General features: G+C 74.5%; 54 protein-coding genes, 1 tRNA gene and 1 pseudogene (2 of these 56 cut by a window edge). 16 read left to right on the top strand and 40 right to left on the bottom strand.

The features are described 5' to 3' along the window. Positions 1-525 carry the 3' portion of a UbiA family prenyltransferase gene (locus tag QFZ62_RS02650; RefSeq protein ID WP_307501366.1) on the top strand. Its footprint begins 321 nt before the window's first position, so only the last 525 of its 846 coding nucleotides appear in the window; its start codon lies beyond the left edge, outside the window; its stop codon occupies positions 523-525. On the opposite strand, the gene QFZ62_RS02655 is transcribed toward QFZ62_RS02650, so the two are convergent. The 9 genes from QFZ62_RS02655 to QFZ62_RS02695 form a co-directional block, all read right to left on the bottom strand. Then, positions 518-1,681: an NAD(P)/FAD-dependent oxidoreductase gene (locus tag QFZ62_RS02655; protein WP_307507667.1), complete on the bottom strand. Its 1,164-nt coding sequence runs from the start codon at positions 1,679-1,681 to the stop codon at positions 518-520. The two genes, QFZ62_RS02650 and QFZ62_RS02655, sit on opposite strands and share 8 nt — an antisense overlap. A gap of 43 nt (positions 1,682-1,724) precedes the next feature. Beyond that, positions 1,725-2,429, bottom strand: coding sequence for a class I SAM-dependent methyltransferase (locus tag QFZ62_RS02660; RefSeq protein WP_307501368.1), 705 nt, complete (start codon positions 2,427-2,429; stop codon positions 1,725-1,727). After that, a complete protein-coding gene (locus QFZ62_RS02665; protein WP_307507670.1) occupies positions 2,429-3,649 on the bottom strand; it encodes a type III polyketide synthase in 1,221 nt (406 codons plus the stop codon). The genes QFZ62_RS02660 and QFZ62_RS02665 overlap by 1 nt, the downstream gene beginning before the upstream one ends. Further along, positions 3,646-4,095, bottom strand: a complete 450-nt coding sequence (locus QFZ62_RS02670) for a DUF3618 domain-containing protein (protein WP_307501370.1) — start codon at positions 4,093-4,095, stop codon at positions 3,646-3,648. The genes QFZ62_RS02665 and QFZ62_RS02670 overlap by 4 nt, the downstream gene beginning before the upstream one ends. Before the next feature lie 144 nt (positions 4,096-4,239). Next, on the bottom strand, positions 4,240-5,166 hold the full coding sequence (locus tag QFZ62_RS02675; protein WP_307501373.1) for an ABC transporter substrate-binding protein: 927 nt from the start codon (positions 5,164-5,166) through the stop codon (positions 4,240-4,242). Positions 5,167-5,180: 14 nt separating this feature from the next. Further along, positions 5,181-5,906, bottom strand: coding sequence for an ABC transporter permease (locus QFZ62_RS02680; RefSeq protein WP_307501375.1), 726 nt, complete (start codon positions 5,904-5,906; stop codon positions 5,181-5,183). Continuing rightward, the gene (locus QFZ62_RS02685) at positions 5,903-6,601 is read right to left on the bottom strand and encodes an ABC transporter permease (protein WP_307501376.1); all 699 of its coding nucleotides are present in this window, start codon (positions 6,599-6,601) and stop codon (positions 5,903-5,905) included. The genes QFZ62_RS02680 and QFZ62_RS02685 overlap by 4 nt, the downstream gene beginning before the upstream one ends. Next, a complete protein-coding gene (locus QFZ62_RS02690) occupies positions 6,598-7,503 on the bottom strand; it encodes an ABC transporter ATP-binding protein (RefSeq protein WP_307501378.1) in 906 nt (301 codons plus the stop codon). Before QFZ62_RS02690 ends, QFZ62_RS02685 begins: the two co-directional genes overlap by 4 nt. 23 nt (positions 7,504-7,526) lie before the next feature. After that, complete coding sequence (locus QFZ62_RS02695; protein WP_307501380.1) at positions 7,527-7,688, bottom strand: hypothetical protein; 162 nt, start codon at positions 7,686-7,688, stop codon at positions 7,527-7,529. Between QFZ62_RS02695 and QFZ62_RS02700 the strand changes: the two genes are divergently transcribed. After that, positions 7,687-8,418 carry an SOS response-associated peptidase gene (locus QFZ62_RS02700; protein WP_307501382.1) on the top strand — a complete coding sequence of 244 codons (732 nt, stop codon included), beginning with the start codon at positions 7,687-7,689 and terminating at the stop codon, positions 8,416-8,418. The genes QFZ62_RS02695 and QFZ62_RS02700 overlap by 2 nt on opposite strands. A gap of 37 nt (positions 8,419-8,455) precedes the next feature. After that, on the top strand, positions 8,456-9,553 hold the full coding sequence (locus QFZ62_RS02705) for an App1 family protein (protein ID WP_307501384.1): 1,098 nt from the start codon (positions 8,456-8,458) through the stop codon (positions 9,551-9,553). 67 nt (positions 9,554-9,620) lie between these two features. On the opposite strand, the gene QFZ62_RS02710 is transcribed toward QFZ62_RS02705, so the two are convergent. Then, entirely contained in the window at positions 9,621-10,490 is an 870-nt protein-coding gene (locus tag QFZ62_RS02710; RefSeq protein WP_307501385.1) for an aldo/keto reductase, read from the bottom strand. A gap of 250 nt (positions 10,491-10,740) precedes the next feature. On the opposite strand from QFZ62_RS02710, the gene QFZ62_RS02715 reads away from it, so the two are divergent. Both QFZ62_RS02715 and pnuC read left to right on the top strand, forming a co-directional pair. After that, entirely contained in the window at positions 10,741-11,067 is a 327-nt protein-coding gene (locus QFZ62_RS02715; RefSeq protein ID WP_307501386.1) for a DUF6504 family protein, read from the top strand. Between the two features lie 126 nt (positions 11,068-11,193). Further along, positions 11,194-11,892 (top strand): nicotinamide riboside transporter PnuC, encoded by a 699-nt coding sequence (pnuC, locus tag QFZ62_RS02720; RefSeq protein ID WP_307501387.1) that lies wholly within the window; start codon positions 11,194-11,196, stop codon positions 11,890-11,892. A 27-nt stretch (positions 11,893-11,919) separates the two neighbouring features. Here the strand turns inward: pnuC and QFZ62_RS02725 are convergent, their stop codons facing one another. The 3 genes from QFZ62_RS02725 to QFZ62_RS02735 form a co-directional block, all read right to left on the bottom strand. Beyond that, positions 11,920-13,191, bottom strand: coding sequence for an LCP family protein (locus QFZ62_RS02725; RefSeq protein ID WP_307501389.1), 1,272 nt, complete (start codon positions 13,189-13,191; stop codon positions 11,920-11,922). Between the two features lie 106 nt (positions 13,192-13,297). Continuing rightward, the gene (locus QFZ62_RS02730) at positions 13,298-14,047 is read right to left on the bottom strand and encodes a dienelactone hydrolase family protein (RefSeq protein ID WP_307501391.1); all 750 of its coding nucleotides are present in this window, start codon (positions 14,045-14,047) and stop codon (positions 13,298-13,300) included. A 96-nt stretch (positions 14,048-14,143) separates the two neighbouring features. After that, complete coding sequence (locus tag QFZ62_RS02735; RefSeq protein WP_307501393.1) at positions 14,144-15,511, bottom strand: glucose-6-phosphate dehydrogenase; 1,368 nt, start codon at positions 15,509-15,511, stop codon at positions 14,144-14,146. Between the two features lie 112 nt (positions 15,512-15,623). Between QFZ62_RS02735 and QFZ62_RS02740 the strand changes: the two genes are divergently transcribed. Genes QFZ62_RS02740 through QFZ62_RS02750 form a run of 3 tightly spaced genes read left to right on the top strand, consistent with a single transcriptional unit; the run spans position 15,624 to position 21,077 of the window. Continuing rightward, positions 15,624-19,046: a DNA polymerase III subunit alpha gene (locus QFZ62_RS02740; RefSeq protein ID WP_307501396.1), complete on the top strand. Its 3,423-nt coding sequence runs from the start codon at positions 15,624-15,626 to the stop codon at positions 19,044-19,046. A gap of 55 nt (positions 19,047-19,101) precedes the next feature. Then, positions 19,102-20,148 (top strand): aromatic acid exporter family protein, encoded by a 1,047-nt coding sequence (locus QFZ62_RS02745; protein ID WP_307501398.1) that lies wholly within the window; start codon positions 19,102-19,104, stop codon positions 20,146-20,148. Then, positions 20,145-21,077 (top strand): alpha/beta fold hydrolase, encoded by a 933-nt coding sequence (locus QFZ62_RS02750; protein ID WP_307501400.1) that lies wholly within the window; start codon positions 20,145-20,147, stop codon positions 21,075-21,077. The genes QFZ62_RS02745 and QFZ62_RS02750 overlap by 4 nt, the downstream gene beginning before the upstream one ends. A 102-nt stretch (positions 21,078-21,179) precedes the next feature. Here QFZ62_RS02750 and QFZ62_RS02755 read toward each other — a convergent pair whose 3' ends face one another. Beyond that, positions 21,180-21,746 carry a YceI family protein gene (locus QFZ62_RS02755; RefSeq protein ID WP_191148983.1) on the bottom strand — a complete coding sequence of 189 codons (567 nt, stop codon included), beginning with the start codon at positions 21,744-21,746 and terminating at the stop codon, positions 21,180-21,182. A gap of 185 nt (positions 21,747-21,931) precedes the next feature. Here QFZ62_RS02755 and QFZ62_RS02760 point away from each other — a divergent pair. Then, positions 21,932-22,907 (top strand): annotated as a pseudogene (locus QFZ62_RS02760) (NAD(P)H-quinone oxidoreductase). Here the strand turns inward: QFZ62_RS02760 and QFZ62_RS02765 are convergent. The 3 genes from QFZ62_RS02765 to QFZ62_RS02775 form a co-directional block, all read right to left on the bottom strand. Continuing rightward, a complete protein-coding gene (locus QFZ62_RS02765; protein ID WP_307501403.1) occupies positions 22,904-24,358 on the bottom strand; it encodes an MFS transporter in 1,455 nt (484 codons plus the stop codon). The pseudogene QFZ62_RS02760 and the gene QFZ62_RS02765 sit on opposite strands and share 4 nt — an antisense overlap. A 52-nt stretch (positions 24,359-24,410) precedes the next feature. Continuing rightward, entirely contained in the window at positions 24,411-25,145 is a 735-nt protein-coding gene (locus tag QFZ62_RS02770) for a triacylglycerol lipase (protein ID WP_307501404.1), read from the bottom strand. Positions 25,146-25,208: 63 nt separating this feature from the next. Next, a complete protein-coding gene (locus QFZ62_RS02775) occupies positions 25,209-26,147 on the bottom strand; it encodes an alpha/beta fold hydrolase (protein ID WP_307501407.1) in 939 nt (312 codons plus the stop codon). Positions 26,148-26,276: 129 nt separating this feature from the next. On the opposite strand from QFZ62_RS02775, the gene QFZ62_RS02780 reads away from it, so the two are divergent. Continuing rightward, positions 26,277-27,395, top strand: coding sequence for a histidinol-phosphate transaminase (locus QFZ62_RS02780; protein WP_307501409.1), 1,119 nt, complete (start codon positions 26,277-26,279; stop codon positions 27,393-27,395). Positions 27,396-27,458: 63 nt separating this feature from the next. Here QFZ62_RS02780 and QFZ62_RS02785 read toward each other — a convergent pair whose 3' ends face one another. Further along, positions 27,459-28,388 (bottom strand): SDR family NAD(P)-dependent oxidoreductase, encoded by a 930-nt coding sequence (locus tag QFZ62_RS02785; protein WP_307501411.1) that lies wholly within the window; start codon positions 28,386-28,388, stop codon positions 27,459-27,461. Next, positions 28,385-30,925, bottom strand: a complete 2,541-nt coding sequence (locus QFZ62_RS02790; RefSeq protein ID WP_307501413.1) for an RNA helicase — start codon at positions 30,923-30,925, stop codon at positions 28,385-28,387. Before QFZ62_RS02790 ends, QFZ62_RS02785 begins: the two co-directional genes overlap by 4 nt. Positions 30,926-31,012: 87 nt before the next feature. Here QFZ62_RS02790 and QFZ62_RS02795 point away from each other — a divergent pair, with 87 nt between their 5' ends. Both QFZ62_RS02795 and QFZ62_RS02800 read left to right on the top strand, forming a co-directional pair. After that, positions 31,013-31,225 (top strand): hypothetical protein, encoded by a 213-nt coding sequence (locus QFZ62_RS02795; RefSeq protein WP_307501415.1) that lies wholly within the window; start codon positions 31,013-31,015, stop codon positions 31,223-31,225. A 58-nt stretch (positions 31,226-31,283) separates the two neighbouring features. Further along, a complete protein-coding gene (locus tag QFZ62_RS02800; RefSeq protein ID WP_307501417.1) occupies positions 31,284-32,822 on the top strand; it encodes an SDR family oxidoreductase in 1,539 nt (512 codons plus the stop codon). Between the two features lie 74 nt (positions 32,823-32,896). Here QFZ62_RS02800 and QFZ62_RS02805 read toward each other — a convergent pair whose 3' ends face one another. The 6 genes from QFZ62_RS02805 to QFZ62_RS02830 form a co-directional block, all read right to left on the bottom strand. Next, on the bottom strand, positions 32,897-33,169 hold the full coding sequence (locus QFZ62_RS02805; protein WP_307501419.1) for an HPr family phosphocarrier protein: 273 nt from the start codon (positions 33,167-33,169) through the stop codon (positions 32,897-32,899). A 44-nt stretch (positions 33,170-33,213) separates the two neighbouring features. Next, a complete protein-coding gene (locus tag QFZ62_RS02810; protein ID WP_307501420.1) occupies positions 33,214-35,274 on the bottom strand; it encodes a fructose-specific PTS transporter subunit EIIC in 2,061 nt (686 codons plus the stop codon). Between the two features lie 22 nt (positions 35,275-35,296). After that, positions 35,297-36,268: a 1-phosphofructokinase family hexose kinase gene (locus QFZ62_RS02815; RefSeq protein ID WP_307501422.1), complete on the bottom strand. Its 972-nt coding sequence runs from the start codon at positions 36,266-36,268 to the stop codon at positions 35,297-35,299. Further along, positions 36,265-37,053, bottom strand: a complete 789-nt coding sequence (locus QFZ62_RS02820) for a DeoR/GlpR family DNA-binding transcription regulator (RefSeq protein WP_307501424.1) — start codon at positions 37,051-37,053, stop codon at positions 36,265-36,267. The genes QFZ62_RS02815 and QFZ62_RS02820 overlap by 4 nt, the downstream gene beginning before the upstream one ends. Before the next feature lie 136 nt (positions 37,054-37,189). Continuing rightward, positions 37,190-38,215, bottom strand: a complete 1,026-nt coding sequence (locus QFZ62_RS02825) for an SGNH/GDSL hydrolase family protein (RefSeq protein WP_307501426.1) — start codon at positions 38,213-38,215, stop codon at positions 37,190-37,192. 40 nt (positions 38,216-38,255) lie between these two features. Further along, positions 38,256-38,612 carry a hypothetical protein gene (locus tag QFZ62_RS02830; RefSeq protein ID WP_307501428.1) on the bottom strand — a complete coding sequence of 119 codons (357 nt, stop codon included), beginning with the start codon at positions 38,610-38,612 and terminating at the stop codon, positions 38,256-38,258. A 138-nt stretch (positions 38,613-38,750) separates the two neighbouring features. Between QFZ62_RS02830 and QFZ62_RS02835 the strand changes: the two genes are divergently transcribed. Both QFZ62_RS02835 and QFZ62_RS02840 read left to right on the top strand, forming a co-directional pair. After that, positions 38,751-39,935, top strand: coding sequence for a Vms1/Ankzf1 family peptidyl-tRNA hydrolase (locus QFZ62_RS02835; protein ID WP_307501430.1), 1,185 nt, complete (start codon positions 38,751-38,753; stop codon positions 39,933-39,935). Positions 39,936-39,996: 61 nt separating this feature from the next. Continuing rightward, positions 39,997-40,335: a hypothetical protein gene (locus tag QFZ62_RS02840; RefSeq protein WP_307501432.1), complete on the top strand. Its 339-nt coding sequence runs from the start codon at positions 39,997-39,999 to the stop codon at positions 40,333-40,335. 151 nt (positions 40,336-40,486) lie between these two features. On the opposite strand, the gene QFZ62_RS02845 is transcribed toward QFZ62_RS02840, so the two are convergent. From QFZ62_RS02845 to rplU, 10 genes are all read right to left on the bottom strand, one after another. After that, positions 40,487-40,559 (bottom strand) — tRNA-Ala (locus QFZ62_RS02845). Between the two features lie 296 nt (positions 40,560-40,855). After that, entirely contained in the window at positions 40,856-41,233 is a 378-nt protein-coding gene (rsfS, locus tag QFZ62_RS02850) for a ribosome silencing factor (RefSeq protein WP_307501434.1), read from the bottom strand. A 39-nt stretch (positions 41,234-41,272) separates the two neighbouring features. Then, positions 41,273-42,922: a hypothetical protein gene (locus tag QFZ62_RS02855; RefSeq protein WP_307501436.1), complete on the bottom strand. Its 1,650-nt coding sequence runs from the start codon at positions 42,920-42,922 to the stop codon at positions 41,273-41,275. After that, positions 42,919-43,521 carry a nicotinate-nucleotide adenylyltransferase gene (nadD, locus tag QFZ62_RS02860; RefSeq protein ID WP_307501437.1) on the bottom strand — a complete coding sequence of 201 codons (603 nt, stop codon included), beginning with the start codon at positions 43,519-43,521 and terminating at the stop codon, positions 42,919-42,921. The genes QFZ62_RS02855 and nadD overlap by 4 nt, the downstream gene beginning before the upstream one ends. 17 nt (positions 43,522-43,538) lie before the next feature. Continuing rightward, positions 43,539-43,754, bottom strand: a complete 216-nt coding sequence (locus QFZ62_RS02865) for a hypothetical protein (protein WP_307501438.1) — start codon at positions 43,752-43,754, stop codon at positions 43,539-43,541. 129 nt (positions 43,755-43,883) lie between these two features. Then, positions 43,884-45,209, bottom strand: coding sequence for a glutamate-5-semialdehyde dehydrogenase (locus QFZ62_RS02870; protein WP_307501440.1), 1,326 nt, complete (start codon positions 45,207-45,209; stop codon positions 43,884-43,886). Between the two features lie 48 nt (positions 45,210-45,257). Beyond that, positions 45,258-46,037: a glutamate 5-kinase gene (gene proB, locus QFZ62_RS02875; RefSeq protein ID WP_307501442.1), complete on the bottom strand. Its 780-nt coding sequence runs from the start codon at positions 46,035-46,037 to the stop codon at positions 45,258-45,260. 3 nt (positions 46,038-46,040) lie between these two features. Next, positions 46,041-47,579 (bottom strand): GTPase ObgE, encoded by a 1,539-nt coding sequence (obgE, locus tag QFZ62_RS02880; RefSeq protein ID WP_307501444.1) that lies wholly within the window; start codon positions 47,577-47,579, stop codon positions 46,041-46,043. Between the two features lie 119 nt (positions 47,580-47,698). After that, positions 47,699-47,953: a 50S ribosomal protein L27 gene (gene rpmA, locus QFZ62_RS02885; RefSeq protein ID WP_012299161.1), complete on the bottom strand. Its 255-nt coding sequence runs from the start codon at positions 47,951-47,953 to the stop codon at positions 47,699-47,701. A 24-nt stretch (positions 47,954-47,977) separates the two neighbouring features. Continuing rightward, entirely contained in the window at positions 47,978-48,286 is a 309-nt protein-coding gene (gene rplU / locus QFZ62_RS02890) for a 50S ribosomal protein L21 (RefSeq protein WP_012038175.1), read from the bottom strand. Positions 48,287-48,567: 281 nt separating this feature from the next. Here rplU and QFZ62_RS02895 point away from each other — a divergent pair, with 281 nt between their 5' ends. After that, positions 48,568-48,846 carry a DUF4031 domain-containing protein gene (locus QFZ62_RS02895; RefSeq protein WP_307501446.1) on the top strand — a complete coding sequence of 93 codons (279 nt, stop codon included), beginning with the start codon at positions 48,568-48,570 and terminating at the stop codon, positions 48,844-48,846. Between the two features lie 87 nt (positions 48,847-48,933). On the opposite strand, the gene QFZ62_RS02900 is transcribed toward QFZ62_RS02895, so the two are convergent. Continuing rightward, positions 48,934-51,963 carry an Rne/Rng family ribonuclease gene (locus QFZ62_RS02900; protein ID WP_307501448.1) on the bottom strand — a complete coding sequence of 1,010 codons (3,030 nt, stop codon included), beginning with the start codon at positions 51,961-51,963 and terminating at the stop codon, positions 48,934-48,936. A 305-nt stretch (positions 51,964-52,268) separates the two neighbouring features. Between QFZ62_RS02900 and QFZ62_RS02905 the strand changes: the two genes are divergently transcribed. Beyond that, a complete protein-coding gene (locus QFZ62_RS02905) occupies positions 52,269-52,877 on the top strand; it encodes a vitamin K epoxide reductase family protein (protein WP_307501450.1) in 609 nt (202 codons plus the stop codon). 64 nt (positions 52,878-52,941) lie between these two features. On the opposite strand, the gene ndk is transcribed toward QFZ62_RS02905, so the two are convergent. The 4 genes in view from ndk to ileS are tightly spaced (at most 11 nt apart) and all read right to left on the bottom strand, a layout consistent with a single transcriptional unit that may run on beyond the window. Then, positions 52,942-53,361: a nucleoside-diphosphate kinase gene (gene ndk / locus QFZ62_RS02910; RefSeq protein WP_119382021.1), complete on the bottom strand. Its 420-nt coding sequence runs from the start codon at positions 53,359-53,361 to the stop codon at positions 52,942-52,944. A gap of 11 nt (positions 53,362-53,372) precedes the next feature. Continuing rightward, on the bottom strand, positions 53,373-53,876 hold the full coding sequence (locus QFZ62_RS02915; RefSeq protein WP_307501453.1) for a DUF4233 domain-containing protein: 504 nt from the start codon (positions 53,874-53,876) through the stop codon (positions 53,373-53,375). Further along, positions 53,873-55,441, bottom strand: coding sequence for a folylpolyglutamate synthase/dihydrofolate synthase family protein (locus tag QFZ62_RS02920; RefSeq protein ID WP_307501455.1), 1,569 nt, complete (start codon positions 55,439-55,441; stop codon positions 53,873-53,875). Before QFZ62_RS02920 ends, QFZ62_RS02915 begins: the two co-directional genes overlap by 4 nt. After that, positions 55,438-55,620 carry the 3' portion of an isoleucine--tRNA ligase gene (gene ileS, locus QFZ62_RS02925; RefSeq protein WP_307501458.1) on the bottom strand. The gene runs 3,138 nt beyond the window's last position, so only the last 183 of its 3,321 coding nucleotides appear in the window; its start codon lies off the right edge, out of view; it ends in the stop codon at positions 55,438-55,440. Before ileS ends, QFZ62_RS02920 begins: the two co-directional genes overlap by 4 nt.

A 55,620-nucleotide genomic window follows, 5' to 3' on the forward strand; every position in this document is an offset into this window, starting at 1 on the left:
CTCGCGCACGTCGTGCTGGTGGGATCCGGCTGGGCCTACAACGCGGGCCTCAAGCGCACCGCGCTGAGCGTCGTCCCGTTCGTCGTCGCGTTCGGGATCCTGCCGACCGTCGTGGCGCTCGGCGCCGCGGATCCGGTGCCCGCCGCCGCATGGGCGTGGGCGACGGGCGCGGTGCTCGGCGTCTCCATCCACTTCACCAACGTGCTGCCCGACCTCGAGGACGACGCCCGGACGGGCGTGCGCGGCCTCCCCCACCGGCTCGGCCGGATCCCCTCGGGCCTCGTCGCGTTCGGGGCGCTCGCGCTCGGCGCGGTGGCGGCCATGGTCGGGCCGGTCCTCGCGGATCCCGCGCACCGGGTCACGCCGCTCGCCGTCGTCGGCCTCGTCGTCACGCTGGCGATCGCCGCGTGGGGCACCGCGCTCGTCCTCACGCGGCCGGCGGGCCGCCTGCTGTTCCAGCTGATCATGGCGGCGTCGCTGCTGCTCGTCGCGCAGGTCGCGCTCAACGCGACCCGCCTCACCTGACGCGCGCGCCGGCGTCCCGTCCCATGGCGTAGACGGAGGCGAGCGCCGCCGCGGCGGGCGACGCGAGCACCGCTCGGAGGCCCGCGTCGCGCACCCGCCGCGTGAGGCCCCGCACCGGCCGGCCGAGGGCCGTGTTGATCTCCGACTGCACGGCCGCGCGTCGGGCGCTGGCGAGCCGGTCCCGCTCCCAGGAGGCGAGCCGCACGGCGTCCGGCACGCCGGCCCGGGTGCGCACGGCGTCGACGAGGATCGGCGCGAGGGCGTCGACGTCGAGCCAGCCGAGGTTCATGCCCTGCCCGCCGATGGGGCTGATCTCGTGGGCGGCGTCCCCGACCAGCACCGCCCGCCCGGCGAGCGGCCCCGGCCCGGCGGCCATGCTGCGTGCGAGTCGGCGGCGCACGCCGAAGCCGCTCGCGGTCGCGAGCTCCTCCGGCTCGACGACGTGCCCGGTGCGCTGTCGGACGGCCTCGGCGACGAGCGCGGCGGGATCCCCGTCGCGCTCCCCCGCCCGGAGCCCCACGACCCAGCGGCGCACGCCGCCGGGCAGGGGGAAGGACTCGACGACGCCGTCCGGGTGCAGCGTGACGATCGCGTCCTCGCCGCCGTCGGTGCGGTCCGGCGCGTCGCCCATGGCGAAGCGGTCGGGCAGCGCCCGCGCCTCGACGCCGATCCCGAGGAGGCCGCGGACGACGCCGCGGGTGCCGTCCGCACCGACCACGATCGAGGCGGTCGCCTCCACGACGGCCCCGGCCGCGTCGACGCCGGTCGCGCGCACCCCGCCGCCGGGCGCCGCGACCGGATCGGCGTCGAGGGCCGTCAGGGTCACCCCGCGGCGGAGGGCGTCGGGCGCGAGCCCGGTGAGGCGCCGCGCGAGGATCGCCTCGGTGCGCCACTGCGGCAGCGCCGCCACGTAGGGATGTGAGCGCGACACGCCCGCGAAGGAGACGCACCCGAGCTCCCGGCCGCCCGCCATCGCGATGCCGCGCCGGACGAGCACCGCCTCGGCGACCATCTCGTCCCCGACGCCGAGGCGGTCGAAGGCGTCGAGCGACGGTGCGTGGATCCCGATGGCGCGCGACATCGCCGCGCCCGCGGACCGCGCCTCCCACACGCGCACGTCGAGCCCGGCCTGCGCGAGGAGCGCGGCGAGGTGGATCCCGACGGGCCCACACCGCCCACCACGAGCACGTGGTGCCGGGTCATCGGCGCGCGCGTCCCGCGCCGGGGTCGCGGACGAGGAGCACGCGGAAGGGCACGGCGCCCTCGACGCGCCACCCGGGGGGCACGCGGAGGGCCAGCTCGACGGGCCGCCAGCTGCGACGGATCGAGCGGAGCCCGTCGACGTGCACGAAGGACCCCCGCGCCACCGTCCGGGCGAGCGGGCCGTAGGCGGCGTAGGCGACGCGGCCGCGGGCGATGTCGCTGTGCAGCGCGCGCGGCGCGAGGGCGGCGGAGTCGGCCAGGAACGCGTCGAACGCCGCCTCGTCGAGGTGGTGCAGCACGTGGTTGCTCGTCACGAGGTCGAACCGGCGGCCCTCGGCCACCAGCTCCGCGCTCGACGCCGCGAGGAACCGGACGTCGGGGTCGGCGGGCAGGGCGCGCGCGTACGCGGCGGCACGCGGGTCCGGGTCGATCCCGGTGACGCGGAGCCGCAGCCCGTCGCGCCGGGCCCACCGGGCGAGCGCGAGCGGGACGTCGCCGCCGCCCGACCCGATGTCGAGCAGCGTCGTCTCCCGCGCGGCCGACAGCAGCGGACGGATCCGCGACCGGTAGACCCCGCGCCACCCGGCCACGACCCGGTTCACGAGCGCGAACCGCGCGTAGGTGCGCGCGAGGGCGTCCGGGTCGCAGTCGGGCGCGTCCATGAGCTCGGTGAGCTCCGTGTCGCGCCGCGACAGGTCCATCAGGCGGTCCGGCGCGTCATGAGCGCCGTCTCGACCGTGAGGCCGGGACCGAACGCCATGGCGCACACGCGGCCCGCGCCGGGACCGGAGGCGACCGCCGGCGCGGCATCCGCGGCGTCAGGCCGGCCGGGGACGTCCGCGGGCGGCGTGCCGTGCAGGATCCGGCGCAGCACGAACAGCACCGTGGCGCTCGACATGTTGCCGACCTCGGCGAGCGTCGACCGGGAGGCCGCCAGCTGCGCGGGCGCGAGCGCGAGACGGTCCTCCACGCGGTCGAGGATGCTCCGGCCGCCCGGGTGGATGGCCCAGTCCTCGATGTCGGCGGGGGCGACGCCGTCGAGCGCGGGCACCTGCGCCCACAGCGGCTCGAGCGCGCCCGTGATGTGGTCGTCGATGATCCTCGGCACGTAGCTGGAGAGGATCATGTCGAAGCCCTGGTCGCCGATGGTCCACGCCATGTCGTCCTCACCCACGGGGGTGAGGACGGTCTCGAAGGCGTCGAGGTCGAGCACGGTGGATCCCGCCGGCGCCGGCCGGGCGGTCACGATCGCGGCCGCGGCCCCGTCGCCGAAGACGGAGGACGCGACGATCGTGTCGGCGTCGTCCGACGAGTGCAGGTGCAGCGAGCACAGCTCCACGCACACGACGAGGACGACGGCGTCCGGGTCGGCGGCGCAGAACTGGGACGCCATGCGCAGCGCCGGGAACGCGCCGTAGCAGCCCATGAAGCCGAGGTGGAAGCGCTGCGTGGACGCGCCGAGCCCGAGCCCGCGGACCACCGCGTAGTCGGGTCCGGGCGCGTAGAAGCCCGTGCAGGAGACGGTGACGACGTGCGTGACGTCGTCCGCGGCGATGCCGGCGGCCTCCTCGAGGGCCTGGCGCGCGGCGCCGAGCAGCAGCGCGGGCGCCTCGCGGATGTACGCGTCGTTGCGCGCGCCGGTGCCGGGGGTGAGGATCCGGCCGGTCGCGCGGTCGTAGAAGACCGGGTCGCCGCCGTCGGGCTCGGCCGGGGCGTCGGCGCCCGGCATCCCGGGCGCGGTCCCGAGCTCGCGGATCACGGAGTGGCGGGTCCGGATCCCCGACGCCCCGAAGGCCGCGGAGACGAGCCGCGTGCCGAGGCGTCCGAGCTCCGGCTGGCTGCCGAACAGGTCGCGCACGGCGTCCTGCGCGAGGACCGTCGGCGGCAGCGCCGTGGCAATGGAGCGGATCGAGGCGGTCAGCGTCGGCCGCCGGAGACGACGGCGGCGCCGACCGCGAGGACGACCGCCACGGCGCCCGCACCGATGGAGGCGGCGATGGCCGGCTGCTCGCGCGTGAAGGAGCGCGTGCGCTGCGTCACGTCATCGGCGGTCGAGCGGACGCGGGACGTCACGCCGTCGCGGATCCCGCGCGCGCGTCCCACGGCGTCGGCCTTCAGCTCCTGGGCGCGGGCGGGCACGTCGAGCGCGGTCTCCAGCTCCCGGACCGTCCGGGCGAGCTCGTCGCGTCGGGCCTGGATGTCGCGCTTCAGCTCCTCAGGGCTGCGCTTCGGGGCGGGCGGGATGTTCGCGCCCTGGCCGCGCGGGGCCGACTCGGCCACCGTCTTGTGCTTGCGGACCTCGCGGGCGACCGTGGTGACGGCGCCGAGGACGCTCACCTCGCCGGTCGCGTGCTTCTTCTTGGCCATGCGCGGGCTCCTGTCGTCGGGTACGGCGTGCGGTGGATCCATTCTGCTCCGTCGGCCGGGGTGCGGGCACCGACGGGGCGAGGGGCCGGCGCTCGCGCGTCGGCCCCTCGCGGGTGCCGGGCGTCGCCGCCCGGCCGGCACCTCCTAGAAGAGGGCCTTCTCCTTCAACCAGTCGGCGGCGATCGCCTTGGGCTCCGCCTTCTCGTCGCCCTGGTTGCGGCGGTTCATCTCGGTGAGGTCCTCGGTGGTCAGCGCGGCCGACACCTCGTCCAGGACGGACGTGATGTCGGCGTCCATCTTCGCGGTCTTCACGAGCGGCACGACGTTCTGCGCCTTGATGAGGTTCTCGGGGTCCTCGAGCGTGACGAAGCCGTTGTCGAGGATCGACGGGGTGGTCGAGTAGATGTTCGCGATGTCGACCTGGCCGTCGAGGAGCGCCTTGACGGTGTTGGGGCCGCCCTGGTCCTCGATGGTGACGAGGCTCGCGTCGACGCCGTAGACGTCCGTGAGGCCGGGGATCCCGTACTCGCGCTCGCCCAGCACGGCGCCGCCGCCGACGCGGACGGCCTTGCCCTCGAGGTCCGCGAGGCTCGTGACGCCCTCGGACTCCGAGTACTCCTTGGTGACGTTGTACGAGTCCTTGTCCTCGGCGGGCGACTCGTCGAGCACCTCGAAGCCCTCGGGCAGGGCGTCGCCGAGCGCCGCGTAGACGTCGTCGCTCGAGGTCGCGGTGGACTCCGCGTCGTAGGCGGCGAGCAGGTTGCCCGTGTACTCGGGGATGAGGTCGATCGACCCCTCCTCGAGCGCCTTGAGGTAGACCTCGCGCTCGCCGATCTGGAGGTTGCGGGTGACCTTCACGTCGTTGGCCTCGAGGGCCTGCGCGTAGATCTCGGCCAGGATGACGTTCTCGCCGAAGGCGGCGGAGCCGACGGAGATGGTGTCGGTGGGGGCGGCGGACGCCGACCCGCCCGAGGTGTCGAGGGGGTCGCCGGACGAGCAGCCGGCGAGGGCCATCGCGGTGCCCAGCGCGACGGTGCCGACGAGGAGCCGGCGGGAGATGCTGTGGGACATGAGCTGTGTTCCTTTCAGGATGCGGTGCTGACCGCCGGCCTCGACGAGGTCCGGGCGGAGTCGGGGGTGCGTCCGGCGGCGGCGACGACGCCCCGCGGGATCACGAGGCGCTGCACGACCGCGAACACGGCGTCCACGACGAGCGCGAGGACGGTGACGAGGATCGAGGACGCCAGCAGGAGGGGGAAGTCGCGCGTGGTCAGGCCGGTGAAGATGTCGCGGCCGAGGCCGCCGAGCCCGAGGAAGGCCCCGAGCGTGACGGTGCTGATGACCTGCAGGGTCGCCGCGCGGAAGCCGCTGATGATGAGCGGCAGCGCGAGCGGGATCTCGACCCGGCCGAGGATCTGCCACTCCGTCATCCCGACCGCGCGGGCCGCGTCGATGGCGGGCCGGTCGACCGCCTGGATGCCCGCGTACACGCCGGCGAGGAGCGGCGGGATGCCCAGGATGGCGAAGGTGAGGATCGGACCCGTGAGGCCGATGCCGAAGAGCAGGCCGAGGAGCACGAGCACGCCGAGCGTCGGCAGGGCGCGCAGCCCACCCGAGAACGCGACGGCGACGTTGCGCCCGCGGCCCGTGTGGCCGATGTAGAGGCCGGCCGGGACGGCGACGAGCGCCGCGAGGCCCATCGCCAGGCCCGTGTACCCGAGGTGCTCGAGGAGGCGGGTGCCGTATCCGGTGCTGCCGCCCCAGCGGGAGCCGTCGAGGAGGAGGCCGAAGGCCTCGGCGAAGAGGTTCACGAGGCGCTCGCATCCGTGACGAGGACGGCGCGGCGGGCGGAGCGCGACCGCGCGCGGAGGGACGGCGTGCGGGCCCACGGCATGAGGAGCCGGCCGGCGAGCAGCAGGATCAGGTCGAAGAGGAGCGAGATCACGAGGATGCCGACGATGCCCGTGAGGATCTCCGTGTAGAACTGCCGCCGGTACCCCGTGAGGATCATGGTGCCGAGGCTCTGGATGCCGGAGAGCGACCCGACGGTCACCATGCTGACCGTGCTCACGGACACGACGCGGAGGCCGGCGAGGAGGACGGGTCCGGCCAGCGGCAGCTCGACCCGCCAGAAGCGGGCCCAGCCGGCGTAGCCCATGGCGGTGGCGGACTGCTTGACGTCCTCGGGGACGGAGGCCAGCGCGTCCGCCGTGATGCGGATCATGAGCGCGACGGCGTAGACGCTGAGCGCGACGACGACGTTGAGGGGGTCGATGATCGTGGTCCCGATGATCGCCGGGATCGACAGGAGCAGCGCGATGGACGGGATCGTGTACAGCGCCCCGCCGACCGCGAGCAGGGAGCCCCGCGCGCGGCGGTAGCGGTTGGCGAGCCATCCCAGCGGCAGCGCGAGCACGAAGCCGAGGAGGACGGGCGTGGCGGACAGCGCGACGTGCGCGACAGCCAGGTCGAGGACGGTCTGGATGTTGGCGAGGACCCAGTTCACGCGGGTCCCGCACCCTGCGCCGGGGCACCGGGGGCGTGCGCGGCCCCCGCCTCGCTCGGAGCGGATGCGGAGCGGGCGGCGGTGCGCCCCTCGTCGTCGAGCACGCCGACGAGCCGGCCGTCGCGGTCGACGAGGACCCGGCCGGTGCCGGTGTCCTCGAGGTGCAGCGCGCGCTTGCCCTTGTCGGCGCCCACGAAGTCGCGGACGAAGTCGTTGGCCGGGTTCGAGAGGATCTCCTGCGGCGTGCCCTGCTGGGCGATGCGGCCGCCCTTCTCGAGGATCACCACCTGGTCGCCGAGGAGGAACGCCTCGTCGATGTCGTGCGTCACGAAGACGACGGTCTTGTCGAGCTGGGTGCGCAGCCGGATGAGCTCCTGCTGGAGGTCGTCGCGCACGAGCGGGTCGACGGCACCGAACGGCTCGTCCATGAGCAGGATGTTCGGGTCGACCGCGAGGCCGCGGGCCACGCCCACGCGCTGCTGCTGGCCGCCGGAGAGCTGGGACGGGTAGCGGTCGGCCATCGACCGGTCGAGGCCCACGGTGTCCATGAGGCGGAGGGCGTCCGCGCGCGCCGTGCGCTTGTCGACGCCGGTGAGGCGCGGCACGGTCGCGATGTTGTCGACCACCCTGCGGTGCGGGAGGAGGCCGGAGTTCTGCATCACGTAGCCGATGCGGCGGCGGAGCTTCACGGCGTCCTCGGTGGCGATGTCGGTGCCGTCGATCTCGATGCGCCCGCTCGTGGGGTCGACCATCCGGTTGATCATCCGCATGAGCGTCGTCTTGCCGCAGCCGGAGGATCCGACGAGGACGGTGGTGGTCCGCGAGGGCACGACGAGGCTGAAGTCCTCGATCGCGAGCGTGCCGTCCGGGTACTGCTTGCGGACGTGGTGGAACTCGATCATGGGTGGCTCATTCCTCGTAGGCACTACGAATCGACACTTGCCAGGTAGACCAGGGAACCACGGGGCCGGGCGATCGTCCGCACCCGCACGATGCATGTCGCCAGTTCGTAACATGTCCGACGCTCCGCGGACAGGGGCTTGCGCAGGTGCCCGCCGTCGGTCGCATCGGCCAGGATGGAGGGCATGACGCGCATCCTCGCCAGGTCCCTGACCGCCGACGACCTGGTGGGTCTCCTCGACGTGGATCACGCGGGCGCGGCCGTGCCCGCCCCCTCCTGGCGCATCGCGCCGGGCCAGCGCGTCGCCGTCCTGGTGGACACGCTCCCCCGCCGTCCCGAGGGCGACACGGAGGACCAGGTGCCCGTGCGCCGGCTGGAGTCCGCGCGCTGGGGCCTCGTCCCGGCGGGATCCCCGGGCCCCGACCAGGGTCCGCCGCTCGCCGAGGTCCCCGCGGAGTCGCTCGCCTCGCGTCCGGACCTCCTGCAGGCGCTCGTCGCGCGCCGCGCCGCGATCCCCGTGTCGGGGTACTACGAGTGGCACGAGACGGACGACGGCGTCCGCACGCCCTACCTCGTCGGGGCGGGCGACGGCGTCGTGCTGCTCGCCGCGCTGTACGAGTGGTGGCGGGATCCGTCGCGCCCCGCCGACGACCCCGCCCGCTGGGTGCTCAGCTGCGCGGTCCTCACGCGGCCGTCGGCCGGCACGGTGGAGGCGCTCGCGGAGCGGATGCCCGTGGTCCTGTCGCCCGACGTCGTGGAGGAGTGGCTCGACCCCACGGCGGAGGGCTCGCCCGACCTGCTGCGCGCGGTGGCCGCGCAGGCGGAGGACGTGGTCGAGCAGCTCGCCATGGACGAGGTCGGGCCCGGCATCGACCAGGACGCGCCGGACACCGCCGAGCTCGCCCGGCCCGTCTGAGGCGTGGCGCGGCCCTCGGGTCTGGTTGACTGACCGCGTGGCACCCACCTCGAAGAAGAAGAAGAACGCGACCCGCACGCTCCTCGAGTCACCGGCTGCCGCACCCGTGCTGCACCGGGCGGCCCGCATCGAGGACCGCATCCACGAGATCCGCGAGGGCCGCGCCCGCAAGCGCGGCCTCACCCCCACCGTCATCCCGTACGCGGGCTACGGCTCGGTCCGCTGGGTCCGCGTCCTCTGCCGCGTGCTCCTCACCGATCCGCAGAGCCGCCGCGCCCTCGCCGGCGACAAGAGCGTGCGCGGCTGGCGCAGCTTCACGAGCGTGCCGCTGACGGACGTGGCCGTCACGGTCGAGATCGACGGCACCGAGCACGAGGTGCGCGCCGACCGCGGCGGCGTGGTCGACATGGTCGTCGAGGCGTCGCTGCCGAGCGGCTGGCACACCATCCGCCTCCGCGCGCAGGGGTCCGAGACGGTCGAGGCGCCGGTGTTCATCGTCGGCGACGAGGTGCGCACCGGGATCCTCAGCGACATCGACGACACCGTGATGGTCACCGCGCTCCCCCGCCCCTTCCTCGCCGCGTGGAACACCTTCGTGCTCGACGAGCACGCGCGGACGCCCACGCCGGGCATGGCCGTGCTCTACGAGCGCCTCCGCCTGCAGCACACGGGCGCGCCCGTCCTCTACCTGTCCACCGGCGCCTGGAACGTGGCCCCCACGCTCACCCGGTTCCTGTCGCGGAACCTGTACCCGCCGGGACCGATCCTCCTCACCGACTGGGGCCCCACCGTCGACCGGTGGTTCCGCAGCGGCATGGAGCACAAGCGGCTGAACCTGCAGCGGCTCGCGGAGGAGTTCCCCCAGGTCAAGTGGATCCTCGCGGGCGACGACGGCCAGCACGACGAGCTGCTCTACGGCGAGTTCGCCGACGAGCACCCCGACAACGTCGAGGTCGTGCTCATCCGCCAGCTGTCGGCCGGCGAGGCCGTGCTCGCGGGCGGCCGGGCGAAGGCCGAGAAGCGCGCGCTCGACAGCTCGATCCCGTGGGTCTACGCGCCCGACGGTGCCAGCCTGCTCGCGCAGCTCGACGACCTCGGGCTCGCGGACGACTCCGGCACCCGCATCGGCACGTAGGACGCCTCCGGACGCACGAGGGCCCCGCAGGAGATCTCCTGCGGGGCCCTCGTGCGTGCGGGAAGGATCAGACGGCGTCGGTGAGCGCCTGGAACTCGTCGTCGGTGAGCTCGATGCCCGCCGCGGCGATGTTGTCCTCGACGTGCCCGACCGACTTGGTGCCGGGGATCGGCAGCATGACGGGCGAGCGGCGGAGGAGCCACGCGAGCGCGAGCTGCGAGGGGGTCGCGTCGTGCTGCTTCGCGAGGGCGTCGAGCGGGCCGCCGTCCTTCGCGAGCTCGCCGGTCGCGAGCGGGAACCACGGGATGAACGCGAGGCCCTCGGCCTCGGCGTACTCGAGCAGCGGCTCGGCGTCGCGCTTGGCGAGGTTGAAGAGGTTCTGCACGGAGACGATCTCGGCGATCTCCCGTGCCGCCTTCACGTCGTCGACCTGGACCTCGGACAGGCCGATGTGGCGGATCTTGCCCTCGGACTGCAGGTCCTTGAGCACGCCGATCTGGTCGGCGAGCGGGACGGCGGGGTCGATGCGGTGCAGCTGGTAGAGGTCGATGCGCTCGAGGCCGAGGTGGCGGAGGCTCAGCTCGGCCTGCTGGCGCAGGTACTCGGGGCGGCCGACGGGCTGCCAGTCGCCGGGGCCGGGGCGCGTGAGCCCGCCCTTGGTGGCGACGACGACCTCGTCGGCGTACGGGTGGAGCGCCTCCTTGAGGAGCTCCTCGGCCACGAACGGGCCGTAGGAGTCGGCGGTGTCGAAGAACGTGACGCCGAGCTCGGCGGCGCGGCGGATGACGCGGACGGCCGCGGCCGGATCCTCGGGGGCGCCCCAGACGCCGTCGCCGGTCAGCTGCATGGTGCCGTAGCCGAGCCGGACGACGGGCAGGTTGCCGCCGATGGTGAAGGTGCCGGAAGCCTCGGCGGGGCGGGTGGTGGTGTCGGTCATGTGGACCCTCCTCGGGTGTCGATGACGAGGGGGCGTCTGCCGCCCTCGGGACCCTGGAGCCAACGCGGCGGACCTCCGATCCATGCCCGATGCGCGCGATGCGGACGCGACCCTCAGGCTCCGGTGGAGGGTGAGGCGGATCCGCCCGCTCCCCTCGTGGATGTCGGCGCCCGTTCCTACACTCGAGGAAGAGGTTCGAACACCCGTTCGAACGACGAGGCGCGGCCGGCGCGACGACGGGAGGAGCGGCATGATGCGGATCGACGAGGACGTGGAGGTCGAGCTCTCGGGAGACGGGTCGCCGCTCCGGTTCACCTGGCGGGGCGTGGTCTACGGGGTCGTCAGCTCGCCCGAGCGGTGGATCGCCCGGGTCGACTGGTGGCAGCGCACGGGCCGCGCGCCCCGCGGCGCGAGCGCCCACCTCCTGGAGCTCAGCATGTGGCGCGTGGAGGCGGTGCCGCTCACCACGGGCGCCCGCCGGGTCGACGGGTCGTTCGACCTGAGCGTCGACGCGCGCGGCCGGTGGTCGCTCGTCACGGCGTCGGACGAGGAGCTCGACACCCGCCTCTTCGCGTGACGCGGCGTGACGCGGCGCGGTGCCGCGGGGAATAGCGGACGGGCTCCGGGCCTTCACCACATCGGCGCCGCGCACGGCGCCCCGCTCGCGATCACCCGGATCGTGCGCGCACGGAGGGATCCCGGCATGGCGGCACTCGAGTGGCTGTTCGACGCGCAGCTCCGCATCGGCGACCAGGTCGTGCTCTGGCGCGAGATCGTCGGCAACCTCTTCGGCCTCGCCAGCGCGCTCGGCGGCATGCGCCGGAAGGTCTGGGCGTGGCCCGTCGGCATCGTCGGCAACGTGCTGCTCTTCACCGTCTTCCTCGGCGCGGTCTTCGGCACGCCGAACCCCGTGAACCTCCTCGGCCAGGCCGGGCGCCAGGTGATGTTCATCGCCGTGTCGATCTACGGCTGGCACCGCTGGAACCAGGCCCGCCACGGCGGCGCCCCCGTCGTCCCGCAGTGGGCGTCCGGCCGCCAGCGCGTCCTCCTCGTGGTCGCGCTCGTCGGCGGCACCGCGATCCTCACCCCGGTCTTCCGCGCCCTCGGCTCCTACGAGCCCGTGTGGGCCGACGCCTGGATCTTCGTCGGCTCGCTCCTCGCCACCTACGGCATGGCGAAGGGGTGGGTGGAGTTCTGGCTGATCTGGGTCGCCGTCGACCTCGTCGGCGTGCCGCTGCTCGTGGGCGCCGGCTACTACGCGTCCGCCTTCATGTACGTCTTCTACGGCGCCTTCACCCTCGCGGGCTTCTTCGTCTGGATGCGCGCCCGCGGATCCGCGACGCCCGCCGTCGAGACGGTATTCCCCGACCCGCGGGTCGTCGAGGCGCCCGCCGACCGCTAGGCGCGGCCCGCTCGATCCCGCCGCGCGTCAGCGGCCCTGGCCGTTGGAGCAGGTGCTCTGCGCCGCGGTCTGCCCGGTGATGCTCGCGTCGAGCACCTCGGACGTCGGCGTGGGGGTCGGCGCGGGCGTGGACCCGTCGGCGGGGGCCACGGGCGCCGGGGTCGCGGGCGACGTCGTCGCGCCGTCGGCCGGGACGCTGCCGGACTCGTCGGTCGCGGCCGGCTGGCCGAGCGAGAAGTCCGCGTCGGAGGCGAGCAGGCCGACGAGCTGCGCGGCGGCGACCTCGTCCGGCTGCACCCGCCCGTTCGCCAGCACCTCGCCCGGGTACTGCAGGAAGACCACGTCGTCGAGCGGGATGTCCCGGAAGGTGAGGGCCACCGACACGAGGGTGTCGAGGTCGGCGAGCGAGGTGGACAGCTGCATGTTGTCGACCACGGCGCGCGCGATGCCGTAGAGCTTGGCCGGGTTGGTCAGCGTGTCCGCGCTCTTGATGGTGCGCACGAGCGCGCTGAGGAAGACCTGCTGGTTCCCGATGCGGGAGATGTCGCTGCCGTCGCCCACGCCGTAGCGCGTGCGGAGGAACTGCACGGCGTCCTTGCCCTGCAGGGTGTGCAGACCCGGATCCAGCGACAGGTCGGTCTTCGGGTCGTAGATGCCGTTGGCCACGCAGACCTCGACGCCGCCGACCGCGTTGGACATCTCGACCACGCCGTTGAACTGCACGACGCCGCCGTACGGGATGTCGAGCCCGGTGAGGCCCTCGACCATGCGCACGGTGCAGTCGAAGCCGCCGCGGGACAGCGACTCGTTGAGCTGGGCGCGGGTGCTCGCCGCGTACTCCGTGCCGTCGGGGCCCGTGCACGCGGGGATGGGGACGAGCATGTCGCGGGGGAACGAGACGACCGTCGCGCGGGTGCTGTCCTCGCTGATGTGCAGCAGCATCGTCACGTCGTTGAGCGTCGCTGTGCCCACGTCCTCCGCGGCGCCGTACCCGTCGCCCTGGCCGGCGCGGCTGTCGCTGCCGACGATGAGGATGTTCGCCCCGCCGTCGATCCCGCCCAGCGACGGCGGGAGGGCCTGGCCGCTGGAGATGTCGACGGTGTTGCTCGCGACGGTGCGGGAGAGGTCCCAGAACGCGATGCCCGCGACCGAGAGCGTGCTCGCGAGCGCGACCGCGACCACGCCGGCGATGCCCTTCATGACGGTGCGGCCCGCGCTCGGCGCGCGGAGACGGCCGTGGCGGGCGATGCCGCGGACGTGGGCACGGTCCGCGCGGGTCCTCTGGGGGGCGTGCTGCATGGTGGATCTCTCGTCGCCGGGCGGGGAGGCTCGGGCGTGGCCGCCCGCATCCTCCACAGGGTAGCCGAGGGCGGTGGAGGGTCCGCCCGGCGCGCGGCCGGATGCGCTAGGGCGCGGGAGGCGCCGCGTCCGTCAGGTGCGCGTGGAGGAACGCGTCGATCCGCTGCCAGGCGTCCGCGGCGGACGCGGGCTCCGGGCCCATGCCGGAGGAGCGCAGGAGCGGGCGGAGGATCCGGGGTCCCGTCGGGGTGTCGTTGAGGAATGAGTGCCCGGCGTCCGGATGCTCGCGCACGTCGTGCTCGATGCCGTGCACCGTGAGGGCGGCCTCGAGCCGGGCGGCGGATCCCGCCAGCGGACGGTCCCGGCCGCCGTAGCTCGCGACGATCGGGCACGCGCCCTCCAGCACCCCGTCGAGGTCCTCGGGGAGCACCCCGTAGTTGACGCTCGAGACGTCGAACCCGCGGGAGGCCGCCGCGAGGGCGAAGCCGCCGCCCAGGCAGAAGCCGATGACGCCCACGCGGCCCGTGCAGTCGGCGCGGCCCACGAGCAGGCGGCGGGCCGACTCGACGTCCGCGAACGCGCGGCCCTCCCCCGCCACGAGCGCCCGGAACGTCGCGCCGAGGCAGCGGCGCGCCCCGCCCGCGGAGAAGAGGTCGGGCAGGAGCGCGAGGAAGCCGGCCTCGGCGAGGCGCTCCGCCTGGCGGCGCATCACGTCGGTGACGCCGAACGCCTCGTGCACCACCACGACCGCGGGCCAGGGGCCCTCGCCGTCGGGCACCGCCAGCACGCCGTGCAGACCGGGTGACGCGCCGGGTGAGGCGGCGGGCACGGGGATGTCGGCGAGGGTCACGGGCATGCCCTCACGCTAGGACCGGGCCGCGCCGGCGCCGCTCGCCGGCGACGACGCCCAGCGAGCCGTCATGCGACGGGCGTCAGGGCCGTGCGGCGGGCGTCAGCGCCAGGCGGTGGGCCCGGCGGATCCGGCGCGGTACTCGGCCATCGGCACGCGGTCGCCCTTCCAGGCGCGCATGACGGGCGCGACGATGCGCCAGCACCGCTCGGCCACGTCGCCGCGGACCGACAGGCGCGGGTCGCCCGCGAGGATGCCGTCGAGCACCTCGCCGTACGGGGTGAGCTCGGGCGGGGCGAAGTCGGCGCGGAACGTGGACTGGGTGAGCGTGAAGGGCTCGCCCGTGCCGTCCATGGTGACCTCGAGCGTGATGCCGTCGGGCTTCAGGTCGATGACGAGCCGGTCGGGGCGGGCGGACCCGTGGAGGCCGCGCGGCAGGTGCGCGACCGGCTTGAACGTGACGACGATGCGCTTGGACGCCTCCTTGAGCGCCTTGCCCGAGCGCAGGCGGAACGGGACGCCCGCCCAGCGCGCGTTCGCGACGCCGAAGGTGACCTCGGCGAGCGTCTCGGTCTGGTTGGCCGGATCCACGCCCTCCTCCTTCGCGTAGGCGAGGATGCGCGTGCCCCCGACGGAGCCCGCCGTGTACCGGGCGCGGCGGCTGTGGGCCACCGGGTCGTTGTCCCAGACCTCGGTGGCGCGGAGGACCGACGCGATGTTCGAGCGCAGGTCGTCCGGGTCGATGCTCGCGGGCGGCTCCATCGCGAAGACGGCGAGCACCTGCAGCAGGTGGCTCTGGATCATGTCGACCAGCGCGCCCGACTTGTCGTAGTAGCCGGCGCGGCCCTCGAGCGCGAGCTGCTCGTCGTAGAGGATTTCCACCTTCTCGATGTCCCGCGCGCTCCACACCGACTCGAAGAAGCGGTTGGCGAAGCGCAGCGACACGAGGTTGAGCACGGTGGACAGGCCGAGGAAGTGGTCGGTGCGGTGGATGCGCTCCTCCGGCACGAGCTTCAGCAGCTGGCGGTTGAGCTGGGCGGCCGTGCGGCTGTTCGAGCCGAACGGCTTCTCGAGCGCGAGCGTGGTGCCCTCCGGCAGGTCGAGCTTCCCCAGCTGCTCGCACACCTCTATGGAGATGGCCGGCGGCAGCGCGAAGTAGAGCGCCGGCGCGCCCTCGCACGCGTCGAGGATGCGCTTCAGGTCGTCCACGTCCGTGGGGTCGGCCTGGATGTACTGGGTGGACGAGACGATGCCCGCCGCGCGCCGCCCCTTCGCGTCGACGGAGTCGAACGCGGCCTTGACCGTCCTCTTCCACTCGTCGGCCCCGCGCTCGCTCCGGCCCGTGCCGATGAGCTGGATGCGCCGCCCCCGATCGCTCGCCACGAGGCTGCCGAGACCCGGCAGGAGGAGGCGTTCCGTGAGGTCGCCGCTGGCGCCGAGGATGACGAGGGTGAAGGGTTCGCTGGTCATCCTCCGAGACTACGGGTCGCGACCGCGCGGCAGCCGACCTACACTGGGCGAGTCGAACATCCGTTCGAACACCGCGTCCGGGAGGGCGCGGCGGATCCGTCGGGAGGCGCGCGTGAGCTTCACCCACCTGCACGTCGCGTCCGCCTTCTCCGCCCACTTCGGCACCACGGCGCCCGAGGCGCTGGTCGACCGGGTCGCGTCCGAGGGCGCGTCGGCCGCGGCGATCACCGACCGCGACGGCCTGTACGGCGCGGTCCGCCACATCCGCCGCTCGATCGCCGCGGGCGTCTCCCCCGTCGTGGGCGCGGAGCTCGGCCTCACGGGCGAGCACCCGGGCAGGATCTCGGTGCTCGCGCACGGCGGCACGCACGGCCAGGGCTGGGCGGCGCTCAGCCGGCTCATCAGCGCGAGCCACGGGCGGGGCACGGCGCGGAGCACCGCCCGGAGCGCCCAGGCCGGCATCGCGCGCACCCGGCCGCCCGCGTTCCTCCTCGGCGAGGACGGGCCGGTCGGCACGGTCATGCTCGGGCCCGACTCCGACGTGGGCCGCGCCGTCGCCGCGGGCGACCACGCGCTCGCCTCCCGCCACCTGGCCGAGTGGGCCAGGCTCCTGCCCGGCGCGATCGTCGTCGAGGTCGTCTGCCACTACACGGAGCCCGGCGAGTCGGCGAGCCTCCGGCACGCCGCCCGCATGCTCGAGCTCGCCGAGGCCCACCGCGTCCCCGCGGTGCTCACCAACGCGGTGCGCTACCTGGAGCCGGACGACGCGCTCACGGGCGACGTGCTCGACGCCGCGGGCACGCTGCGGCCGCTCGGCTCGTTCCGGCTGCAGCCCAACGGCCAGGCGTGGCTCAAGCCGCCGGCGGTCATGCAGGACATCGCGCGGGAGATCGCGGGCGCGTCCTCCCTCGACCGGCGCGCGGGCGAGGCGCTGCTGCGCGCCACCGAGGAGCTTGCGGACCGCTGCCGGCTGGATCCGGACGCCGACCTCGCCTGGCGGAAGCCGAAGCTGCCGGAGAAGTCGGTCATCGGCGTCACGGGCGACCCGGACGAGGCCCTCTGGCGGAAGGCCGAGGCGGGCGTCACCGAGCGCTTCGGGCACGTCGACGAGTCGATGCGGCAGCGCGTGCTCGCCCGCATGCGCACGGAGCTGCAGACCATCACGGGCTTCGGCTTCGCCACCTACTTCCTCACCGTGGCCGACGTGTGCTCCCTCATGCGCGACATGGGGGTGCGCAACCAGGCGCGCGGATCCGGCGCCGGCAGCCTCGTCAACTACCTCCTGCGCATCTCCAACGTCGATCCGCTCGAGCACGACCTCCTCTTCGAGCGCTTCCTCGGCAAGGTGCGCTCGACCCTGCCCGACATCGACATCGACGTGGAGTCCGCCCGCCGGCACGAGGTGTACCACCGGGTGTTCGAGAAGTACGGCAGCAACCGGGTCACGCTGCTGTCGATGCAGAACACCTACCGGGCCCGCGGCGCCGCGCGCGACGCGGGGCTCGCGCTCGACCTCGACGAGCAGCAGATCGACTTCATCGCCAAGAACATCTGGCGCTTCAACGCGCGGGAGTTCCGCGCCGTCCTCGAGACGAAGCCGGAGCTCAAGCCCATCGCCGACCTCGTGCGCGACGACCCGAGCATCGACCTGCTCGTCGACCTCACCGAGCGGCTCGACCGGCTCCCCCGGCACATCTCCATGCACCCGTGCGGCGTGATCCTCGGCGACTCCGACCTCCTCAGCACGAGCCCCGTGCAGCCGAGCGGCATGGGACTGCCCATGAGCCAGTTCGACAAGGACGACATCGACGACATGGGGCTCCTGAAGCTCGACATCCTCGGCGTGCGGATGCAGAGCACCATGGCGTACGCGCTGGACGAGATCCACCGCATCCACGGCCCGCGCTCGGCCGTGGCGGGCGGCATCCCGGTGGACGCGCGCTACGTGCACCGCGACGGGCGCATCGAGCTCGACGAGATCCCGCACGACGACGAGGAGACCTTCGCCGCCATCCGCACGACGCACACGCTCGGCATGTTCCAGATCGAGTCGCCCGGGCAGCGCGAGCTCATCGGCAAGATGCAGCCCGACGTGTACGAGGACCTCATCGCCGACATCTCGCTGTTCCGGCCGGGCCCCATGAAGGGCAACATGGTCGCGCCGTTCCTCGACACGAAGCACGGCATCACCCGGCCCGACTACCTGCACCGCCGGTTCGCGCCGTTCCTCGCGCCCACCTTCGGCGTGGTCATCTACCACGAGCAGGTCATCCGGATCTTCGCCGACTGCATGCAGGTGTCGCTCGCCGAGGCCGACGAGCTGCGCCGCAACATGGAGCGGCAGGACACCGTGGTCGAGGCCGCGTTCCGGGAGCGCACGTCCGCCCACGTGGACGGGCGCACGGGCGAGCGCCCCTTCACGGACCAGGACGTCGAGCGCATCTGGAAGGCGCTGAAGGGCTTCGGCTCGTTCGGCTTCTGCAAGGCGCACGGCGCGGCCTTCGCGCTGCCCACCTGGCAGAGCGCGTGGCTGAAGACGCACTACCCGGCGGAGTTCCTCGCGGGGATCCTCACGCACGACCCCGGCATGTACCCCAAGCGCCTGCTGCTCACCGAGGCCCGGCGCATGGGCGTGCCCGTGCTGCCGCTCGACGTCAACCGGTCCACGGGCGCCTACCGGGTGGAGCGCGTGGAGGGCGACGCGACGACCGGGCGCACGCGGATCGGCGAGCTGGGGATCCGGCTGTCGCTGCAGGACGTGCACGGCATGAGCGAGGCGGAGCTCGAGCGCATCGAGGCCGGCCAGCCGTTCGACTCCATCACCGACTTCTACGCGAAGGCGCAGCCGTCGCGCGCGCTGCTGGAGCGGCTCGCGGCCGTGGGGGCGCTCGACTCGCTGGCCACCTCGGCCGACGACCTCGCGGCCCGCGGGCCCGCCTCCCGCGGCGACGTCATGGCGTTCGTCCGGCGGCTCACGGCGCGCGCGGCGCGGCCCGCGGATCCGGCCGGGCAGCTGCCGCTGTTCGTCGACGACCGCGACCTCATCCCGCGCGGCTCGCCCGACCCCGACGGCCGCGAGCGGGTGAGCGCCGAGCTCGACATCCTGCAGATGGAGGTCACCGAGCACGTGCTCGAGAGCTACCGGCCCATGCTCGACGAGCTCGGCGTGATCCCCGCGAGCCAGCTCCTCGAGGTGCGCAGCGGCTCGGAGGTGGTGGTCGCGGGGATCCGCATCGCCACGCAGACCCCGCCCATGCGCAGCGGCAAGCGCGTCGTGTTCATCAGCCTCGACGACGGCACGGGTTGCTCCGACTCCACCTTCTTCGACGAGGCGCAGCAGAAGGCGGGGCCCATGCTGTTCGGCACGCGGCTGCTCGTCATCCGCGGGCGCACCCGGCGCACGGGCGAGCGCGGCGTCTCCATCCAGGCGGAGGACGCGTGGGACCTCAAGGAGATGTGGGCCAGGTGGCTGGCCGCCCGGCGGCAGGGCGCGGAGGCCGGCGGCGGGGTCGACGCCGAGGACGCGGTCGCCTGAGGCCCGCCGCGGGCAGGATGATGGGAGGACCCGAGACCGCCGCCGGAGGCCGCACGTGCGCATCACCACGACCGTCCGCACCACCACCCGGATCCCGTTCGTCCAGGTGGTCAAGACCTCCGTCGCCGCGGTCCTCGCCTGGTTCGCCTGCATCGCGCTGCTGCCGGCCCAGCTGCCCATCTTCGCGACCATCGCCGCGCTCCTCGTGGTGCAGCCGAGCATCAACCAGACCTTCGGCAAGGCGGTGGAGCGCAGCCTCGGCGTGATCACGGGCGTGCTGCTCGCGCTCGCGCTCGGCCTCGCGTTCGGCGGCTCCAGCTGGGTGGTGCTCACCGCCGTCGTCGTGGCCGTGCTGGTGGGCTGGGTGTTCCGCCTGACGCCCGGGTCGAGCACGCAGATCCCCATCAGCGCGATGCTCGTGCTCGCCATCGGGCAGCTCTCGCCCGTGTACGCGCTCGACCGCATCGTCGAGACGATCCTCGGCGCGGCCATCGGCGTCGCCGTCAACGTCGCGATCGCGCCGCCCGTGCTGCACCAGGCGAGCCGCCGCGCCGTGATCGGCCTCGCGGGCGAGTGCGCCGCCGCGCTCGACCGGCTCGCCGGCGCGCTCTCGGAGCCCGTGGACCGCGCGGAGCTCGCCCGCATGCTCACCCGGGCGCGGGAGCTCCGACCGCTGCACACGAAGGCCGTCGCCGAGGTCGACCGGGGCCTCGAGAGCCTCACCCTCAACCCCCGCCGCCGTCGGCACCGCGCGCTCCTCGAGGCCGACCGGGAGCTCCTTGCGACGCTCACCGTGCTGGTCAACCGCGTCGTCGGCATGACGCGCGCGGTGCACGACCGCTACGACCCGTCGCTCGCGGAGGAGCCCGTCGTGCGCGGCATCGCGACCGAGCTCACGCGTGCCGCCCACGACGTGCGGCTGCTGGCGGAGCACGCGCTCCCGGGCGGCGGCCGCGCCGACGGCGACGCGATCGACGAGGAGCCCGCGCTCACGGCCCCGCTCGTCGTGCTGGAGCCGAGCGAGGAGCACTGGATCCTCATCGGCTCGCTGCTGGAGGACATCCGCCGCATCCGCTCGGAGATCATCGGCGGGGCCGAGTGACGCGTCCGCTCCCGGGCTACAGCCCGCTCGAGCTCGACCCCGACCCGCGCGCCTCCGGCCTGGTGCGCGGCACGACGCCGACGCCGCTCGGCACGGTGCGGCACCACCACGTGCCCGCGCGCTCGTCGGACACCGCGACGGTCCTCCTGCACGGAGCCGCCGGATCGTGGACCACCTGGACGCCGCTCATCCGCACGGCGCGCGAGGCGGGTCTCCCGTTCGCGGACGTCGTCGCGATCGACCTGCCGGGCTGGGGCGGCTCCGCGCTCGACGCGGACGACGTCGACGCGACGGTCGACGCCATCGCCGACGCGGTCGCGCGCGTGGTCGACGGCCTCGGCTACGCGCGCTGGCGCCTCGTGGGCCACTCGATGGGCGGCTTCATCGCCCTGCACCTCGCGGCCCGGGAGCCGGCGCGGGCCGTCTCCGTCGAGCTCGTCTCCCCCACCACCTACTCGGTCATCCGGAGCGTCGCGCATCCGATCCGCGCGTTCCGCGTCATCCCCGGCTTCACGATGATGCTCGGCGTCATGCGCACCCTGCGCCGCCTGGGAGGCGCGGGCACGGCGCTCATCCGCGGCACCGGGCGCCTCGGCCTCATGCGCGCCGTCGCCCGGCCGCTCTTCGCCCACGGCGGGCGCGTCCGGCGCTCCGTCGTCGACGCCATCGCCGCGGAGGCCCGGCCGCGGGCGTTCTCGCTCGCGGCGGAGGTCACGCGCGGCTACGACGCGGACGGGCTCTGGTCGCGGATCGCGTGCCCGGTGGTGGCGGTGCGCGGCGACGACGACGTGTTCGTCTCGCCGGCCGACCTGGGGCTGCTGGCGCGCACGGTGACGGGCCTCCGCTCCGCCGTGATCCCGGACGCCGGCCACTTCGCGCACGTCGAGCGCCCCGCGGAGACGCTCCGGGCTCTCGGCCGCCTCCCCTGACGGACCGCGCCCCGGCACGACGACGCCCCCGGTCCCAGGAGGGAACGGGGGCGTCGGATCCGCGCGGGCGGATGCGGACGGGACGGGGCCCGACCGGGGGCGCTAGGCCGCGGGGGTCGCGAGGACCGCCTGGATGTCGAGCGTGATGGTGACCTTGTCGCCCAGCAGCACGCCGCCGGTCTCGAGGGCCGCGTTGTAGGTGAGGCCGAAGTCCTCGCGGTTCACGACCGTGGTCGCCGTCGCGCCGAACTTGGTCTGGCCGTACGGGTCCTGGCCGAAGCCGCCGAACTCGACGTCGAACGTGACGGGCTTGGTGACGCCGCGCATCGTGAACTCGCCGTCGATCTTCGCGTCGCCGTCCTTCTCCACGCGCACGGCGGTGGAGACGAAGTCGATGGTGGGGTGGTTCTCGGCGTCGAAGAAGTCGTTGGTGCGGAGGTGCTGGTCGCGGTTCGGCTCGTTGGTGTCGATGGAGACGATGGTCGCGTGGGCCTTCACGGAGCTCTGCTCGGGGGTGGCGCCCGTGACGATCTCGGCGTCGAAGTCCTTGAACGTGCCCTTGACCTTGCTGATCATGATGTGGCGGATGCTGAAGCCGACGGAGCTGTGGGTCTTGTCGATGGTCCAGGTGCCGGCGATGTATCCGGGGACGGTCGTGGTGTCGCTCATGTGCGTGCCTTTCGTACGGGGTCGAGGGTGGAGGCCGACGGCCTCAGGGATATGCAAGCGCATGGATCCGACATCCATTCCCACATTTCGTTGCGAGTTCATGTATTCCTGACGGCGTCCGCCGCGCGTCCGTCGCGCGCCCGCCGCGCGTCCGTCCGCCCCGGGCGCGGGCGTACCGTGGCGGGATGCGTGCCATCACCTTCGACTCCCCCGGCGGCCCCGACGTCCTCTCCCTCTCCGAGCTGCCGGATCCGGTGGCCGGGCCCGGCGAGGTCCTGATCCGCGTGGCCGCGGCGGGCGTCAACCGCCGACCTCAGCCAGCGCGAGGGCGCGTACCCGCCGCCCGCGGGCGCCCCGACGCACCTCGGCCTCGAGGTGTCGGGGATGATCGCGGCGGTCGGCCCGGGCGCGACCCGCTGGGGCGTCGGCGACCGCGTGTGCGCCCTGCTCGCGGGCGGCGGCTACGCCGAGCTCGTCGCGGTCGACGAGCGCCATGTCCTGCCCGTGCCCGACGGGCTCGACCTCGTCGAGGCGGCGGGGCTGCCCGAGGTCGTCGCCACCGTGTGGTCGAACGTCGTGCTCGACGCGGGGCTCCGGTCGGGCGAGACGCTGCTCGTGCACGGCGGGTCGAGCGGCATCGGCACCATGGCGATCCAGCTGGCGATGCGCCTCGGCGCCCGCGTGGCCGTGACCGCCGGCAGCCCGGCCAAGCTCGAGGCGTGCCGCGCGCTCGGCGCGGACATCCTCATCGACTACCGGCAGCAGGACTTCGTGGCCGCGCTCCTCGAGGCCACCGGCGGGCACGGCGCCGACGTGGTCCTCGACGCCATCGCGGGCGACTACATCGACCGCGACATCCGGGCCCTCGCGCGCGACGGCCGGATCATGGTCATCGGCGCGCAGAGCGGCGCCCCGACGAGCATCGCCATCGGCCAGCTCATGGCGCGCCGCGGGCGGATCTGGGGCACGACGCTCCGGGCGCGCGACGCCGACGACAAGGCGCGCATCGTCGACGCCGTCCGGCGGGACGTGTGGCCCGCCGTGGCCGACGGATCCGTGCGGCCCGTCGTCGACCGGATCATCCCGCTCGCGGAGGCCGCCGCGGCGCATGCGCACGTGGCGTCGTCGCAGCACGTGGGCAAGGTGCTGCTGGCCCTCTAGCCGGCGTCCCCGGACGAGGACGCGGACGCCGACGCCGACGCTGCCGCCGGACGACGCGAGCGGATCCCGACGAGCGACACCAGCCCGCCCGCGACGAGGAGCGCCGCCGTCACGAGCACCACCCGGTGGAAGGCCGCCACGTCGAGGTCGGGCCCCGCGACCAGTCCGATCGCGGCGATCGCGACGAGCCCCGCGACGCGCGACACCGCGTTGTTCACGGCCGAGGCGATGCCCGCCTGCGCGGACGGCACGGCCTCGAGGATCGTCGAGGTCAGCGGCGCCACCGTCATCGACAGCCCCAGCCCGAAGACGAGGATGCCGGGCAGGAGCTGGCCCCCGTAGTCCACCGGCTCGGCCACGCGCAGCATGAGCAGGTAGCCGACGCCCGCGACGATCGGGCCCGCGCCCATCAGCAGCCGCGGCCCGATCCGCCCGGCCAGCGCCCCGAAGCGCGTCGACAGCAGCAGCATGATCACGGTCGTCGGCACGAGCGCGAAGCCCGCGGCTGTCGCTGAGAGCCCGCCCGTCTCCTGCAGGAACACCGCGATGACGAAGCCGCCGAGCGAGAGCGCGCCGTAGATGCCGACGGTCGCGATGTTGCCGACGAGGAAGTCCCGCTCGCGGAAGAGCGACAGCGGCAGCATCGGATGCGCGGTGCGCCGCTCGCGCAGGACGAACAGCACGAGGCACGCGACGCCCACCACGAGGCTGCCCAGCACGAGCGGGTGGCCGCCGCCCAGGCGCGACTGCTCGATGAGCGCGAAGACGGGGCCGCCGATCCCGAGGGCGCCGAGCACCGCGCCCGGCACGTCGACGCGCGTCCCCGCCGCCGCCGGCGCGTCGTGCGGCAGCCGGGCGAGGAGGACGAGCGTCACGGCGATGGGCAGCACGTTGATCCCGAACACGAGCCGCCAGTCGAGCGCGTCCACGAGCACGCCGCCGAGGACGGGGCCGACGAGCATGGCCGTGCCGGTCCACGCCGTCCAGGATCCGATGGCCTTCGCCTGCGCGGGACCGCGGAAGGCCTGCGCGATGAGCGCCAGCGAGCTCGGCACGAGGAGCGCGCCCGCCGCGCCCTGGGCCGCGCGCGCGGCGATGAGGACGCTCGCGGTCGGGGCCACCGCGCACGCGAGCGACGTGACGCCGAAGCCGACGAGCCCCCAGCGGAGCACCCGCACACGGCCGAAGGCGTCGGAGAGCGAGCCGGCCAGGAGGATCAGCGCGCCGAGCGTGATGAGGTACGCGTCCACGACCCACTGCTGGACGACGAGGCCGCCGCCCAGGTCCTGCCCGATGGCGGGCAGCGCGACGTTCACCACCGTGCCGTCGAGGAACGCGACGAAGGAGGCGAGGATCGCGACGACGAGGACCGTGCGGCCGCGTCCGCCGTCGGCGCCGCCCGCCGTCCCGGCCGCCCCGCCGGCCGCGCGGACGGGGGCGGGTTCGGTCATGTGCCCAGTATGCGCCGCGGCGCGGGCCGGTCCTCGCGCGGTCGCGCGCGGATCAGGCGGGCGGCGCCGCCGCGGACCCGGCGCGGTCGATGGCGGCCTCGACGCGGCGCAGCACGTCCTCGTCGCCCATGATCCGGAAGTGGCCGGAGGCCGCGACGCGCTCGTCCGTCGCGCCGTCGAGCGAGCTGCCGCCGGGGATGTGCGGGTCGAAGCGCGCGAAGATGCTCGTGATCCGGGCGTTGACCTCGCGCGACCGGCCGAGCTCCACGAGGGCGGCGTTCCGCGGCGAGAAGTCCCGGATGCTGCGGACGGGGAACAGGCGCGCGTAGGAGGATCCCGCGAAGGGCGCGTTGATCGCCACCATGGCCCGGATCCGCCGGTCGGGGTCGCCGAAGGCCATGAGGTGCTTGCCGATGAGGCCGCCCTTGCTGTGCGCGACCACGATGACGTCGCGCAGGTCCTCGGCCTCGAGGTACGCGCGCGCCCGGCGCGACATCTCGGCGACGCGGCCGACGTTCGCGCCGAGCGAGCCGACCACGTGGACGCCGTGGCCGCGGGCGTGCAGGCGCCGGATGATCGGGAGCATGAACTGCCAGCGCTCGTAGACGCCCGGCAGCACGAGGATCGTCGGCCGGTCGTCGCGGCCGTCCTCGAACGACGAGGCGTCGTCGCGGGAGAGCGTGGCGGCCGCCTGCCAGCGGAGGACGTACGCGTAGTCGAGCGCCCAGTCCCACGCCTTGCGGAGGGCCGTCAGCGGCGGGAGGGCGTCGGGTCCGTCGGCGGTCACCGTCCCATCCTGCTCGCGTGCGGGCGGGACGGCCGGGCGGCGGGTCGGCGGCGGGTCGGGTCGTCAGTCGACGCGGGCATGCTCGACGATCGCCCGGGCGACGCCCTCGGGGTCCGTGAACATGACGACGTGCGGGCCGCGCGCCACGTGCAGCGTCCCGCGCGGGATGAGGCCCGCGAGGTCCTCCGCGAACGACCGGTCGACCACGGCGTCGCGGTGGCCGACGACGACGAGCGCCCGGGCGCGGATCCGTCCCGCCCGGTCCTCGATGCGGTCGCCGATGAGGTGCGGCAGCTGCCGGAGGTAGTACGGGATGCCGCAGCGGAGGAAGTAGTCGCCGAGCACGACCGCGTTCGACATGAGCGGCTCGCGGAGCGTGTCCCGGCCGAGCGCCAGGCCGGCGCGGACGACGCCGCGCTTCCGCGGGTCGAGCGTGGGGCCGATGAGCACGATGCGGTCCGCGATCCCCGGCTGGTCGACGGCGAGCTGCGTGACGATCTGCGCGCCCATCGAGTGGCCGACGACGACGGGGTCGACGAGGCCGTGCATCCGCACGACCTCCGCGACGACGGCCGCGTGGTCGGCGAGCGTCACGTCGCGCCGGACCCGGGGCGACTCGCCGTAGCCCGGGAGGTCGACGGCGTAGACGTCGCCGTGCTCGGCGAGGAGCGCGGCGAGCGGGTGGAAGTACCGGGACGAGACGCCGATCCCGTGCACGAGGACGAACGACGCCCGACGGCCCGCGGCTCCGGCGCGGCCCGCGGAACCGATGCCCGCGGGAGCGCTCGACAGCGCCCGGCCGGCGTTGGCGCCGGCCGAGCGGAACACCTTGATCGCGACGCGGAAGCCGAGGACCGTGCGGCGCTCGAGGTCGTGGTCCACGGGGACGGACCGCGACGCGTAGCGGGGCGACACGAGCAGCCAGCGGGGCGGGGTGGACGCGGTGCGGTGCACGTCGCCGGGTCGCCGGACGCGGGTGAGCCGGGCGAGGGGGGAGCGCATCCGACGACCCTAGCCGCCCGTCGCCGTGCGGACGCCCGGGCCGGCGGCGCGCGGGCACCGGCCGCCCGCGCGCGGGTCGCCCTCCCCCGCGATGGGAGGATGGGATCCAGCCGACCCCGAGGAGACCCGATGACGCCCGACTGGTCGAGGACCACCCTCGCCGACCTGCCCCTCCGCGACGGCATCCGCGGCGAGGAGCCCTACGGCGCCCCGCAGCTCGACGTGCCGGTGCTCCTCAACGTGAACGAGAACCCGTACCCGCTGCCCGAGGAGGTGGCCGTCGCCGTGAGCGAGGCCGTGCTCGAGGCCGCGCGCGGGCTGAACCGCTACCCCGACCGCGAGTTCCTCGAGCTCCGCACCGAGCTCGCCGACTACCTCACGGCCGACAGCGGGCTCCCGCTCGGGCCCGAGAACGTCTGGGCCGCGAACGGGTCGAACGAGGTGCTGCAGCAGGTGCTCCAGGCCTTCGGCGGCACCGACCGCGTCGCGCTGTCCTTCGCCCCGCACTACGCGATGTACCCCGAGTACGCGCGGAACACGCTCACCACGTGGGTCTCCGGCCGCCGCCAGGAGGACTTCACGCTCGACCTCGACGACGTCACGGAGCTCGTCGAGCGGCACCAGCCGAGCGTCGTCTTCCTCACCAGCCCGAACAACCCGACGGGCACGGCGCTCTCGACCCGGGAGATCGAGCACGTGCTGTCCGTCGCGCCCGGCGTCGTGGTGATCGACGAGGCGTACGCCGAGTTCCGCCGCGCGGGCGTGCCGACCGCGATCTCGCTCCTCCCCGACCACCCGCGCCTCATCGTGTCGCGCACCATGAGCAAGGCCTTCGCGTTCGCGGGCGGTCGGCTCGGCTACCTGGCGGCCGCCCCCGCGGTCGTCGACGCGCTCCGGATCGTGCGGCTGCCGTACCACCTGTCCCGGATCACGCAGGTCAGCGCCACCGCGGCCCTCCGCCACCGGGGCGTGCTGCTCGCGCAGGTCGCGTCGCTGCGCGAGGAGCGGGACGGGCTCGTCGACTGGCTCCGCGGACGCGGGTTCGAGGTCGCTCCGTCGGACGCGAACTTCGTGCTCTTCGGCCGGTTCCCCGACCGGCACGCGGTGTGGCAGGGGCTGCTCGACCGAGGCGTGCTGATCCGCGAGACGGGCCCCGAGGGCTGGCTGCGCGTCTCCGTGGGCACGCCCGAGGAGACGGCCGCCTTCCGCGACGCGCTCGACGACGTCCTCGGGACGCCCGGGGACTGACCCGGGTCGGCCGCGGTCGCGCGCCGTCCGCACCGCCGACGGTCCGCCGGTCGCCGACCGCCGTCAGGGGCGGAAGCGGATCCCCGTCGCGTCCTCGGCGGCCGACCACAGCTGCGCGGCGACCGCCCGTGAGCGGGCGTGCTCCGCGACGAAGGCGGGCGCCGGCGGGCCCTTCAGCTCGAGCGGCCCGCCCGGTCCCCAGAAGGCGCCGCCGGTGACGCCGTCGGCGGCCGCCGCGTGCGCCACCGGCCACGCGCCCGCGTCCTTGCCCTGCACGAGGACGCGGCCGGCGCCCGCGATCCGGCGACGGGCGGCCGCGACGCCCTCCGGACGGGCGGCGGGATCCTGCGGCGGCGTGAGCGCGTCCACCGAGTAGCCGGGGTGCGCGGAGAGCGCGACGCGGTCGGATCCCGCGGCCCGCCAGCGTCGGTCGAGCTCGGCCGCGATCATCATGCAGGCCGTCTTCGACCGGCCGTACCGCACGAGCGCGGGCATGCGCCGCTCCCCCGCGAGGTCGCCGAGGTCGAGCGGCGAGAAGCGGTGCGCCAGGGATCCGAGCATCACGACGCGGCCGCCGGTGCGCAGCCGCGGCGCCAGCCCGGCGACGAGCGCGAAGTGCCCGAGCGCGTTGGTGCCCATGAGCTCCTCGAAGCCGTCGACGGTCGTCCGGCGCCTCCACGCGCGGCCGCCCGCGGGCGTGAGCCCGGCGTTGGCGACGATCGCGTCGAGGTCCTCCCGCACGGCGGCGACGCACGCGTCCACGCTCGCGAGGCGGGCGAGGTCGAGCGCCACGACGTCCACATCGGCGCCGGGCACGCGGGCGCGGATGGCGCGCGCGGCGGCGTCCCCGCGCTCGGCGGAGCGGCAGGCCAGGAGCACCCGGGCGCCCGCGCCCGCGAGCTGCGCCGAGGTCCAGAAGCCGATGCCGCCGTTCGCGCCCGTGACGAGGATCGTCCGGCCGGCGAGGTCGGGAAGGACGGGCGACGCGCTCACGACAGGGTGCCCACGCGGGTCACGCGCACGACGGCCTCCCCGGCCTCGTTCGAGGCGTCGAGGTCGACGACCGCCTCGATCCCCCAGTCGTGGTCGCCCTCGGGGTCGTGCAGCGCCTGCCGCACGGTCCACTCGGTCGGGCCCTCCGTGATCGTCACGAGGGCCTGGCTGCGGGCGTCGCCGTCGGTGAGGATCCGGTCGTACTCGCCGAAGTAGCCGTCGAGCGCGTCGCCCCACGCGTCCGCGTCGAAGCCGGCCGCGGCGTCGAGCTCGCCGAGCGCCTGCAGGTCCTCGCGCGCCGCGAGCTGCACGCGCCGGAACATCTCGTTCCGCACGAGGATCCGGAACGCGCGCGTGTTCGAGGACAGCAGCTTCGGGGCGGGCGGCAGCACGGGCGCGTCGCCCGGGGCCGCCGTCGGGTGGGACAGCTCCTCCCACTCGTCGAGGAGGCTCGAGTCGACCTGGCGCACGAGCTCGCCGAGCCACTCGATCACGTCGAGCAGCTCCTCGGTCTTCGCCTCGTCCGGGATCGTCTGCCGCATGGCGCGGAACGCGTCGGAGAGGTAGCGGAGCACGAGGCCCTCCGAGCGCATGAGCCCGTAGAAGGAGACCAGCTCGCTGAACGACATCGCGCGCTCGTACATGTCGCGGACCACGGACTTGGGGCTGAGCGCGAAGTCCCCGATCCACGGCTGGCTCGCCGCGTAGGTCGTGAACGCCTGGTCGAGCAGCTCCTCCAGGGGCTTCGGGTGGGTGATCGACTCGAGCAGCTCCATGCGCTGGTCGTACTCGATGCCCTCGGCCTTCATCGCCTGCACGGCCTCGCCGCGGGCCTTGAACTGCTGCTGCGAGAGGATCGGGCGCGGGTCGTCGAGGGTCGCCTCGACCACGCTCACCATGTCGAGCGCGTACGTCGGCGACTCCCGGTCGAGCAGCTCGAACACGGCGACCGCGAACGGGGACAGCGGCTGGTTGAGCGCGAAGTCGGCCTGCAGGTCGACCGTGAGGGTGATCCGCGCGGGCCCGCCGTCGGGGTCCGCCTCCTGCTGCACGATGCCCGCGGTGCGGAGCGTCCGGTAGATCGCGAGGGCCCGGCGGGCGAGCGCGAGCTGACGGGCGCGCGGCTCGTGGTTGTCCTCGACGAGCGCCCGCATGTTCGCGAAGACGTCGCCGCCGCGGGCGACGACGTTGAGCATCATCGCGTGGCTGACCTGCATGCTCGACGTCAGCCGCTCCGGCTCCGCGTCGATGAGCTTGCGGAAGCTCGGCTCGCCCCACGAGACGAAGCCCTCGGGCGCCTTCTTCCGCACGAGCTTCCGGCGCTTCTTCACGTCGTCGCCCGCGCGCTCGAGCATCTTGATGTTCTCGGTCTCGTGCTCGGGCGCCTGCGCGACCACGGTCCCCGCCGTGTCGTAGCCGGCCCGGCCCGCGCGCCCCGCGATCTGGTGGAACTCGCGGGCGTTCAGCTGCCGCATCCGCGTGCCGTCGTACTTGGTGAGGCCCGTGAAGAGCACCGTGCGGATGGGGACGTTGATGCCGACGCCGAGGGTGTCCGTGCCGCAGATGACCCGGAGGAGCCCCTGCTGCGCGAGCTGCTCCACCAGCCGGCGGTACTTCGGCAGCATGCCCGCGTGGTGCACGCCGATGCCCGCGCGGACGAGCCGCGACAGCGTCTTCCCGAAGGCCGTGCTGAAGCGGAACGCGCCGATGAGCTCCGCGATCTCGTCCCGCTGCTCCCGCGTCACGATCTTGATGCTCGAGAGCGCCTGCGCCCGCTCGAGCGCCGCGGCCTGCGCGAAGTGCACGATGTAGACGGGCGCCTGCTTCGTGTCGAGCAGCTCCTCGACGGTCTCCTGCACGGGCGTGACGGCGTAGTGGAAGAAGAGCGGGACGGGCCGCTCGATGCCCGTGATCCGCGCGGTCGGGCGGCCCGTGCGGCGGGTCAGGTCGTCGGCGAGGTCGGTGACGTCGCCGAGGGTCGCCGACATGAGCACGAACTGCGCGCGCGGCAGGAGCAGGAGCGGGACCTGCCAGGCCCAGCCGCGCTGCGGATCCGCGTAGAAGTGGAACTCGTCCATGACCACCTGGTCGACGGGCGTGTCCGCGCCGCCGCGGAGCGACCGGTTCGCGAGGATCTCGGCGGTGCAGCAGATGATGGGCGCGTCCGGGTTCACCGACGAGTCGCCCGTCACCATCCCGACCTGGGCGGCCCCGAACAGCTCCACGAGCGCGAAGAACTTCTCCGACACGAGCGCCTTGATGGGCGCCGTGTAGTAGGAGCGGCGGCCTCGGGCGAGGGCCGCGAAGTGCGCCGCGACGGCGACGAGCGACTTCCCCGTGCCGGTGGGCGTCGAGAGGATGAGGTTCGCGCCCGACGCGATCTCGAGCGCCGCCTCGTCCTGCGCCGGGTACAGCGCGATGCCGCGCGACAGCGCCCACTCGGCGAACGCGTCGTAGATCGCGTCGTCGGTCGCCCCGTCCACGGCCAGCCGGGCCGCCTCCTCGGTGAGCGTGGGGGCGAGGGCGGTGTCGGACATGATGCCTCCATCCTCCCCCACGCACCCCGTCCGGAGTTCTCCACAGGCGGCAGGATCCGGCAGGGCGCCACCGCGTACGGTCGCCGGATGCCGTCCCTCCCGCTCGACCCGCGACCCGACCGCGCTCCCGACGACGCCGCACCCGCCCCCGCCGACCCGCTCGACCCGCTCGACCCGGAGACGGAGGCGGAGCGCGCGCGCCGGCGCGACCGCCGCACCGGGGTCATCGCCCTCGTGGCCGTCACGATCGTGCTCTGGGCCGTCATCGCGGCCGCGGTCGGCTTCGTCACCACGATGTAGCCGTCCGGCGCCGCGGTCGCGCGCCCGGTCGGGCCCGACGGCCCGGGTATCATCTCCTGTGCCCTCCGACGCCCTGCCCGACGACCCCGCCGCCCCCGCGGATCCCGTCACCCCCGCCGCCGACGCGGCCCCCGCCGCCGACGCGGCCCCCGCGACCATCGACCCCGCCGACCTCGCGGTCACGCTCCGCGTCCTCGGCTCGCTCGCCGACATCGACGAGGACCACCCCGACTTCGTCGCGGTCCGCCGCGCGACGGCGTCCATGTTCAAGTCGGTGAAGAAGGCCCGACGCCTCGAGAAGCGCGAGGCCGTCGCCAGCGCCGACCGCGCCGTCGTCGCCGCCACCGCGACGGGCGCGCCCGACCGCATCGACGACGAGACCCGCGGCATCCCCCTCGCCATCACGACGGCCGCGCCCACCGCGGGCACGCTGCTCCGCTCGCGCCCCTGCTACATCTGCAAGCAGCACTACACGCGGGTCGACGCCTTCTACCACCAGCTCTGCCCGGACTGCGCGGCGCTCAACCACGCCAAGCGCGAGGCCCGCACCGACCTCTCCGGGATGCGCGCGCTCCTCACCGGCGGGCGCGCCAAGATCGGCATGCACATCGCGCTGCGGCTCCTCCGCGATGGCGCGCACACCACGATCACCACGCGCTTCCCGCGCGACGCCGTCCGCCGGTTCGCCGGCCTCCCCGACGCGCACGAATGGGTGCACCGCCTCCGCATCGTGGGCCTGGACCTCCGCGACCCCGCCCAGGTCATCGGCCTCGCCGACGCCGTCGCGGCCGCGGGGCCGCTCGACATCCTCATCAACAACGCCGCGCAGACCGTGCGCCGCTCCCCCGGCTCGTACGCCCCGCTGTCCGAGGCGGAGTCGGCGCCGCTGCCCGACGGGCCGATCCCGGAGCTCCTCACGTTCGGGCACACCAACGACGCCCACCCGGCGGCGCTGGCCGCGAGCGTCGCCGCGCACCCGATCCTCTCGACGGCCACGGGGATCACCGCGGCCGAGGTCACCGAGCTCGCGATGACCGCCGGCTCCTCGTCGCTCGCGCGCCTGGCCGCCGGCACCGCGATCGACGCGGGCGGGCTCGTGCCCGACCTGCACGACGCCAACAGCTGGACGCAGGTGGTGCACGAGGTGGATCCGCTGGAGATGCTCGAGGTGCAGCTCGCCAACGTCACGGCCCCGTTCCTGCTCGTCAGCCGGCTGCGTCCCGCGATGGCGGCGTCGACCGCGCGGCGCAAGTACGTGGTCAACGTGAGCGCGATGGAGGGCCAGTTCGCCCGTGCCTACAAGGGCCCGGGCCATCCCCACACGAACATGGCCAAGGCCGCGCTCAACATGATGACCCGCACGTCGGCGCGCGAGATGCGCGAGACCGACGGCATCCTCATGACGAGCGTCGACACCGGCTGGATCACCGACGAGCGCCCGCACCCCACCAAGGTGCGGCTCGCCGAGGAGGGCTTCCACGCGCCGCTCGACCTGGTGGACGGCGCCGCGCGCGTCTACGACCCCATCGTCATGGGCCAGGGCGGCGAGGACATCTCGGGCGTCTTCCTCAAGGACTACCGCGTCGCCGAGTGGTGACCTGCGGCTCCTGACACGACGGGAGGGCCCGGTCGCCGCATCGCGGTGACCGGGCCCTCCCGTCGTGCGGACGGCTACTGGACGGCGTCGAGGTCCGACTCGAGGAGCGCCTGCAGCTCGTCGAGCGCGGCGTCCGCGCCGTCGCCCTCCGCCGTGAGGACGACCCGGTCGCCGTTCGCGGCGCCGAGGCTCATGAGCGACAGGATGCTCGTCGCGTCGAGGGGCGTGCCGCCCGGCCTGCTGATCCGCACGGGCAGGCCCGTGCGGCGCACCGCCTCGATGAAGAGGGAGGCGGGTCGGGCGTGCAGGCCCACGCGGCTGCCGATGGTGGCGGTGCGCTCGGTCATGGTGATCTCCTTCGTGCGGGTGTCGGGTCGGTCGGGCATGCGGGTCAGGCCGTGACGGGGACGCCCTGGTCGGCGGCCGCGGCCTCGGCGACGGCCTCCGGGCGCTTCGCCGTGACGCGCTTGAGGAGCACGACGAGGAAGGCCGAGATCACGGTGCCGACGGCGACCGAGGCGAGGAAGCCGAGGAACGTCCCGTTCATCGCGAAGAGCACGAACACGCCGCCGTGCGGGGCCTGCGAGACGACGCCGAGGCCCATGACCATGGCGCCCGTGACCGCGCCGCCCACGACGCTCGCGGGGATGACGCGCAGCGGGTCGACCGCGGCGAACGGGATCGCGCCCTCGGAGATGAACGCGGCGCCGAGCAGCCACGCGGCCTTGCCGTTCTCGCGCTCGGCCGGGCTGAAGAGGCGGCGGTCGATCACGGTGGAGGCGAGCGCGAGGGCCAGCGGCGGGACCATGCCGGCGGCCATGACCGCGGCCATGATCGCCCACGGGGCCTGGTTGTCGATCGCGCCGGCGCCGAGGCCCGCGACCGCGAACGAGTACGCGACCTTGTTGATGGGGCCGCCGAGGTCGATGCACATCATGACGCCGAGGATCACGCCGAGCAGGATCGCGGACGCCCCGGAGAGGCCGGACAGGAAGTCGTTGAGGCCGCGCGTGAGGGCCGCGATGGGCCCGCCGAGCACCATGACCATGAGGCCGGAGGCGACGATGGACGCGAGGAGCGGGATGATCACGACGGGCATGAGGCCCCGCAGCCAGCGCGGCACGTCGATGCGGCCGATCGCGTAGGCGATGCCGCCCGCGAGGAGGCCGCCCACCAGGCCGCCGAGGAAGCCGGCGCCCATGATGACGGACACGGATCCGGCGACGAACCCGGGGGCGATGCCCGGCCGGTCGGCGATGGCGTAGGCGATGTACCCGGCGAGGGCCGGCACGAGGAACGCCATGGACGCGCCGCCGATGACGAAGGCGACCGCGCCGAGGTACTGCAGCAGCCCGCCGTCGGGGAGGTCCGCGAGCGAGTTCTGCAGGACCACGTCCGATGCGGTCTCGGTGATCCGGTACCCGCCGAGCAGGAAGCCGAGCGCGATGAGGAGCCCGCCGCCCGCCACGAACGGGATCATGTAGCTGACGCCCGTGAGCAGCCAGCGCTTGAGGCGGGCGCCCACGCCCTGCGACGCCTGCGGCGAGGCCTGCTCGGATCCGCCGGACGCGGCGCCCGCGCCCGGCACGCGCGGCGCGTTCGGGTCCTTCGCGGCGGCGACGGCCTCGGCCACCATCTGGTCGGGCTGGTCGATGCCGCGCTTGACGGGCGCCTGGATGACGGGCTTGCCCGCGAAGCGCGCGCGGTCGCGCACGTCGACGTCGACCGCGAAGATCACGGCCGTGGCGCGCGCGATGATCGCGGGGTCCACGGGCGTGACGGAGGAGGACCCCTGCGTCTCGACGTGCAGCTCGACGCCCGCGCGCTTCGCGGCGGCGACGAGGGAGTCGGCGGCCATGTACGTGTGCGCGATGCCGGTGGGGCAGGCGGTGACGGCGACCAGCACGGGCGCGTCTGCTGTCGGGGCCGGGGCCGCGACGGCGGCGGGCTCGGATGCGGCGGCGGACGTCGCGGCCGGCGCCCCCGTCGAGGAGGCCGGCTCGTCCTCGAGCGCGCCCTCCACGAGGGAGACGACCTGGTCCTCGGTCGCGGCCGCGCGGAGCGCGTCGACGAACTCCGGCTTGATGAGCGACCGGGCGAGCCGCGACAGCAGCACGAGGTGCTCCTGGTCGGCGCCGTCGGGCGCGGCGATGAAGAAGACGAGGTCGGCGGGGCCGTCCGGCGCGCCGAAGTCCACGGCGGGCCGCGGTCGGGCCATGACGAGCGTGGCCTCCGTCACCGCGGCGGAGCGGCAGTGCGGGATCGCGAGCCCGCCGCCCATGCCGGTGCCGGTCTGCGACTCGCGCGCCCACGCGTCGGCGAAGAGGGCGTCGGCGTCGGTGGCGCGGCCCTCGGCGACGACGCGCGCGGCCAGCGTGCGGACGGCGTGCTCGCGGTCGGCGCCGAGGTCGGCGTCGAGGAGCACGAGGCGGTTCGTGATGAGCGATGGCATGTTCTTCTCCAGGTGGGGCGGGTCAGCGATCGGCGGCGATCGGGAGGAGCGGCTGGACGGTGACGCTGTCCGGCCGTGTCTGGTCGGGGGACGGCATGGTGCTGCCGGGGAGGCTCGCGGCGGCGGATCCGTGGGCGACGGCCTGCGCCAGCCGCCCCTCGGGTCCGGCTCCGCGGTGGTCGGCGAGCAGGTAGCCCGCGAGCGAGGAGTCGCCCGCGCCCACGGTGCTCACCGGCACGATCGGCGGCATGGTGGCGAGCCACCCGCCGTCGGCCGTGGTGAGGACGGCACCCCGCGCGCCGAGGGTCGCGAGGACCGCCCGGCAGCCGCGGGAGACGAGGGACCGGGACGCGTCGTGGGCGAGGCGCGGGTCGGCCTCGAGCGCATCGGGGTCGTCGAGGCCGACGAGCTCGGCGAGCTCCTCGGCGTTCGGCTTCACGAGGTCGACGACGGCACCCGACGCGACGAGCGCGGCCATGGGCGCGCCCGACGAGTCGACGGCGATCCGCGGGGCGGCGTCGCCGAGCTCGGCGCGCACGGCCTGCACGACGCGGGCGTGGAAGTCGTCGTCGAGGCCGGGCGGGAGGGATCCGGCGAGCACGAGCCAGCGGGCGGCGCGCGCGTGCCGGATGACGAGCGCGACCAGGGCGTCGGCCTCGGCGGACGTGAGCACGGGGCCCGGCTCGTTGACCTTCGTCGTCGTGCCGTCCGGCTCCGTGAGGGTGACGTTCTGCCGCACGCGCCCGGCGATGGCGAGCGGGTCGTGCGGGATCCGCTCGGCGGAGAGCGCCACGAGCATCGGGTCGTCGAGCCGACCGGGCAGGAGCGCGAGGGTGTCGAGACCCGACGCGATGAGCGCGCGGGAGACGTTGACGCCCTTGCCGCCCGGCTGCTCGGCCACGCCGCGGGCGCGCTGCACGGCGCCGCGCGCGAGGGCGGCGCCGAGGTCGATGGTGCGGTCGAGGCTCGGGTTGGCGGTGAGGGTGAGGATCACGCGACCATCACCTCCACCTCGGCGGCGGCCAGCGCGTCGGCCAGCGGGCCGTCCGGCGCCTCGTCGGTCACGAGCGTGTCGAGGTCGTCGAGGGCGGCGAAGCCGACGAGCGCCTCCTCCCCCGCCTTCGACGCGTCGACGAGCGCGACGGCTCGGCGGGATCCTCGGGTCAACGCGGTCTTCACGGCCGCCTCCTCCTCGTCGGGCGTGCTCAGGCCGAACTCCGCGTGGATGCCGTTCGCGCCGATGAAGGCGATGTCCGGCCGCAGGCGCGACAGCTGTCCGAGCGTGGCGGGCCCGACCGCGGCGCTCGTGATCCCGCGGAGGCGGCCGCCCAGCAGCTGCACCTCCACGGCGGGGTTCCGGCTGACGGTCTGGGCCACGACCATCGAGTGGGTGACGACGACGAGGGTGCGACCGGCGACGTCGGGGGCCCAGGCGGCGATGCGCTCGGCGAGGAGCCCGGTGGTCGTGCCGGCGTCGAGGGCGACGGATCCCTGGAAGCCCGTGGGGATGAGCCTCATGGCGGCGTCGGCGATGCGCGCCTTGGCGTCGGTGTTGCGCGCGCCGCGGGCGTCGAGGCTCTCCTCGGCGCGCGTCGAGCGGTTCGCGCGGACCGCGCCGCCGTGCACCCGGCGCAGGACGCCGCGCGTCTCCAGCTGGGCGAGGTCGCGGCGGACGGTCTCGGTCGTGACGTCGAAGTCGCGGGCGAGGGCGACGACCGCGACCCGGCCGGTGCGCTCGAGGAGGGCGACCACCCTGTCCTGGCGTTCCTCGGCGTACATGGGCGGTCTCCTTCGACTCCGCGCGGCGATGCACCGCGCGTCCTCGCACTGTAGCCCGCATCCGCAGACGAAGCAACACATTCCCACACGAACCCACACGAACCCAGGTCCGGTGATCGTCGCCCGCGGCGGGGAGTCAGCGCCCGAGCGCCGCGGCCTCCTCGCGGAGCACGTCCGCGATCGCGCCCGCCTCCCACGCGAGTCCCGCCGCGTTGGGGTGCAGCGGCACGGAACCGGCGCTGCCGCCGAGGCCCGCGACGTACGGATCCCCCGCGTCGCCGACGCAGGAGCCGTGCGCGGCGGTGGGGGTCGCCTGGTCGACGAACCGCGCGCCCGCGTCCGCCGCCGCGCGGGCGATCGCCTCGTCGAGCGCGCGCTGCACGCCCGCGAGCCAGGCCGCGTCCCGGTCGGTCAGGAGCACCTGCCCGTTCACGGGCGAGGACGCGGTGGCGCGGAGGCACCCCTCGGGCGGCAGCGCGTCGGGATCGCCGAGCACGGTGAGGTAGCCCAGCGCCACGATGCGGGCCCCGGGGGCGGCGGCGCGGATCCGGTCGAACGCCTCCGCCAGGCGCGTCGCGACCTCGCCGTCGATGCGGGCGCGGACGGAGTCGATCCCGCCGGCGGGCGCGAGCGCGTCGACGCACGTCGCGGGGCCGGCGGCGACGGGGCCGGCCGGATCCCGCGCGAGGCACCCGCCCACGAGCGCCGGGAACCCGAGGTCGTTGCCGCCGAGGCGCACCAGGACGACGTCGGCGCCGTCGGCCAGGGCGTCCAGCTGCGCGGGGACGGTCTGCCCGCCGCGCTCCCGCGGGGCGGCGAGGTCGGCGGTCGTGGCGCCATCGCAGGCCGCGTCGACGAGGCCCGCCCCGACCGCGGCCGCGGCCATGCGGACGGACGCGGCGACCGTCCGGCCGCAGACGCCGGGGTCGCCGGGCACGGGCTCGGCCGGCCCGGTGCCGGTGGAGTACGAGTCGCCGAGCGACACGACGCGCAGCGGCGCGGGGGCCGTCGGGGCGACGACGGGCGCGGACCCGGTGCACCCGGTGGCGAGGAGCGCCAGGGCCGTCACCGCGGCGGCGAGCCCGAGCGACCGGAGTCGGTGCGGCGTGCCCGGGACACGGCGGCGCGGCGCCCGGACGGGTCGGGCGGTCGGGGCATCCATCCCCTCGACCCTACGCGGGGCCGGATCCCGGTCGCGCCGGTCAGTCCTCGACGCCGCGCTGCCGCGCGTAGGCGACGACCGCCACGATCAGGCCGACGACGAGCCCGGCGGCCAGCGGGAAGAGGAAGCCGCCCGGGCCGATCTGGGTCACCACGCTGCCGTGGTCGATCCGCGTGGTGACGACGCCGGGCACGTCGAGGCCCGCGTAGCCCTCGGTGCCCTGCGCGAACGAGGTGACGAGGAGGGTCACGACGACGGCCGCGCCCACCGCGAACGCGACCAGGAACGCGAGGACCGCCGAGCCGACCACCGACGTGCGGTGCGGGTCGGCGACGTGGGTCCGGTGCAGGGTGGCGTGCGACATGGTGGGGCTCCCGGGGTCGATGACCTGGGCCACGGTACGCGCGTCCTCCGATCGGAGGACAGCCCCCCGATCGGGGAGACGCGTCCCCGCGCCGCCCTGTCAAGGCCCTAGGCGCACCCGCGCGCGGAGGCGTCGGGTGGACGCACGATCGCGACGAGATGGAGGCATCCCATGACCGACCCCACCCCCGACCGGCCCTCCTGGGCGGAGCTGCTGCGGCGCCCCGGCCCCTGGGTCCAGGTGCACCTCGACGACTCCGTCGACACCGCCGACCCGCCCCAGGTGCTCGAGACCCGGCGGAAGAGCGTCGTCGACCGGCTCGCCCGGGACGGCGCGTCCGAGGAGGACCTGGCCCTGGTGTCCTCGGCGCTGGCCCACGAGCCGGCGCCCGGCGGCCCGCGCACGCGGGTGATCCTCGTCGAGTCCGGCGAGCTGGTCGTCGACGAGTCGATCCCGGGCATCCCGACCGAGCCCGAGGAGGCGGGCGTGGTCCCCGTCCCCGACCTCGTGCCGCTCCTCGAGCGGGAGCCCGAGCGCATCGTCTACGTCGTCGTGGAGACCAGCCGCGACGGCGGCGAGGTCCGGGTCGTGCGGGCCGGCGCCGACGAGGTGATCGCCGAGCGCGCCGTGGAGGGCCGCACCGACACGCTGCACGCCGTGAAGACGGGCGGCTGGCGGCAGGACCACCTGCAGCACCACGCCGAGGAGATCTGGCGGCAGACGCAGGGCGAGCTCGCGGAGCGGATCGACGACGTCGTCCGCCGCCACCGGCCCAGGCTCCTGGTGGTCGCGGGCGACATCCGGGCGCGCCAGCTCCTCGAGGGCGAGCTCGGCCCGGAGTCCCGCGCGATCCTCGCCGTCGAGCCCACCAACACCCGCGCGGACGGCGCCGACCCCACGGCGCTCGAGGAGCGGATCCGCACGGAGCTGCAGCGGATCCTCGCGGAGGGCGAGCGCGACGTCCTCGACCGCCTGGCGCAGCACGACGGTCGCGGGGACGGCTGGGCGGAGACGCGCGTCGGCGCCGTGGTCCGGGCGCTCGCGAGCGCGCAGGTCGACACGCTGGTGCTCGACGCCGACGCCCTGCGGGACGAGCGGCTCCTCGCGCTCTCCGACGCGCCGTGGATCGCGACCGCCCCCGAGGACGCGCTCGGCGCGGAGGTGCTCGGGCGCGTGCCGGCGCACGTCGCGCTCACCCGGGCCGCCCTGCTCACCGACGCGCGCGTCGTCCTCACCGACTCCACGAGCGCGCCGGACGGCGAGGACGCGATCGGGCTGCCCGGCGGCGGTGCCGTCGCCGCCCTGCTGCGCTGGCCCGAGGGACCCGCGATCCCGGGCACCGGGGCCGTCGCGTGACCCCCGTGCCCGCGGCCCGCCGCGCACCCAGCACCCGCACCACGACACCGGAGGAGAGACGATGACCGACGCGCCCCGACACGAGGACCTGCCCCTGCCCGAGTTCGACCACATCCCGCTGGGGACGCTCCCCCAGCGCCTGCACCCGCTCGACGAGCGCCAGGTGCTGCTGCTGGTCGCGTACGAGCGCGCGCACGGCGACCGCCTGCCCGTGATGCAGGTGCTGGAGCGGCGGCTGGAGGCGCTGCGCGACGGCGCGGAGCCCACGGGGGCCGTCCCCGACGTGATGCCCGAGGTGTCGCAGGGCGGCCATCGTGAGCAGGTGACGCCGGCGACGAGCGGGCCGCCGATCAACCCGCCGTCCCACGGCGACCCGACGAATCCGGCGCAGCCGCGCTGACGAGGGGGCGTGCGGTCCGCTGCGGCGGGCCGCACGCCGGCGTGCGCACCGCACCGCACCCGCCCGCTGGGGGCAGCGCCCGCGCGATGGGATGAGCCCCCCGCGAAGGGAAGAGCCCCGCCCCTCCGTGAGGAGGAGCGGGGCTCGAGGGTGGATCTGAGGGGATTCGAACCCCTGACCCCCTGCATGCCATGCAGGTGCGCTACCAACTGCGCCACAGACCCGTACTCCGCTTCCCTGCGGAAGCGACTCGTCTACATTACTACAGATTCCGACCGCCTCATGACCAGGGCATCCTCCGCCCCGGTCGACCCGCACGGCGGCGCGCTCGGTGGATCGTCCGGTGGAGCAGGCTCTCCAGCCCAGGTCGCCGTCCGGGTGCCCGGCCGCCGTCATCTCGACGCCGGTCGTCGGGGCCGGGCTCCGGGTCCCCGCCGAGCGGGGCGGCGGGGGCCCGTCGACGACACGGACGCCGCGACGGACCGCGTCTCCTGCTCGGCGCGGGTGGGACGGTCTCCGATCAGGAAGCGGAGGGCGTCGGCTCGATCTCGAGGGCGACGACGGGGCAGTCCTTCCAGAGGCGCTCCAGCGAGTAGTACATGCGGTCCTCCTCGGTGAAGACGTGGGCGACGACGTCGCCGAAGTCGAGGAGGATCCAGCGGCCCTCGCTCTTCCCCTCGCGGCGCAGCGGCTTGGCGCCCGCCTCGATCATCTTGTCCTCGATCTCGTCGGCCACCGCCTGCGCGTTGCGCTCGTTGCGGGCCGAGGCGATGAGGAAGACGTCGGTGAGGGGCAGGGGCCCGGAGACGTCGAGCGCGACCAGGTCGATGGCCTGCTTGGAGTCGGCGGCGGAGGCGGCGACCTTGAGCAGGTCGAGGGCGCGGGGAGAAGCGGTCACAGAGTCCTTCCGGGACGGGTGGGATGGTGCGTCAGGTGATCAGAATACATTCGTCATGAACGCGACGACGACGAGCCCGGCGCCGATGACCGCGACGCCGCCGGCCGTGACGGCCGCGACGACGGGCGCGGTGAAGCGCTTGCGGGGCGGCGGCTGGACGACGGCGCGCGTGGAGGTATGGGTGCTCACCGCGCGGCTTGCGCGCACGGGCTCTGAGTCGGACCCCGCGTGCGCGTGATCGTGGTCGTCGCCCTCGAGCATCCGGTCCATGTCGGCCGTGTCGAACCGGTCGGGATGCGTGCCCATCGAGCCCAGGCTGCGGGGCAGGTCGATGGACCCGGTGATGATGATCTCCCCCGTGCTGTTCAGCGCCTGCTGCATGTCGGCCGAGTGCGGCACGGAGGGGAGGATGAAGTGGTTGCCGGTGTGCGGCTGGTCCTCGTCGACCTGGTCCTGCACCGACCAGTGGCCCGTCGGCGGGGTGAACGGCGTGCGGACGTCGGCCACCGGGGCCTCCGCGGCGGTGCGGACCGCGGCGGGCGTCCGGTCATCCGCGTCGTCGCCGTGCGGCTCCTCCGCGGCAGCGGCCGCGCGGGTGCCGAAGGCCGGCTCGAGCGTCGGCGCGGCGGCGCCCGTGGTCCAGGGGACGGGCTGGAAGGCGGGGGCCGGGCGCGGGTCCTCCTCGCGGCTCGGCGCATGGGCGGCCAGCGGCGGGACGGTCGGCTGCTCGCCCGACGAGTCGACGTCGCGGTCGGATGCGTCGCCGGACGGGACGATGGGCGCGAAGGGCCAGGCGGAGGGCGTCTCGGCGGGCGCCATCTCGGCCGAGGGGGGCGTCGCCGACGCGGACTCCGGCTCGACGGCGGTGGTCTCCTCGGCGGCGGGCTCGTCGGCTGCCTCCGTCGTCGAGGTGGCGTCCGCGTCCTCGGTGTCGGACGCGACAGCGGTCCCGGGCGCGTCCACGGTCCCGGTCGCGGGCGCCGTTTCGGCGACGTCGGCGGCGGGCGTGCGGCGGTAGGCGCTGCCGTAGGGCGCACGCGGACGCGGCGTCGCGCGCGAGCCGCGGCCGTAGCGGACGTACGGCGGGACGTCGCCGTCCGACGAGGCGGCGGCGGCGGGAGGGGCGTCGTCGACGGCGGGGCGCGCATCGGCCGGGCGCTCCTCCGGCCCGGGCTGCTGCCTCGGGGGCTGATCGGTCGTCGGCTGCTCGGTCGCGGCACCGGTGCGGTCCGCGGCGTCGTCGCCGTGCTCGTGCCCGCGCTGCTGGCGGGCGGCCTCCTCGGCCTCGCGGATGGCGCGGAGCTGGCGGCGGGTGAGGACCCCGCCCGACAGGAGGATCGCGGAGGTCTCGGGGCCGACGCCGGTCGACGCGGGCGTCGCGGCGGGCGCCGTCTCCTCGACGGTCGGGCGAGCGGATCCGGCGTCGTGGGCCGACACGGACGCCGGCGACTCCCCCTGCTGCGGTCCATCCGCCACGGCGGCCTGCTCGGACGCGATCGCGGCGGCGGGCTCGCCGTCGGGGGCCGGGGCGTCCGCCGGAGCGTCGTCCGCCTCGTCGATGCCCAGGGCCTGCGCCCGCGCGCGCTCCGCGGCGCGCATCTCGCGGCGGCTCAGCCCGAGGGTCGCGGGAGCGGGACCGTCGTCGAACGAGGTCGGCCCGGTGTCGGGCGCGTCGTGGGAGGGGGTCATTGCGGGCTCCGATACAGGTGGTGCTTGGAGATGTACTGGACGACTCCGTCGGGGACGAGGTACCACACGGGGAAGCCCCGTCCGACTCGGCTCCGGCAGTCGGTCGAGGAGATCGCCAACGCCGGGACCTCCAGCAATCTTACGTCGGCGTGCGGGAGGCCGCTCTCGGTGAGGTCGTGACCGGGACGGGTCACCGCGACGAAGTGCGCCAGGTCCCAGAGCTCCGAGACGTCCTTCCAGCCGAGGATCTGCTGGATCGCGTCCGCGCCCGTGATGAAGAACAGCTCCGCGTCCGGGTGCATGCGCCGGATGTCGCGGAGCGTGTCGATCGTGTAGGTGGTGCCGCCTCGGTCGATGTCCACGCGGCTGACGGTGAAGCGCGGGTTCGCCGCCGTCGCGATCACGGTCATCAGGTACCGGTGCTCGCCGTCGGTCACCGTCTGCTTCTGCCACGGCTGCCCGGTGGGGACGAAGATCACCTCGTCCAGCTGGAGGTGCTGCTGGACCTCGCTCGCCGCGACCAGGTGGCCGTTGTGGATGGGGTCGAACGTGCCGCCCATGACCCCGATGCGGAGGCGCGGGGTCGCGGGGGTCGTCATCTGGCCGGTGCTCGCGCTCAGTGCGTCTGGTCGGCGGTGCCGTGGCCCTGCTCGGCGACGGGGGTCTTGGCCCACTTCTCCGAGTGGCGGTTGCTCACGTCGCGGAAGCTGAACATGACGACGCCGAGGGCGACGAACGCGACGGCCGCGACCGCCGGGAAGACCCACAGCGGGGCGGCGAGCTCCATGGCGTGCTCGGTCTCGGCGAGGAGGGTGGTGGTCAGCGCGTGCATGGGATCTCCGTTCGTGGCACGCCCCGTGGCGCGGAGGCGGCGACTGCCATCCTATCGACGGGCCCGGGCGCCGCGGCCACACGGAGGGGCGTGCCGTCGGGTCGATCCGGAGCGCGGATCGGCCGCCGGTCAGCCCCGGACCTGCCCGCTCCCCCGCACGATCCACTTCGTGCTCGTCAGCTCCTGCAGCCCCATCGGCCCACGCGCGTGCAGCTTCTGCGTGGAGATGCCGACCTCGGCGCCGAAGCCGAACTCGGATCCGTCGGTGAACCGGGTGGACGCGTTGACCATGACGACCGCGGAGTCGACGGCGGCGAGGAAGCGCTCGGCGACCGCCAGGTCGGACGTGACGATCGACTCGGTGTGGTGCGTGGACCAGCGGGCGATGTGCGCGACCGCGTCCTCCACGGACTCGACGACCCGGACGGCGACGTCGAGGGACAGGTACTCGGCGGCCCAGTCCTCGTCGTCGGCGGGCACGGCGGCCGGCCAGAGCGCGCGGACCGCGTCGTCGCCGTGCACCGTGACCCCGCGGTCGCGGAGCGCGTCGAGGACGGCGGGGAGGATCCGGGGGGCCGCGTCGCGGTGCACGAGCAGCGTCTCCATGGCGTTGCACACGCTCGGGCGGCTGACCTTGGCGTCGACCGCGATGTCGACGGCCATGCGCGCGTCCGCTGTGGCGTCGAGGTAGACGTGCACGACGCCCGCGCCGGTCTCGATCACCGGGACGGTCGACTCCTCCACCACGGTGCGGATGAGGTCGGCGGACCCGCGGGGCACGAGCACGTCGACGAGTCCGCGCGCCCGCATGAGCCGGGCGGCGCCGGCGCGGCCGTGGGCGTCGACGGTCTGCACGGCGTCGGCGGGGAGCCCGGCGCGCTCGAGGGCGCCGCGCATCACCTCGACGAGCACGGCGTTCGTGCGGAGGGCGGCGGACCCTCCGCGCAGCACCACGGCGTTGCCGCTCTTCAGCGCGAGCGCGGCGATGTCCACCGTGACGTTGGGCCGGGCCTCGTAGATGGCGCCGACGACGCCGAAGGGCACGCGCACCTGCGAGAGGAGCAGCCCGTTCGGCAGGGTCCGGCCGCGGACGACGTGGCCCAGCGGGTCGTCGAGGCCGCGGATCCCCGCCACCGCGTCGGCGAGGGACGCCACCCGGCGGGCGTCGAGGGTCAGCCGGTCGAGGAGCCCGGCGGCGAGGCCGGAGGCGCGTCCGCGGTCGAGGTCCTCGGCGTTCGCGGCGACGATGCGGTCGCGCGCGGCGAGGACGGCGGCGGCGATGCCGTCGAGTGCGGCGTCGCGCTGCCCGGCGGTGCTCGCGGCGAGCAGCGTGGCGGCGGCGCGGGCGCCGTGGAGGAGCGCCTCGAGGGCGGCGTCCGGCAGGTCGGCATCCGGCAGGTCGGACGGAGCGGTGGCGAGGACGACGTCGGGCGCGTCGGAGGCGATCGTGGGCATGACCGGCAGCCTAGCCAGCCGCGCGGCCCCTGCCGGCGGGCGCGCGGGTCAGGCGCGGGGCGCGAACCAGGTGCCGACGTGCGCGCCGGCGAGGGCCTCGGCCACCTGCGCGGTGGACGTGAGCAGGACGCCCGTGCCCACCTCGGCGGCCAGGCGCGCGGCGGCGACCTTGGTCACGGCTCCCCCGGTGCCGACGCCCGTGCCGGTGCTGCCGATCTCGACGCCCTCGAGCTCGTCGCCGAAGTCGACGTGCTCGATGCGCCGCGCGCCGGGCTCCTGGGGAGGCCGCGTGTAGAGCGCGTCCACGTCGGAGAGCAGCAGCAGCAGGTCGGCGTCGACGAGCCGGGCGACGAGCGCCGCGAGCCGGTCGTTGTCGCCGAAGCGGATCTCGTGGGTCGCCACGGTGTCGTTCTCGTTGACGATGGGCAGGAGCCGCAGGCCCAGCAGGCGCTCCATGGCGCGCTGCGCGTTCTCCCGATGGTCGGGCGCGGCCAGGTCGCCGGCGGTGAGGAGCACCTGCCCCGCGACGATGCCGTAGCGGTCCAGGCTCTCCTGGTACCGGAAGACGAGCACGCTCTGGCCGACCGCGGCGGCGGCCTGCTGCGTGGCCAGGTCGGCGGGGCGGTCGTCGAGGCGGAGGAAGGGCATTCCCGTCGCGATGGCGCCGGACGAGACGAGCACGACCTCCGCGCCGCGCGCGTGGGCGGCAGCGATCGCGTCCACGAGGGGCGCGATCTGGCCGGCGTTCTCGCCGCTGATGGAGGACGAGCCGACCTTCACGACGATGCGCCGCGCGGACGCGATGCCCGCGCGGGAGGTCGTGCCCACCCGCTAGGCCCTGTCGTCCGAGGCGGCGTCCTCGTCCGTCGCGTCGTCGTCCGCCCAGAGGCCGGCCTCGCCCTCGCGCACGAGCTGGGCGCGGGCCTCGGCCTTGGCGTCCATGCGCGCGAAGTAGTCCTCGCGGCGCGCCTGGTTGGTGCGGCGGTTGAGCGGGTCGACGCGGGCGTCGGCGCCGCGGGGGCTCGTGATGAGCTCCGCCGTGGAGGTGAGCGTGGGCTCCCAGTCGAATACGACGCCGTCGCCCTCGCCGATGACGACGCTGGATCCGGCGACCGCCCCGGCCTTGAACAGGCCGTCCTCGACGCCGAGCTTCGCGAGCCGGTCGGCCAGGTAGCCCACGGCCTCGTCGTTCCTGAAGTCGGTCTGCTGCACCCAGCGCTCCGGCTTGCTGCCGAGGATGCGGTAGACGTCGCCGTAGCTGCCGCCGTCGACGCGGATGGTGAACGGCTTCTCGTCCACGGCGCGCGGGCGGAGCACGATGCGCGGGGCCTCGGGCTCCTCGGCCGCCTTGGTGCGGGCGGCCTCGACGAGCTCGGCGAGGGCGAAGGACAGCTGGCGGAGGCCCTCGTGGCTCACCGTGGAGATGTCGAAGACGCGGTAGCCGCGGGCCTCGAGCTCGGGCCGCACGAGCTCGGCGAGCTCCTGGGCCTCGGGCACGTCGATCTTGTTGAGCGCGATGAGCTGGGGACGCTCGAGCAGCGGGACCTGGCCGTCGGGGACGGGGTACGCGGCGAGCTCGGTGAGGATGATGTCGAGGTCGGAGATCGGGTCGCGGCCGGGATCCAGCGTGGCGCAGTCCAGCACGTGCAGGAGCGCCGAGCACCGCTCGACGTGGCGCAGGAACTCGAGCCCGAGCCCCTTGCCCTCGCTCGCGCCCTCGATGAGGCCGGGCACGTCGGCGACGGTGTAGCGCGAGTCCGCGACCTCCACGACGCCGAGGTTCGGGTGGAGCGTGGTGAAGGGGTAGTCGGCGATCTTCGGCTTCGCGGCCGAGATGGCGGCGACGAGGCTCGACTTGCCCGCGGAGGGGTAGCCGACGAGCGCGACGTCGGCGACGACCTTGAGCTCGAGGACGACGTCGCCCTCGTAGCCCCGGGTGCCGAGGAGCGCGAACCCGGGCGCCTTGCGCTTGGTGGTGGCGAGCGACGCGTTGCCGAGGCCGCCCTGGCCGGCCTCGGCCGCGACGTAGCGCATGCCGGGCGTGGCCATGTCGGCCAGCTCGTTGCCGTCGACGTCCTTGACGACGGTGCCCACGGGCACGGGGAGCTCGAGCGCCTCGCCGAGCGTGCCGTGGCGGTGGTCGCCCATGCCGGGTCCGCCGTTGCGGGAGGACCGGTGGGGGCCGCGGTGGTACGGGAGGAGCGTGGTGACCTGCGGGTCGGCCACGAGCACGATGTCGCCGCCGTTCCCGCCGTTGCCGCCGTCCGGGCCCGCGAGGGGCTTGAACTTCTCCCGGCGCACCGAGACGCAGCCGTTGCCGCCGTTTCCCGCCCGCAGGTGGAGGGTCACGGTGTCGACGAATGTCGCCATGGCTGGAGCTCGTTTCTTCTAGAGGTGTCCCTGCGGAACGCACGCAAGGGCGGGCCGAGGCCCGCCCTTGATGTGCTGCGCGGCAGTGCCGCTGCAGGGTGTCGTGCTGTCGGCCTGCGCTAGGCCGGGACGACGATGTTGACGACCTTGCGGCCGCCCTTGACGCCGAACTCCACCGAACCGGCGGAGAGGGCGAACAGCGTGTCGTCGCCGCCACGGCCGACGTTCACGCCGGGGTGGAAGTGCGTGCCGCGCTGGCGGACGATGATCTCGCCGGCGCCGACGACCTGGCCGCCGAAGCGCTTCACGCCGAGGCGCTGCGCGTTCGAGTCACGGCCGTTGCGGGTAGAGCTCGCGCCCTTCTTGTGTGCCATCTGCTTCTCCCTGCGTTCTCGGTGCTAGTTGATCTCGGTGACCTGGACGCGCGTGAGGTCCTGGCGGTGCCCCTGGCGCTTCTTGTAGCCGGTCTTGTTCTTGAACTTCTGGATGACGATCTTGGGACCGCGGAGGTCGTTCAGGATCTCGGCGCTGACGGTGACGTCGGCGAGCTTCGCGGCGTCCGTGGTGATGGTGTCGCCGTCGACGAGCAGGACCGCGGGGAGCACGACCTTGCCGCTCTGCTGGTTCTTGACCCGGTCCATCGTGACGATGGTCCCGACCTCGACCTTCTCCTGCCGACCGCCGGCGCGCACAACTGCGTAAACCACTTTTCCGTACCTGTTTTCTCTCGCGGGCTTGACTCACTGGGGACTTGACGCCCTGTGGCCCGAATCATTGGAGGAAGTCTGCCGCAGACGCACGACCCCTCGGGGATCGGCGCATGCCAGCGACTCACGTTACCGGAACGCCGGACAGGGGTCAAACTCCGGACCCCGGGCGTCCTCGGTCGATCATACGCGAGGGTGCGGCCGCCCGGCTGCAAGCACGCCGGGCGCGTCGCGGTCGTCGGCGGGTCGGGGTCGCATCGCCGCCTGCCTATGCTCGCAGGATGAGCGTGCTCCTCGACCGTCCCGCCTGGCCCGCGCACGGCACGCTGTGGGCGCACCTCGTGAGCGACGCGTCGCTGGAGGAGCTGCATGCCTTCGCCCGCGCCGCCGGCGTCCCCGAGCGGAGCTTCGACCGCGACCACTACGACGTGCCGGCCGCCCGTTACGACGAGCTGGTGGCCCGGGGTGCCGAGCCCGTCTCCAACCGCGACCTCGTACGGCGCCTCCAGGCGAGCGGGCTGCGCGTCACTCAGCGCGAGCGGCGGGCGCCCCGCGACTGACGGCCGCGCGTGCCGCGGGACGACGGAGGGCCCGGAGCGGATGCTCCGGGCCCTCGCGTCGTGCGGCCGTGCAGGACGGCCGGCCGATCAGCTGGCGTCGTCCGTCGGGGCCGGCGTCGTCAGCGTCGCGGTCGAGACGCGGCGGCTGCGCGAGCGGCCCTGACCCGGCTCCTTGGGCTGCGGGAGCGCGTCGAGCACGGAGCCGAGGAGCTGCTCCGCGTCGGCCGAGCTCACGCGGCGCGGGGCCGTGCGGGCGCTCGCCACCGGGATGTCGAGGATCTGCACGGGCTCGAGGCGGATCGCCTCGCGCGGCTCCAGCGTCGAGAGCGCGGGCTCCTCGACAGCGGCGTCCGCCGGCGTGGGGTCCTCGACGGGCCGCGCCGGCTCCTCGGCGAGGGGCGCCTCGGGCTCCGTGCGCTCCGGCTCCGCGGTCGCGGACGACGCGCGTCCCCGGCCGCCGCGGCTGCGACGCGGGCGATCGCCTCGCGGCTGCTCCTCCGCGGCGGCGGCCTCGGGTGCGGCGCGCCCCGCGTCCACCGTCTCCTCCGGCGTGCGCACGACGTCCTCGACGCGGTCGATGGCGTCGTTCACCGTCTGGATGGTGCTCGTCGCGATCTTCGCGAGGGCCGAGCGCGCATCCTCGGTGATGCTGTGCGTGCTGGCCGCGGGGGTCCGCTGCTGCTGCTGCTGCTGCTGGGCCTGGCCGCCGCCGGTGCCCCGACCGCCGCCGGTGGGCCCGCCGCCGTTGCCGCCGGCGCCGTGCTCCTGGCCCTTGCCGCCGCGACGACGCCCCTGGCCCTGCACGGGCTCCTGGGGGGTCTGCTTGTGGGCCATGAGCGGGTCGTGGTGGATGATGATCCCCCGGCCGGCGCACGTCTCGCAGTTCTCCGAGAAGGACTCCAGGAGCCCGAGGCCCAGCTTCTTGCGGGTCATCTGCACGAGGCCGAGCGAGGTGACCTCGGCGACCTGGTGCTTGGTGCGGTCACGGCTGAGGCACTCCACCAGGCGGCGGAGCACGAGGTCGCGGTTGGTCTCGAGGACCATGTCGATGAAGTCGACGACGATGATGCCGCCGATGTCGCGCAGGCGCATCTGGCGGACGATCTCCTCCGCCGCCTCGAGGTTGTTCTTGGTGACCGTCTCCTCGAGGTTGCCGCCGGATCCCACGAACTTGCCCGTGTTGACGTCGACCACGGTCATGGCCTCGGTGCGGTCGATGACGAGAGACCCGCCGGAGGGCAGCCAGACCTTGCGGTCGAGCGCCTTCTCGATCTGCTCGCTGATGCGGTGCTCGTCGAAGGAGTCCCTCTCGCCGCGGTACGTCTGCACCCGGTCGATGAGGTCGGGCGCCACGCCGCGGAGGTAGCCCTCGATGATCTCCTGGGCGTCGCCGCCGTCGATCACGAGCTCGCGGAAGTCCTCGTTGAAGACGTCGCGGATGATCTTCAGCAGCAGGTCGGGCTCGGAGTGCAGGAGCGCGGGCGCCTGCGCCTTCTCGACCTGGCTGCTGATCTGGGCCCACTGCGACGTGAGGCGCTCGACGTCGAGCTTCAGCTGCTCCTCGGTCGCGCCCTCGGCGGCCGTGCGGACGATGACGCCCACGTTGTCGGGCAGCACCTCCTTGAGCGTCTTCTTGAGGCGCGCGCGCTCCGTGTCGGGGAGCTTGCGGCTGATGCCGTTCATGGACCCGTTGGGCACGTAGACGAGGTAGCGGCCCGGGAGGCTCACCTGGCTCGTGAGGCGCGCGCCCTTGTGGCCGACCGGGTCCTTGGTGACCTGGACGAGCACGCGGTCGCCGGGCTTCAGCGCGACCTCGATGCGGCGCGCGTGGTTGCCGCCGCCCTTGTCGGCGTTCGCGGCCTCCCAGTCGACCTCGCCGGAGTACAGCACGGCGTTGCGGCCGCGGCCGATGTCGATGAAGGCCGCCTCCATGCTCGGCAGCACGTTCTGGACGCGGCCGAGGTAGACGTTGCCGATGAGCGACGCCTCGTCGGCGCGGGCGACGTAGTGCTCGACGAGCACCTGGTCCTCGAGCACGCCGATCTGGATCTTGCCGTCGCGCGAGCGCACGATCATGCTGCGGTCGACCGACTCGCGGCGCGCCAGGTACTCGGACTCGGTGAGCACGGGGCGGCGGCGTCCGGCGTCGCGGCCGTCCCGCCGGCGCTGCTTCTTGGCCTCGAGGCGCGTGGATCCCTTGATCCGCTGCGGCTCGGTGATGAGCTCGGGCTGCTCGCGGGGCGTGCGGACCTTGACGACGGTGCCGGGCGCGTCGTCGCCGTCGCGGCCCTCCTCGCCGGAGCGACGGCGCGCGCGGCGGCGGACCGACGGGGCGTCGTCCTCGTCGTCGCGGTCGTCGTCCCGGTCGCGGTCGCGGCCGTCGCGGCCCGTGCTGCGGTCCTGGCCGCGTCCGCGGCGCGAGGAGCGCGAGGGGCGCTCGTCGCGGTCGCGGTCCAGGTCGTCCTCGTCGTCGCGGCGGTCGTCGCGACGGTCGTCCCGGCGATCGTCCCGCTCGCGGCGGGGCGGCAGCGGCGCGATGTCCGGGGCCTGGAAGAAGACGGAGAGGGACGGGAGCGCGCGGGCCGGGGCGGCGGGCGCCTCGGCAGCGATCTCCTCGTCCTCGGGTGCGTCCGCGGCGGGTGCGGTGACGTCGGCGGGGGCCTCGACGTCGGCGGGGACCGTCTCCTCGGGTGTGACGGCGGCCTTGCGCGGGGCCCGCTTGCGGGGCGCCCGGGCGACGGGCGCGGCGGTCTCCTCCGCGACGGGCGCGACGGGCTCGGATCCGGAGGCGGGCGCCTCGGCGGACGCGTCGACGCTGGCGCCCTCCGACGAGGAGTCCGCGGGAGCGGATGCGGTGCTGGTGCCGGCGCGACGCGAGCGTCGGGCGACCGGCGTCTCGGGCTGCTCCGGCGTGGACTGGGTGTCGTCGTTCTCGTTCAGGGTGAGGCCCTTCGCTTCGGAGGCGGCGGGCGTGCCGCTCGCCTCGGGGGTCGCGGTCGCGGGGAGGACGGGCGCGCCGTCCGTCTCCGGTGCCGCGTTCGGCTCGGCACGGCGGCCGGTCAGCCGCTCGAAGAGGCTGGGACGCCTCCTGCCGGTGTTCTCGTCTCTCTCCACCATCTCTGGTGCACTCCTCAACCGGTCGGTACGGCCGCGCCGTACCCCGGTAGCTCTCCGAGTGGATCCCCGCCTGCGCGGTTCTCCGTCGATCCTGGTCTGCGACGTCCGGCCCGAGGCTTCGGTCGTGCGCACTGGTACGGAACTGGCTATCCGCCGCCGGACGTGCCGTGCGGCCCGGGTCTGCCCCGGGAAAGACTCTTCATGGCGGTCGTCCCGCGCGGCGGTCCGACCTGCCAGCCAGTATCGCACGCCGACGCCCATGCGGCCGTCAGGGTCGGCGGTCCTCCGTCTGCCATGATCGCCGGATGACCGCGACCCGGGCCCCCGTGCATCCCCGCTCCCTGGCCCTCCTGCTCGTGGTCACGGGCGTCGTCGGGTGGATCGGGTCGTTCGTCCTCGTCCTCGAGCGGCTGAACCTGCTGGAGAACCCGGGCGCGTCGCTCTCGTGCGACATCAACCCGTTCATCTCGTGCGCGACGGTCATCGAGTCGCCGCAGGGATCGCTGCTCGGGTTCCCGAACCCGCTCATCGGCGTCGCCGCCTTCGTCGTGCCGGTCGTCCTCGGGATGGCGCTGCTGGCGGGCGCCCGCTTCGCGCGCTGGTTCTGGACCCTCTTCGCGCTGGGCGCGCTCGGCGGGTGGCTCTTCGTGACGTGGCTCTTCACGCAGAGCGTCTTCGTGATCGGGGCGCTCTGCCCCTACTGCCTGCTCGTGTGGAGCGCGATGATCCCGCTGTGGTGGGGCACGCTCGCCGCCACCGCCCGCTCGGGGCTGATCCCCGTGCCGTCGGGCGTCCGTCGCGCGGCCGACGCCGTGGCGCCCTACACATGGGCGGTCGTCGTGCTGAACTACGCCGTCATCGTCGTCGCCGTGATCGCGGCGTTCCCGGCGCTCCTCCCCACGCTCCTCGGCTGAGCGAGCGGCAGATGCGACGAGGGGCCGACCGGATGATCCGGTCGGCCCCTCGTCGATGCGCCCGCTAGAACCAGAGGGCGAGCTCGCGCGCGGCGGACTCGGGCGAGTCGCTGCCGTGCACGAGGTTCTGCGCGACGGCGAGGCCCCAGTCGCGGCCGAGGTCGCCGCGGATCGTGCCGGGGGCGGCACCCGTCGGGTCGGTGGTGCCGGCGAGCGAGCGGAAGCCCTCGATGACGCGGTTCCCGGCGACGCGCACGGCGACGACGGGGCCGGACTCCATGAACTCCACGAGCGGCTCGTAGAAGGGCTTGCCCTGGTGCTCCTCGTAGTGCTGCTCGAGCAGGGCGCGCTCGGCCTGCACCATGCGGAGGTCGACGATCTGGTAGCCCTTGGCCTCGATGCGGCGGAGGATCTCGCCGGTGAGGCCGCGGGCGACGCCGTCGGGCTTGACGAGGACGAGGGTCTCCTGGACGGGAGCGGTCATGGGTGTCTCTCCTACGGGGTGGGAGCCGGCGGCTCGGTGGTCGGTCGGTGGTCGGTGGGGCGGACGCCATCGGGACCCGGGACGCCGTCGGGGTGCGCGGCCGCCTGCTCGTCGAGCATGGCCTGCTCCCACGCGCCGCGGGCGGACGCCTTCTCGCGGTCGATGCGGGCGCCCTGGACCATGGCGTAGATCCAGAGGAGCAGGAAGAAGCCGCCGACGGCGTACATGGCGGGCAGCACGAGGCCCGTGAGGACGACGAGCACCTGCACGACCCAGCCGGCGCGGATCCCCGCGCGGGTGCGGAGCGATCCGACGACGGCGAGCATCGCGAGCACGAGGAGCGCGCCGCCGCCGAGCGCGGGCAGCGCGGGCAGGGCCTCGAGGCCGAAGGCGACGAGGCTCGCGAGGAACACGACGATGACCTGGAAGCCCATGACGATGGACCCGAGGATCTCGACCGTGGTCCGCGGCGGGCGCGGTCGCCGGGTGCGCGCGGGGCGGCCGTCGGTGCTCACGCGGTCTTCCAGCCCTGGTCGAGGGCGTGCGCGATGGCCTCGCCGACGAGCAGGATCGACCCGGTGACGAGGGCCGCGCCCTTCTCGGTCTCGCCCGCGGAGTCGCGCGCGTCGTCGAGGGCGGTGCGGAGGTCGGGCTCGACGGTGACGCGGTCACGGCCGACGACGCCGACGACGACGCGGGCCAGCTCGTCGGGATCCACCGAGCGCTCCGACGCGGACCGCGTGACGATGAAGTGGTCGACGACGGGTGCCAGCTCGCGGACGATGCCCTCGGCGTCCTTGTCCGCGAGGATGCCGATGACGGCCGTCACGCGGTCGAACGTGAAGTAGACGGGCAGCGCGGCAGCGAGCGACGCGGCGCCGGCGGGGTTGTGCGCGGCGTCGACGAGCACGGTCGGCTCGGTGCCGACGACCTGCAGGCGGCCCGGGCTCGTGGCGGTGGCGAGGCCCTCCGCGAGGACGTCCTCGTGGATGGCGTGGTCGCCGCCGCCGAGGAACGACTCGACCGCGGCGATGGCGACCGCCGCGTTCTGCGCCTGGTGCGCGCCGAACAGGGGCAGGAACACGTCGCGGTAGGTGCCCGCGAGGCCCTGCACGGAGATGACCTGCCCGCCGACCGCGAGGGTCGTGTCGAGGAGGCGGAAGCGCTCCCCCTCCATCGACCAGGTCGACTCGGTGAGCTCCGCGGCGCGGGTGAGCTCGGCCACGACCTCGGGGACCTGCGCGCTCGACACGACGTCGGAGGAGGGCTTCACGATGCCGGACTTGGTGCGCGCGATCTCCGCGACCGTGGATCCGAGCCGCTGCACGTGGTCGAGCGAGACGGGCGTGAACACCGCGACCTCGCCGTCCGCGACGTTCGTCGAGTCCCACTCGCCGCCCATGCCGACCTCGATCACGGCGACGTCGACGGGCGCGTCGGCGAAGGAGGCGAACGCGAGCACCGTGAGCGCCTCGAAGAACGTGACGGGCTGCTCGCCCGCGGCCACGAGCTCCTGGTCGACCAGGTCGATGAAGGGCTCGACGTCGGCCCAGTTGCGGCTGAGCGCCTCGTCGGTGATGGGCTGGCCGTCGACCACGATCCGCTCGTTGAGGCGGACGAGGTGGGGGCTCGTGAACAGGCCCGTGCGGAGTCCGGCGGCGCGGAGGATGCTCTCCGTCATCCGGCTCGTCGAGGTCTTCCCGTTGGTGCCCGTGACGTGCACGACCTTGTAGGCGCGGTGCGGGTCGCCGAGCAGCTCGACGACGCGGCGCGTGGCCGAGAGGCGCGGCTGCGGCGCCTGCTCCCCCACGCGGGCGAGGAGCGCCTGGTACACCTGGTCGCCCTCGCGCTCGTAGTAGTTCTCGTCCTCGACCTCGCGGCCCGCGACGATCGACTGCTCGGCCTCGCGGCGGAGCTCGGCTGCGTCGTCCGCGAAGAGCTGGTCGTCGCTCAGGCCGTCGACGTCGGGGTCGAGGGCGCGCGCCGCGGCATCGACGCCCTCGTCCGTCTCCGGCTCGAAGTCGTCGTCGCGTCGGATGTCGTCGTCGTCGAAGGGCCGTCCGCCCTGCTGGTCGCTCATGCTCGCTCCACCTCGATGTCCAGGGGGGAACCGCCGCCCACGGTGATGCCGGACGCCGACGGCTCGGCGGCCGCGTCGATCCGCAGCGCCACCGCCAGGGTCTCACGGGCGATGAGGTCCCGGAACCGCTCGGCCTGCTCGGCGCCCGCGGCGTCCAGCCGGATGACGAGCGCGATGCG

The organism is Clavibacter sp. B3I6, from assembly GCF_030816895.1.
Lineage (GTDB): Bacteria > Actinomycetota > Actinomycetes > Actinomycetales > Microbacteriaceae > Clavibacter.

What these genes read in the sequence shown, in the direction of transcription:
- QFZ62_RS02660 (WP_307501368.1), bottom strand. Translation starts at nt 2,429, where the DNA reads ATGGACCTGTCGCGGCGCGACACGGAGCTCACCGAGCTCATGGACGCG.
- QFZ62_RS02670 (WP_307501370.1), bottom strand. Translation starts at nt 4,095, where the DNA reads ATGGCCAAGAAGAAGCACGCGACCGGCGAGGTGAGCGTCCTCGGCGCC.
- QFZ62_RS02675 (WP_307501373.1), bottom strand. Translation starts at nt 5,166, where the DNA reads ATGTCCCACAGCATCTCCCGCCGGCTCCTCGTCGGCACCGTCGCGCTG.
- QFZ62_RS02690 (WP_307501378.1), bottom strand. Translation starts at nt 7,503, where the DNA reads ATGATCGAGTTCCACCACGTCCGCAAGCAGTACCCGGACGGCACGCTC.
- QFZ62_RS02700 (WP_307501382.1), top strand. Translation starts at nt 7,687, where the DNA reads ATGACGCGCATCCTCGCCAGGTCCCTGACCGCCGACGACCTGGTGGGT.
- QFZ62_RS02695 (WP_307501380.1), bottom strand. Translation starts at nt 7,688, where the DNA reads ATGCCCTCCATCCTGGCCGATGCGACCGACGGCGGGCACCTGCGCAAG.
- QFZ62_RS02710 (WP_307501385.1), bottom strand. Translation starts at nt 10,490, where the DNA reads ATGACCGACACCACCACCCGCCCCGCCGAGGCTTCCGGCACCTTCACC.
- QFZ62_RS02715 (WP_307501386.1), top strand. Translation starts at nt 10,741, where the DNA reads ATGATGCGGATCGACGAGGACGTGGAGGTCGAGCTCTCGGGAGACGGG.
- pnuC (WP_307501387.1), top strand. Translation starts at nt 11,194, where the DNA reads ATGGCGGCACTCGAGTGGCTGTTCGACGCGCAGCTCCGCATCGGCGAC.
- QFZ62_RS02725 (WP_307501389.1), bottom strand. Translation starts at nt 13,191, where the DNA reads ATGCAGCACGCCCCCCAGAGGACCCGCGCGGACCGTGCCCACGTCCGC.
- QFZ62_RS02730 (WP_307501391.1), bottom strand. Translation starts at nt 14,047, where the DNA reads ATGCCCGTGACCCTCGCCGACATCCCCGTGCCCGCCGCCTCACCCGGC.
- QFZ62_RS02735 (WP_307501393.1), bottom strand. Translation starts at nt 15,511, where the DNA reads ATGACCAGCGAACCCTTCACCCTCGTCATCCTCGGCGCCAGCGGCGAC.
- QFZ62_RS02755 (WP_191148983.1), bottom strand. Translation starts at nt 21,746, where the DNA reads ATGAGCGACACCACGACCGTCCCCGGATACATCGCCGGCACCTGGACC.
- QFZ62_RS02765 (WP_307501403.1), bottom strand. Translation starts at nt 24,358, where the DNA reads ATGACCGAACCCGCCCCCGTCCGCGCGGCCGGCGGGGCGGCCGGGACG.
- QFZ62_RS02775 (WP_307501407.1), bottom strand. Translation starts at nt 26,147, where the DNA reads ATGCGCTCCCCCCTCGCCCGGCTCACCCGCGTCCGGCGACCCGGCGAC.
- QFZ62_RS02780 (WP_307501409.1), top strand. Translation starts at nt 26,277, where the DNA reads ATGACGCCCGACTGGTCGAGGACCACCCTCGCCGACCTGCCCCTCCGC.
- QFZ62_RS02790 (WP_307501413.1), bottom strand. Translation starts at nt 30,925, where the DNA reads ATGTCCGACACCGCCCTCGCCCCCACGCTCACCGAGGAGGCGGCCCGG.
- QFZ62_RS02795 (WP_307501415.1), top strand. Translation starts at nt 31,013, where the DNA reads ATGCCGTCCCTCCCGCTCGACCCGCGACCCGACCGCGCTCCCGACGAC.
- QFZ62_RS02805 (WP_307501419.1), bottom strand. Translation starts at nt 33,169, where the DNA reads ATGACCGAGCGCACCGCCACCATCGGCAGCCGCGTGGGCCTGCACGCC.
- QFZ62_RS02810 (WP_307501420.1), bottom strand. Translation starts at nt 35,274, where the DNA reads ATGCCATCGCTCATCACGAACCGCCTCGTGCTCCTCGACGCCGACCTC.
- QFZ62_RS02820 (WP_307501424.1), bottom strand. Translation starts at nt 37,053, where the DNA reads ATGTACGCCGAGGAACGCCAGGACAGGGTGGTCGCCCTCCTCGAGCGC.
- QFZ62_RS02825 (WP_307501426.1), bottom strand. Translation starts at nt 38,215, where the DNA reads ATGGATGCCCCGACCGCCCGACCCGTCCGGGCGCCGCGCCGCCGTGTC.
- QFZ62_RS02835 (WP_307501430.1), top strand. Translation starts at nt 38,751, where the DNA reads ATGACCGACCCCACCCCCGACCGGCCCTCCTGGGCGGAGCTGCTGCGG.
- QFZ62_RS02840 (WP_307501432.1), top strand. Translation starts at nt 39,997, where the DNA reads ATGACCGACGCGCCCCGACACGAGGACCTGCCCCTGCCCGAGTTCGAC.
- QFZ62_RS02855 (WP_307501436.1), bottom strand. Translation starts at nt 42,922, where the DNA reads ATGACCCCCTCCCACGACGCGCCCGACACCGGGCCGACCTCGTTCGAC.
- nadD (WP_307501437.1), bottom strand. Translation starts at nt 43,521, where the DNA reads ATGACGACCCCCGCGACCCCGCGCCTCCGCATCGGGGTCATGGGCGGC.
- QFZ62_RS02865 (WP_307501438.1), bottom strand. Translation starts at nt 43,754, where the DNA reads ATGCACGCGCTGACCACCACCCTCCTCGCCGAGACCGAGCACGCCATG.
- QFZ62_RS02870 (WP_307501440.1), bottom strand. Translation starts at nt 45,209, where the DNA reads ATGCCCACGATCGCCTCCGACGCGCCCGACGTCGTCCTCGCCACCGCT.
- obgE (WP_307501444.1), bottom strand. Translation starts at nt 47,579, where the DNA reads ATGGCGACATTCGTCGACACCGTGACCCTCCACCTGCGGGCGGGAAAC.
- rpmA (WP_012299161.1), bottom strand. Translation starts at nt 47,953, where the DNA reads ATGGCACACAAGAAGGGCGCGAGCTCTACCCGCAACGGCCGTGACTCG.
- QFZ62_RS02895 (WP_307501446.1), top strand. Translation starts at nt 48,568, where the DNA reads ATGAGCGTGCTCCTCGACCGTCCCGCCTGGCCCGCGCACGGCACGCTG.
- QFZ62_RS02900 (WP_307501448.1), bottom strand. Translation starts at nt 51,963, where the DNA reads ATGGTGGAGAGAGACGAGAACACCGGCAGGAGGCGTCCCAGCCTCTTC.
- QFZ62_RS02905 (WP_307501450.1), top strand. Translation starts at nt 52,269, where the DNA reads ATGACCGCGACCCGGGCCCCCGTGCATCCCCGCTCCCTGGCCCTCCTG.
- ndk (WP_119382021.1), bottom strand. Translation starts at nt 53,361, where the DNA reads ATGACCGCTCCCGTCCAGGAGACCCTCGTCCTCGTCAAGCCCGACGGC.
- QFZ62_RS02920 (WP_307501455.1), bottom strand. Translation starts at nt 55,441, where the DNA reads ATGAGCGACCAGCAGGGCGGACGGCCCTTCGACGACGACGACATCCGA.